The sequence below is a fragment of the Actinomadura sp. DC4 genome (assembly GCF_030406325.1).
Lineage (GTDB): Bacteria > Actinomycetota > Actinomycetes > Streptosporangiales > Streptosporangiaceae > Actinoallomurus.
The window spans coordinates 1-55,940 of record NZ_JAUEQY010000043.1; the positions used below are offsets into that span (position 1 = coordinate 1).

General features: G+C 71.6%; 58 protein-coding genes (1 of these 58 running past the window's edge). 31 read left to right on the top strand and 27 right to left on the bottom strand.

What is annotated here, in order from left to right:
• Positions 1-217 precede the first annotated feature (217 nt).
• The gene (locus QWU11_RS42445; RefSeq protein ID WP_290120252.1) at positions 218-673 is read left to right on the top strand and encodes a MarR family transcriptional regulator; all 456 of its coding nucleotides are present in this window, start codon (positions 218-220) and stop codon (positions 671-673) included.
• On the opposite strand, the gene QWU11_RS42450 is transcribed toward QWU11_RS42445, so the two are convergent.
• Positions 643-1,023, bottom strand: a complete 381-nt coding sequence (locus QWU11_RS42450) for a helix-turn-helix domain-containing protein (protein ID WP_290120253.1) — start codon at positions 1,021-1,023, stop codon at positions 643-645. The two genes, QWU11_RS42445 and QWU11_RS42450, sit on opposite strands and share 31 nt — an antisense overlap.
• A 105-nt stretch (positions 1,024-1,128) precedes the next feature.
• Here QWU11_RS42450 and QWU11_RS42455 point away from each other — a divergent pair, with 105 nt between their 5' ends.
• The 3 genes from QWU11_RS42455 to QWU11_RS42465 all read left to right on the top strand — a co-directional run bounded on the left by QWU11_RS42455 (position 1,129) and on the right by QWU11_RS42465 (position 3,115).
• A complete protein-coding gene (locus QWU11_RS42455) occupies positions 1,129-1,767 on the top strand; it encodes an NAD(P)H-binding protein (RefSeq protein WP_290120254.1) in 639 nt (212 codons plus the stop codon).
• A 3-nt stretch (positions 1,768-1,770) separates the two neighbouring features.
• A complete protein-coding gene (locus QWU11_RS42460; RefSeq protein WP_290120255.1) occupies positions 1,771-2,685 on the top strand; it encodes a TIGR03564 family F420-dependent LLM class oxidoreductase in 915 nt (304 codons plus the stop codon).
• Between the two features lie 67 nt (positions 2,686-2,752).
• Positions 2,753-3,115 (top strand): hypothetical protein, encoded by a 363-nt coding sequence (locus QWU11_RS42465; protein ID WP_290120256.1) that lies wholly within the window; start codon positions 2,753-2,755, stop codon positions 3,113-3,115.
• Between the two features lie 78 nt (positions 3,116-3,193).
• On the opposite strand, the gene QWU11_RS42470 is transcribed toward QWU11_RS42465, so the two are convergent.
• The gene (locus QWU11_RS42470) at positions 3,194-4,678 is read right to left on the bottom strand and encodes a cryptochrome/photolyase family protein (RefSeq protein ID WP_290120257.1); all 1,485 of its coding nucleotides are present in this window, start codon (positions 4,676-4,678) and stop codon (positions 3,194-3,196) included.
• A gap of 37 nt (positions 4,679-4,715) precedes the next feature.
• Positions 4,716-5,099, bottom strand: a complete 384-nt coding sequence (locus tag QWU11_RS42475) for a helix-turn-helix domain-containing protein (protein ID WP_290120258.1) — start codon at positions 5,097-5,099, stop codon at positions 4,716-4,718.
• Between the two features lie 138 nt (positions 5,100-5,237).
• Between QWU11_RS42475 and QWU11_RS42480 the strand changes: the two genes are divergently transcribed.
• A complete protein-coding gene (locus QWU11_RS42480) occupies positions 5,238-5,816 on the top strand; it encodes a YceI family protein (protein WP_290120259.1) in 579 nt (192 codons plus the stop codon).
• Positions 5,817-5,823: 7 nt separating this feature from the next.
• Here the strand turns inward: QWU11_RS42480 and QWU11_RS42485 are convergent, their stop codons facing one another.
• Together QWU11_RS42485 and QWU11_RS42490 are read right to left on the bottom strand one after the other, a co-directional pair.
• Complete coding sequence (locus QWU11_RS42485; protein WP_290120260.1) at positions 5,824-7,272, bottom strand: DHA2 family efflux MFS transporter permease subunit; 1,449 nt, start codon at positions 7,270-7,272, stop codon at positions 5,824-5,826.
• Between the two features lie 77 nt (positions 7,273-7,349).
• Positions 7,350-7,838, bottom strand: a complete 489-nt coding sequence (locus tag QWU11_RS42490) for a MarR family winged helix-turn-helix transcriptional regulator (protein ID WP_290120261.1) — start codon at positions 7,836-7,838, stop codon at positions 7,350-7,352.
• A gap of 134 nt (positions 7,839-7,972) precedes the next feature.
• Between QWU11_RS42490 and QWU11_RS42495 the strand changes: the two genes are divergently transcribed.
• Both QWU11_RS42495 and pgi read left to right on the top strand, forming a co-directional pair.
• Entirely contained in the window at positions 7,973-9,022 is a 1,050-nt protein-coding gene (locus QWU11_RS42495) for a lipoate--protein ligase family protein (protein WP_290120262.1), read from the top strand.
• Between the two features lie 102 nt (positions 9,023-9,124).
• Positions 9,125-10,765 carry a glucose-6-phosphate isomerase gene (gene pgi, locus QWU11_RS42500; protein ID WP_290120263.1) on the top strand — a complete coding sequence of 547 codons (1,641 nt, stop codon included), beginning with the start codon at positions 9,125-9,127 and terminating at the stop codon, positions 10,763-10,765.
• Between the two features lie 39 nt (positions 10,766-10,804).
• Here pgi and QWU11_RS42505 read toward each other — a convergent pair whose 3' ends face one another.
• Entirely contained in the window at positions 10,805-11,518 is a 714-nt protein-coding gene (locus QWU11_RS42505) for a DoxX family membrane protein (protein WP_290120264.1), read from the bottom strand.
• 160 nt (positions 11,519-11,678) lie between these two features.
• On the opposite strand from QWU11_RS42505, the gene QWU11_RS42510 reads away from it, so the two are divergent.
• Positions 11,679-12,386 (top strand): ribonuclease HII, encoded by a 708-nt coding sequence (locus QWU11_RS42510; protein WP_290120265.1) that lies wholly within the window; start codon positions 11,679-11,681, stop codon positions 12,384-12,386.
• Position 12,387: 1 nt separating this feature from the next.
• On the opposite strand, the gene QWU11_RS42515 is transcribed toward QWU11_RS42510, so the two are convergent.
• Both QWU11_RS42515 and QWU11_RS42520 read right to left on the bottom strand, forming a co-directional pair.
• Complete coding sequence (locus QWU11_RS42515; protein ID WP_290120266.1) at positions 12,388-12,993, bottom strand: response regulator transcription factor; 606 nt, start codon at positions 12,991-12,993, stop codon at positions 12,388-12,390.
• The gene (locus tag QWU11_RS42520) at positions 12,990-14,156 is read right to left on the bottom strand and encodes a sensor histidine kinase (protein WP_290120267.1); all 1,167 of its coding nucleotides are present in this window, start codon (positions 14,154-14,156) and stop codon (positions 12,990-12,992) included. Before QWU11_RS42520 ends, QWU11_RS42515 begins: the two co-directional genes overlap by 4 nt.
• A 124-nt stretch (positions 14,157-14,280) precedes the next feature.
• On the opposite strand from QWU11_RS42520, the gene QWU11_RS42525 reads away from it, so the two are divergent.
• The 5 genes from QWU11_RS42525 to QWU11_RS42545 all read left to right on the top strand — a co-directional run bounded on the left by QWU11_RS42525 (position 14,281) and on the right by QWU11_RS42545 (position 19,965).
• A complete protein-coding gene (locus QWU11_RS42525; RefSeq protein ID WP_290120268.1) occupies positions 14,281-14,979 on the top strand; it encodes a sugar isomerase domain-containing protein in 699 nt (232 codons plus the stop codon).
• A 38-nt stretch (positions 14,980-15,017) separates the two neighbouring features.
• Positions 15,018-15,650: an endonuclease gene (locus QWU11_RS42530; protein WP_290120269.1), complete on the top strand. Its 633-nt coding sequence runs from the start codon at positions 15,018-15,020 to the stop codon at positions 15,648-15,650.
• Positions 15,651-15,765: 115 nt separating this feature from the next.
• Positions 15,766-18,147, top strand: a complete 2,382-nt coding sequence (locus QWU11_RS42535) for an AAA family ATPase (RefSeq protein WP_290120270.1) — start codon at positions 15,766-15,768, stop codon at positions 18,145-18,147.
• 171 nt (positions 18,148-18,318) lie between these two features.
• Positions 18,319-18,915, top strand: coding sequence for a hypothetical protein (locus tag QWU11_RS42540; RefSeq protein ID WP_290120271.1), 597 nt, complete (start codon positions 18,319-18,321; stop codon positions 18,913-18,915).
• 96 nt (positions 18,916-19,011) lie between these two features.
• Complete coding sequence (locus QWU11_RS42545; RefSeq protein ID WP_290120321.1) at positions 19,012-19,965, top strand: alpha/beta fold hydrolase; 954 nt, start codon at positions 19,012-19,014, stop codon at positions 19,963-19,965.
• Here QWU11_RS42545 and QWU11_RS42550 read toward each other — a convergent pair.
• Genes QWU11_RS42550 through QWU11_RS42560 form a run of 3 tightly spaced genes read right to left on the bottom strand, consistent with a single transcriptional unit; the run spans position 19,962 to position 22,194 of the window.
• A complete protein-coding gene (locus QWU11_RS42550) occupies positions 19,962-20,918 on the bottom strand; it encodes a winged helix-turn-helix domain-containing protein (protein WP_290120272.1) in 957 nt (318 codons plus the stop codon). The genes QWU11_RS42545 and QWU11_RS42550 overlap by 4 nt on opposite strands.
• Entirely contained in the window at positions 20,915-21,781 is an 867-nt protein-coding gene (locus QWU11_RS42555; protein ID WP_290120273.1) for an ADP-ribosylglycohydrolase family protein, read from the bottom strand. The genes QWU11_RS42550 and QWU11_RS42555 overlap by 4 nt, the downstream gene beginning before the upstream one ends.
• 14 nt (positions 21,782-21,795) lie before the next feature.
• Entirely contained in the window at positions 21,796-22,194 is a 399-nt protein-coding gene (locus tag QWU11_RS42560; RefSeq protein ID WP_290120274.1) for a nuclear transport factor 2 family protein, read from the bottom strand.
• Positions 22,195-22,286: 92 nt separating this feature from the next.
• Here QWU11_RS42560 and QWU11_RS42565 point away from each other — a divergent pair, with 92 nt between their 5' ends.
• The 3 genes from QWU11_RS42565 to QWU11_RS42575 all read left to right on the top strand — a co-directional run bounded on the left by QWU11_RS42565 (position 22,287) and on the right by QWU11_RS42575 (position 24,070).
• Positions 22,287-22,853 (top strand): TetR family transcriptional regulator, encoded by a 567-nt coding sequence (locus QWU11_RS42565; RefSeq protein WP_290120275.1) that lies wholly within the window; start codon positions 22,287-22,289, stop codon positions 22,851-22,853.
• Between the two features lie 52 nt (positions 22,854-22,905).
• Positions 22,906-23,757 carry a DMT family transporter gene (locus QWU11_RS42570; RefSeq protein ID WP_290120276.1) on the top strand — a complete coding sequence of 284 codons (852 nt, stop codon included), beginning with the start codon at positions 22,906-22,908 and terminating at the stop codon, positions 23,755-23,757.
• A gap of 127 nt (positions 23,758-23,884) precedes the next feature.
• Entirely contained in the window at positions 23,885-24,070 is a 186-nt protein-coding gene (locus tag QWU11_RS42575) for a hypothetical protein (protein WP_290120277.1), read from the top strand.
• Here the strand turns inward: QWU11_RS42575 and QWU11_RS42580 are convergent.
• Positions 24,067-25,239 (bottom strand): glycosyltransferase, encoded by a 1,173-nt coding sequence (locus tag QWU11_RS42580; protein WP_290120278.1) that lies wholly within the window; start codon positions 25,237-25,239, stop codon positions 24,067-24,069. The two genes, QWU11_RS42575 and QWU11_RS42580, sit on opposite strands and share 4 nt — an antisense overlap.
• A gap of 519 nt (positions 25,240-25,758) precedes the next feature.
• Between QWU11_RS42580 and QWU11_RS42585 the strand changes: the two genes are divergently transcribed.
• Positions 25,759-26,016 carry a BON domain-containing protein gene (locus QWU11_RS42585; RefSeq protein ID WP_290120279.1) on the top strand — a complete coding sequence of 86 codons (258 nt, stop codon included), beginning with the start codon at positions 25,759-25,761 and terminating at the stop codon, positions 26,014-26,016.
• Here QWU11_RS42585 and QWU11_RS42590 read toward each other — a convergent pair.
• The 9 genes from QWU11_RS42590 to QWU11_RS42630 form a co-directional block, all read right to left on the bottom strand.
• The gene (locus QWU11_RS42590) at positions 25,981-26,850 is read right to left on the bottom strand and encodes a biotin-dependent carboxyltransferase family protein (RefSeq protein WP_290120280.1); all 870 of its coding nucleotides are present in this window, start codon (positions 26,848-26,850) and stop codon (positions 25,981-25,983) included. The genes QWU11_RS42585 and QWU11_RS42590 overlap by 36 nt on opposite strands.
• Positions 26,847-27,446: a 5-oxoprolinase subunit PxpB gene (gene pxpB / locus QWU11_RS42595; RefSeq protein WP_290120281.1), complete on the bottom strand. Its 600-nt coding sequence runs from the start codon at positions 27,444-27,446 to the stop codon at positions 26,847-26,849. Before pxpB ends, QWU11_RS42590 begins: the two co-directional genes overlap by 4 nt.
• Complete coding sequence (locus tag QWU11_RS42600) at positions 27,443-28,189, bottom strand: 5-oxoprolinase subunit PxpA (protein WP_290120322.1); 747 nt, start codon at positions 28,187-28,189, stop codon at positions 27,443-27,445. The genes pxpB and QWU11_RS42600 overlap by 4 nt, the downstream gene beginning before the upstream one ends.
• Positions 28,186-28,977, bottom strand: a complete 792-nt coding sequence (locus QWU11_RS42605) for a putative hydro-lyase (RefSeq protein WP_290120282.1) — start codon at positions 28,975-28,977, stop codon at positions 28,186-28,188. The genes QWU11_RS42600 and QWU11_RS42605 overlap by 4 nt, the downstream gene beginning before the upstream one ends.
• Before the next feature lie 60 nt (positions 28,978-29,037).
• The gene (locus QWU11_RS42610; protein ID WP_290120283.1) at positions 29,038-29,814 is read right to left on the bottom strand and encodes a thioesterase family protein; all 777 of its coding nucleotides are present in this window, start codon (positions 29,812-29,814) and stop codon (positions 29,038-29,040) included.
• 125 nt (positions 29,815-29,939) lie between these two features.
• Complete coding sequence (locus QWU11_RS42615) at positions 29,940-31,430, bottom strand: hypothetical protein (RefSeq protein ID WP_290120284.1); 1,491 nt, start codon at positions 31,428-31,430, stop codon at positions 29,940-29,942.
• Between the two features lie 253 nt (positions 31,431-31,683).
• On the bottom strand, positions 31,684-31,959 hold the full coding sequence (locus QWU11_RS42620; protein ID WP_290120285.1) for a hypothetical protein: 276 nt from the start codon (positions 31,957-31,959) through the stop codon (positions 31,684-31,686).
• Positions 31,960-32,032: 73 nt separating this feature from the next.
• On the bottom strand, positions 32,033-32,659 hold the full coding sequence (locus QWU11_RS42625; RefSeq protein ID WP_290120286.1) for a cytochrome b/b6 domain-containing protein: 627 nt from the start codon (positions 32,657-32,659) through the stop codon (positions 32,033-32,035).
• On the bottom strand, positions 32,656-33,342 hold the full coding sequence (locus tag QWU11_RS42630; RefSeq protein WP_290120287.1) for a molybdopterin-dependent oxidoreductase: 687 nt from the start codon (positions 33,340-33,342) through the stop codon (positions 32,656-32,658). Before QWU11_RS42630 ends, QWU11_RS42625 begins: the two co-directional genes overlap by 4 nt.
• 226 nt (positions 33,343-33,568) lie before the next feature.
• Here QWU11_RS42630 and QWU11_RS42635 point away from each other — a divergent pair, with 226 nt between their 5' ends.
• The 4 genes from QWU11_RS42635 (at position 33,569) to QWU11_RS42650 (ending at position 39,601) form a co-directional block, all read left to right on the top strand.
• Entirely contained in the window at positions 33,569-34,639 is a 1,071-nt protein-coding gene (locus QWU11_RS42635) for an MFS transporter (RefSeq protein ID WP_290120288.1), read from the top strand.
• Positions 34,640-34,716: 77 nt separating this feature from the next.
• Positions 34,717-35,295, top strand: coding sequence for an HhH-GPD-type base excision DNA repair protein (locus QWU11_RS42640; RefSeq protein WP_290120289.1), 579 nt, complete (start codon positions 34,717-34,719; stop codon positions 35,293-35,295).
• Positions 35,296-35,713: 418 nt separating this feature from the next.
• On the top strand, positions 35,714-37,780 hold the full coding sequence (locus QWU11_RS42645; protein ID WP_290120290.1) for a SpoIIE family protein phosphatase: 2,067 nt from the start codon (positions 35,714-35,716) through the stop codon (positions 37,778-37,780).
• Positions 37,781-37,978: 198 nt separating this feature from the next.
• Positions 37,979-39,601 (top strand): RNA polymerase sigma factor, encoded by a 1,623-nt coding sequence (locus QWU11_RS42650; protein WP_290120291.1) that lies wholly within the window; start codon positions 37,979-37,981, stop codon positions 39,599-39,601.
• 682 nt (positions 39,602-40,283) lie between these two features.
• Here the strand turns inward: QWU11_RS42650 and QWU11_RS42655 are convergent.
• From QWU11_RS42655 to QWU11_RS42670, 4 genes are all read right to left on the bottom strand, one after another.
• Positions 40,284-41,006 (bottom strand): peroxide stress protein YaaA, encoded by a 723-nt coding sequence (locus QWU11_RS42655; RefSeq protein ID WP_290120292.1) that lies wholly within the window; start codon positions 41,004-41,006, stop codon positions 40,284-40,286.
• Between the two features lie 90 nt (positions 41,007-41,096).
• Positions 41,097-41,330, bottom strand: a complete 234-nt coding sequence (locus QWU11_RS42660; protein WP_290120293.1) for a hypothetical protein — start codon at positions 41,328-41,330, stop codon at positions 41,097-41,099.
• Positions 41,331-41,463: 133 nt separating this feature from the next.
• Positions 41,464-42,528 (bottom strand): ABC transporter permease, encoded by a 1,065-nt coding sequence (locus QWU11_RS42665; protein ID WP_290120294.1) that lies wholly within the window; start codon positions 42,526-42,528, stop codon positions 41,464-41,466.
• Entirely contained in the window at positions 42,525-43,427 is a 903-nt protein-coding gene (locus QWU11_RS42670; RefSeq protein ID WP_290120295.1) for an ABC transporter ATP-binding protein, read from the bottom strand. The genes QWU11_RS42665 and QWU11_RS42670 overlap by 4 nt, the downstream gene beginning before the upstream one ends.
• A 163-nt stretch (positions 43,428-43,590) precedes the next feature.
• On the opposite strand from QWU11_RS42670, the gene QWU11_RS42675 reads away from it, so the two are divergent.
• The 5 genes from QWU11_RS42675 to QWU11_RS42695 all read left to right on the top strand — a co-directional run bounded on the left by QWU11_RS42675 (position 43,591) and on the right by QWU11_RS42695 (position 48,803).
• Positions 43,591-45,684 carry a DNA topoisomerase IV subunit B gene (locus tag QWU11_RS42675; RefSeq protein WP_290120296.1) on the top strand — a complete coding sequence of 698 codons (2,094 nt, stop codon included), beginning with the start codon at positions 43,591-43,593 and terminating at the stop codon, positions 45,682-45,684.
• 87 nt (positions 45,685-45,771) lie between these two features.
• Positions 45,772-46,248 carry a hypothetical protein gene (locus QWU11_RS42680; RefSeq protein ID WP_290120297.1) on the top strand — a complete coding sequence of 159 codons (477 nt, stop codon included), beginning with the start codon at positions 45,772-45,774 and terminating at the stop codon, positions 46,246-46,248.
• Entirely contained in the window at positions 46,248-47,399 is a 1,152-nt protein-coding gene (locus QWU11_RS42685; protein WP_290120298.1) for a histidine kinase, read from the top strand. Before QWU11_RS42680 ends, QWU11_RS42685 begins: the two co-directional genes overlap by 1 nt.
• Complete coding sequence (locus QWU11_RS42690) at positions 47,396-48,052, top strand: response regulator transcription factor (protein ID WP_290120299.1); 657 nt, start codon at positions 47,396-47,398, stop codon at positions 48,050-48,052. Before QWU11_RS42685 ends, QWU11_RS42690 begins: the two co-directional genes overlap by 4 nt.
• Before the next feature lie 394 nt (positions 48,053-48,446).
• Entirely contained in the window at positions 48,447-48,803 is a 357-nt protein-coding gene (locus tag QWU11_RS42695; RefSeq protein WP_290120300.1) for a hypothetical protein, read from the top strand.
• A gap of 690 nt (positions 48,804-49,493) precedes the next feature.
• Here QWU11_RS42695 and QWU11_RS42700 read toward each other — a convergent pair.
• Positions 49,494-52,004, bottom strand: a complete 2,511-nt coding sequence (locus QWU11_RS42700; RefSeq protein WP_290120301.1) for a DNA topoisomerase IV subunit A — start codon at positions 52,002-52,004, stop codon at positions 49,494-49,496.
• 111 nt (positions 52,005-52,115) lie between these two features.
• On the opposite strand from QWU11_RS42700, the gene QWU11_RS42705 reads away from it, so the two are divergent.
• The 3 genes from QWU11_RS42705 (at position 52,116) to QWU11_RS42715 (ending at position 53,908) form a co-directional block, all read left to right on the top strand.
• The gene (locus tag QWU11_RS42705) at positions 52,116-53,243 is read left to right on the top strand and encodes a lactate 2-monooxygenase (protein WP_290120302.1); all 1,128 of its coding nucleotides are present in this window, start codon (positions 52,116-52,118) and stop codon (positions 53,241-53,243) included.
• A gap of 126 nt (positions 53,244-53,369) precedes the next feature.
• Complete coding sequence (locus QWU11_RS42710; protein ID WP_290120303.1) at positions 53,370-53,537, top strand: hypothetical protein; 168 nt, start codon at positions 53,370-53,372, stop codon at positions 53,535-53,537.
• The gene (locus tag QWU11_RS42715; RefSeq protein ID WP_290120304.1) at positions 53,537-53,908 is read left to right on the top strand and encodes a hypothetical protein; all 372 of its coding nucleotides are present in this window, start codon (positions 53,537-53,539) and stop codon (positions 53,906-53,908) included. Before QWU11_RS42710 ends, QWU11_RS42715 begins: the two co-directional genes overlap by 1 nt.
• A gap of 40 nt (positions 53,909-53,948) precedes the next feature.
• Here QWU11_RS42715 and QWU11_RS42720 read toward each other — a convergent pair whose 3' ends face one another.
• Positions 53,949-55,430 carry an MFS transporter gene (locus tag QWU11_RS42720; RefSeq protein WP_290120305.1) on the bottom strand — a complete coding sequence of 494 codons (1,482 nt, stop codon included), beginning with the start codon at positions 55,428-55,430 and terminating at the stop codon, positions 53,949-53,951.
• A gap of 87 nt (positions 55,431-55,517) precedes the next feature.
• Between QWU11_RS42720 and QWU11_RS42725 the strand changes: the two genes are divergently transcribed.
• On the top strand, positions 55,518-55,847 hold the full coding sequence (locus tag QWU11_RS42725; protein ID WP_290120306.1) for a metalloregulator ArsR/SmtB family transcription factor: 330 nt from the start codon (positions 55,518-55,520) through the stop codon (positions 55,845-55,847).
• A gap of 30 nt (positions 55,848-55,877) precedes the next feature.
• On the top strand, positions 55,878-55,940 hold the 5' end (the start) of the coding sequence (locus QWU11_RS42730; RefSeq protein ID WP_290120307.1) for a RecQ family ATP-dependent DNA helicase. Its footprint extends 2,031 nt past the window's final position; only the first 63 of its 2,094 coding nucleotides appear in the window; the start codon lies at positions 55,878-55,880; its stop codon lies beyond the right edge, outside the window.

The window sequence follows — 55,940 nt, forward strand, 5'->3', positions numbered from 1 at the left end:
TGACACGCTCGGCACTGCAGAACGCCGCCTCCATCGCGGCTCTGTTCCTGACGACCGAAGCGGTCATCGCCGAAAAGCCCGAGAAGCAGGCGGCCCCGGCCGCCCCCGACCCGGGCGGCATGGACTTTTGAACCCCACGGGCGCCCGGACGACACCGTCCGGGCGCACCGAAATATATGCTGTGTAATACAACGCCCCGGGCGAAAGGACGTGGCCGATGCGGACCGCCGAGGAGCTCCGGTACCTCATCCTCGCCGCGCAGCGTGAGGGCAACCGCCTGCTCGCCCATGCCCTGCGGCCCCTCGGCGTCACCCCGTCCCAGGCCGAGGTCGTCCGCGTCCTCCAGGAGCGCGGTCCGCTCACCCTGAACGGCCTCGGCGAGCTCCTGGTCTGTGAGAGCGGCAACAGCCCGAGCCGGCTCGTCGACCGGCTGGTCGCCACCGGCCTCGTACGGCGCGAGGTGGCCGCGCACGACCGCCGCCACGTCGAACTCTCCGTCACCGACGAGGGCGCCCGGCTCGGCCGGCGGATCGTCGAGGTCGAGGACGAGCTCTACCGGTCGATCGACGCCGCCGCCGAGGGCCGGGACATCGAGCAGGTCATCGGATTCCTGCGGGCCTTCGTCGGCGACCTGCCCGCAGGTCAGGCGCTCGCCCGCCGCGCGGGCTGGTAAGCGGCCTCGCGGGACTCCATCACGTCCGGCAGGTGGGCCGCCGACCACGCGCAGCAGGCCGCCATCGGCTCGCGCAGGCTCCGTCCGAGCGGCGTCAGCGCGTACTCCACGCGCGGAGGGACCTCGGGATAGGCGGTCCGCGAGACCAGCCCGTCACGCTCCATCGCGCGCAGCGTCGAGGTCAGGACCTTCGGGTTGATGCCGCGCAGCGGCACCTGAAGCTCGGAGAAGCGCCGCGGGCCGGACTCGAGGCAGCGAATGATCTTGGCCGTCCACTTGTCGCCGATCCGGATCAGCGGGGGCGACTCGTGGCATCCGGCGAACATCTCCGGGTCCAGGGGCTCTGTCACGTTCCCGAGCATAGGTAACTTTCGTTGCGGAAAGCGAGGGGTCGCCCAGTAGCGTCCGCGGCACGTGGCCGGCGACCAGCCGGCCGGTCGAACGGAGCCCTTCCGATGAGCAGAATCGTCGTCTTCGGCGCCGGCGGTCGTACGGGCCGGCGGGCGGTGGCCGAGGCGTCCGCCCGCGGTCACCGGGTCACCGCGGTCGTGCGCGACCCGGACCGTCATCAGGGCCTGGCCGGGGACGGAGTGACGGTGGTCGCCGGCGACGTGACGAGCGCGGACGACGTCTTCGGCGCCGCCGCGGGGCTCGACGCGGCCGTCAACGCCGCCGTACGGCTCGACGTCCCGTCAGCGGAGTTCTTCGTCGGCGGCGCACACGCCCTGCTGGACGGGCTCGGCCGCGCCGGCGTCGGCCGTCTCGTACTGGTCGGGATCGGGACCACACTGGAGACCGCGGACGGAACGGTCGTCCACGACACGCCGGGCTTCCCGGCGGAGGGCCGGGCGTTCTCCCTCGGGCACGCGGCGGAGCTGGAGGTGCTCCGTGCCGCGGAGACCGAGATCGACTGGCTGGTGCTCGCCCCGCCGCCGGTCGTCCTGGACGACGAGGCCCCGCGCACCGGCCGGTACCGGATCGGCGGGACCCAGGTGCTCGGCGACGCGTTCTCCTACGCCGACCTCGCGGTCGCGCTGGTCGATGAGATCGAGACCCCGAAGCACCACCGCGTCCTGGCCGCGCTGGGCGCGTAGGCGATGCGCATCAGTACGAACGTCGGCATCGGCCTCGACCGCCCCAAGACGATGGCCGAGATCGTAGCCGAGGTCCAGCGGGCCGCCGACCTGGGCCTGGGCGGCGCGTGGTGGGCCGAGCGGCACACCGCCGACGCCCTGACGGCGGCCGCCGTCGCCGGGCTCGCCGTGCCGGACCTGCCGCTCGGCACGGCCGTCGTCACCACCTACCCGCGCCATCCGCTGGTCCTCGCGAGCCAGGCGCTCACCGTGCAGGCGGCGACCGGCAACCGCCTCACGCTCGGCGTCGGCCCGGGGCACCGTCAGGGCGTCGAGGCGACGTACGGGCTGACCTTCGACCGCCCCGCCCGGCACACGCGTGAGTACCTGGAGGTCCTCATGCCGCTGCTGCGGGGCGAGGCGGTCGACCACGACGGGGAGTTCCACCATGTCAAAGGGCGGGCCGGCACGCCCGGCGCGGAGGCGCCCGGTGTGCTCCTCGCCGCGCTGGGCCCGGCCATGCTCCGCGTCGCGGGCGAGCTCGCCGACGGGACCGTGACCGTCTGGACCGGCGTACGGACGGTCGCGACGCACATCGTGCCCCGGATCGGCGAGGCCGCCGGGCGCCGGAGGCCGCGCGTCGTGGTCAACCTGCCCATCGCGGTCACCGGCGACGAAGGCGCCGCGCGGGCCTGGGTCGCCGAGCGGTTCGGCGCGGCCGGCCGCGTGCCGGGTTACCGGGCGCTGTTCGACCGCGAGGGCGTGGACGGGCCCGCGGACGTCGTGGTCGCCGGCGACGAGCGGTCCGTGGCGAACGAGCTCCGCCGGTTCGCGGACGCCGGCGCGACGGAGTTCGCCGCCGTGCCCTTCGGGCCGGATGAGCAGGTCGCCCGCACGCTCGCGTTTCTCGGCGGACTCCCGCCATTGGTTATGAAATAGCCATGGACGTTACAGCCGGGCCACCAGTACCTTTAGCCGCACTCTCATTCGCAGAAGGGTTCAATCAGTGGCTATCCGTGACAAACTCCGCAAGAATGCGGCGCACCTCCTGCAGCCCGGCGAGAACATCCAGGCGGTTTTCTGCGCCCAGACGACCAGCCAGTACTTCGCGCTGATCTCGTACTGGATCATCCTGCTCTCCAACGCCTACCGCGTCGTCGTCGTCACCGACCGGCGCATCCTGGTCTGCCGCTCGGGCCGGATGACCATGACGCCGGTGAAAGAGGTGCTCAGGGAGCTGCCGCGCAACATGCGGATCGGCCCGCCCAGCGGTCTGTGGTGGCGCTGCGAGACGCTCGGCGAGAAGCTCTACATCCACAAGCGGTTCCACAAAGACGTCAATGCCGCGGACGGGGTCCCGGCCGCCTGAAATCGCCGATGCGAGGTCGCGGAGGCCGTGAGCCAATGAGCCGTCGCCCGCGGTGGGAAAAGCGCCGCGAGCGACGGCTCAGAAGTGCTCCCGGCGTTTCTCCTGTGCCACGACGGCGGCACGGTCGCCGAGCCGGCGCAGGCCGCTCAGTGGCCGGAACATCCGCCGATTTCCGTCGAGGCGTGCGGCGTTGCGGTCCAGCCAGCTCCAGTACCCGGCGGTGAACGGGCAGGCGCCGGGCCCGAGACGGATCGCCGGGTCGTACCGGCAGCCGCCGCAGTAGTCGCTCATCGCGTTGATGTACGCCCCGCCCGACGCGTACGGCTTCGTCGCCACGATGCCGCCGTCGGCGTACTGGCTCATGCCGATGACGTTCGCCGGCATCACCCAGGGAAAACCGTCCACGAACGCGGTGGCGAACCAGTCGCTGAGGGCGCGCGGCGCGTAGCCCCGCTGCAAGGCGTGGTTCCCCAGGATCATCAGCCGCTGGATGTGGTGCGCGTAGCCCCGGTCGCGTACGCCGGTCAGCACCTCGTGCAGGCACCGGGCGGTCACCTCCGAGGCGTCCAGGCGCCGCCACCACTCCGGCAGGTCCGCGTGGGCCCGCAGCGCGTCGCGGTCGAGGTAGCCGGGCCCGAGGTTCCAGTAGAGGTGCCAGATCCACTCCCGCCAGCCCAGGATCTGCCGGACGAACCCCTCCACGCTGTTCAGCGGCGCGTCGCACCGCTCGGCCCTCCGGACCACGTCCAGCGGGTCGAGCAGCCCGAGGTTGAGCGGCAGCGACAGCAGGGCGTGCGACATGGCCCAGTCCCGCGCCAGCATCGCGTCCTCGTGCGCGCCGAACGTGGCGAGCCGCGCCGTCAGGAACCTCCGCAGCGCCCGCTGCGCCTCGTCGTGCGTGACGGGGAAGATCCGCGGCCCGTCGGCCCCGACCGTGCCGATCCGGCCGTCGCGCTCCAGCCGGTCCAGCTCAGCGCGCACGTCGTGGTCGATCGCGTCCTCGCGGGGCCGGTACGGCGGGGGCACGCCGAGCGTCGCCGTACGCGGCGGGCGCTCGCGGTTGTCGTGGTCGAGGTTCCAGGTGCCGCCGGCCGGAGCGCCGTCGCCCTCCATGAGGATCCCGAACCGGCGCCGCTGGTCACGGTAGAAGTCCTCCATCAGCAGGCGCTTACGGCCCTCCGCCCATTCGGCGAACTCCTCCCGCGGCAGGATGAAGCCGGGCGTGGGCAGCACCGACGTGACCCGCCCCTCACGGGTCAGCTCGTCCACGAGCCGTGCCGCCGCGTACGAGCCGGGCGCGTGCACGACGACCGGCCGCCCGAACCGGGCGAGCCCTTCGCGGTACGTCCCGGCGCGGATGATCGTGGCCCGCGCGCCGAGCTCCGCGGCAAGATGGCGCATCCCGGAGAGCACGAGATGCAGCTTCTGGCGGTGGTACGGCCATCGGCCGAGGGCCGCCGACGACTCGATCAGCAGCACCTCCCGGCTCCGGTGCTCCGGCGTCGCGTGAAAGTGGCGGCCGAGCTGGTCACCGAACAGCCAGAGCGGCGTCGTTTCCCCCATGACCTGCATTCTTGCCGCTAAGGGCCGTCCGGATACCTCACGGTGCCGACCGGGAGGCGCCGTCGTACGCCACGCGGGCCCGGTCGATCTCGGCGACGTGGTCCTCGGCCCAGAGGACGAGCGTCCCGACGGTGTCGAGCAGCGTGCGGCCCATCGGGGTGAGGGCGTACTCGACGCGCGGCGGCATGACCGGGTACACGGTCCGGGACACGATGCCGTCGCGTTCGAGCCCGCGCAGCGTGACCGTCAGCATGCGCTGGCTGATGCCGGCGACGTCGCGTTTGAGGTCGGTGAACCGCCGGGTGTCCTCGCCCAGGCGGGAGATGACGTACAGCGACCACTTGTCCCCGATCCGGCCGAGGACCTCGCGGGCCTGGCAGACCGAGGGGTGACCGGTGGCCGGAACCGCAGGCGAGGCCATGGTTATCTCCTGGTGACTGAGGCAGAAAAAAGTGCCTTCTTGTGGTCTATGGCGTGTCGTCCCAGGATAAGCGTGGTTCTGGTCAGGAACCACCCCATCTAACGGAATCAACTTACTTTTCACAATCAGGAGAGTCCGATGACCGCCGAACTCGTCGAGATCCCCGGCTACGTCGCCGGCACGTGGGACATCGACCCGATCCACTCCGACGTCGCCTTCGTCGTCCGGCACCTCATGGTCAGCAAGGTGCGCGGCCACTTCACGAAGTTCGAGGGGAGCATCGTCACCGCCGCCGACCCGCTGGAGTCGAGCGTGACCGCGACCATCGATCTCACCTCGGTCGACACGAGCAATCAGCAGCGCGACGACCACATCCGCTCCGCCGACTTCTTCGAGGTCGAGAAGTACCCCACCATGACGTACCGCTCCACCGGAGTCCGCCGTGACGGCGCGGACCTCGTCCTCGACGGCGAGCTCACCCTCAAGGGCGTGACGCTCCCGGTGCCGCTCAGGCTCGAGGCCAACGGGTTCGGCCCCGACCCGTTCGCGGCCGACCCGCTCACCGGCGCCCGCGCCGGGTTCACCGCCACCGGGGAGATCAACCGGATCGACTTCGGCGTGAGCTTCAACGGCCCGCTCCCGGGCGGCGGCATCGCCCTCGGGGAGAAGGTTCAGATCGTCCTGGAGATCGAGGCGGCGCTGCGGCCCGGGGAGTGACCCGGCGTCAGGCGGCGGGGGAGGCGGCCGGCACCGGCGCCTCTTCCTCCGCGGGCGTCCGCGGCTGCCGAAGGAGCGCGGCGGTGAGGACGAACGCGACGACCAGGAGGGCGGTGCCGATCTCGAACGCCACGTGGAAGCCGCCGGTCAGCGCGCCGGCCCGGTCGTGGCCGCGGGCGAGCAGGCCGTCCGTACGCGCGGCGGCGAACGTCGACAGGACCGCGACGCCGAGCGCGCCACCGACCTGCTGGGCGGTGTTGAACAGCCCGGAGACCACGCCCGCGTCGCCGGCCCCGGCGCCGGACATGCCGAGCGCGGTGATCGCCGAGATCGCCAGGCCGAACCCGCCCGCGAGGAGCATCGTCGGCAGCACGTCCGCGACATAGCCGGCGTGCACGGGCAGGCGGGTGAGCAGCCCGATCGCCACCACGAGCAGCGCGATTCCGGCGAGCAGGACGTTGCGCTCGCCGAAGCGGCCGGCCAGCCGCGCGGACAGGCCGAGCGAGACGGCGCCGATCATGACGGCCGCCGGGAGCAGCGCCAGCCCGGCCCTCGCCGGGCCGTACCCGCCCACGTTCTGCAGGTACAGCGTGATGAGGATCTGGAAGCCGAACAGCGCCGAGACCATCAGGGCCTGGACGAGGTTGGCCACCGAGACGGTCCGCGACCGGAACATGCGCAGCGGCAGCAGCGGGGCCGCCGCCGTGGCCTGCCGCAGGACGAATCCGGCGAGCAGCACGACGGTGAGTGCGGCGAGCCACAGCGTACGGGCCGAGCCCCAGCCGTGGCGGCTCGTCTCGACGATCGTGTAGACGCCGAGCATCAGCCCGCCGGTCACCAGGGCGGCGCCCAGCGCGTCCGCGCCCACGCGGAGACCGAGACCCTCGTCGGGGTCCAGCACCCGTACGGCCAGGAGTGCCGCGGCGGCGCCGACCGGCAGGTTGACGAAGAAGATCCAGTGCCAGCTCACCGCCTCGGTGAGGATGCCGCCGAGGACCTGGCCGATCGAGGCGCCCGCGGCGCCGACGAAGCTGAACGCGCCGATCGCCCGCGCCCGCTCGCCCGGCTCGGGGAAGTGCGTCACGAGCATGCCCAGGCTCACCGCCGAGGCCATCGCGCCACCGGCCCCCTGGAGGAACCGCATCCCGATCAGCATCGGCTGGTTCGTCGCGAGGCCGCACAGCAGGGAGGCCACGGTGAATACCGCCAGCCCGGCGACGAACATCCGCCTGCGGCCGAGCAGGTCGCCCAGCCGCCCGGCCAGCAACAGCAGCCCGCCGAACGCGATCATGTAGGAGTTCACGATCCACGTGAGGCCCGAGGGGGACAGCGCCAGGTCACGCTGGATCGCCGGCAGGGCGACCGTCACGATGCTGCCGTCCAGGATGACCATCAGCATGCCGGCGCAGAGCACCGCGAGGGCCATCCGGCGGGACCGGGGGAAGGGAGAAGGCATGAGTACGGCTCCTGTTCACGACGGGCAACAGGTAAGACCGTAACAGATGGTTTTGAAGTAGACGATCCTATAAGGATCTAGTTCTTGCGTTGCCGCGGTCGCCGCACCTGGTGGTCCGACTCCACGGGCGTGGACAGGTGGCCCTCCACCAGCAGCGTCAGCGCGGCGACGAACGGCTCGCGCCGGTCCTCCGGGAGCGCGTCGACGACGTCGCGGTGGACCCGGTCCGCGACCCGCAACCCCTCGGCGACGGCCCGGCGGCCCGCCTCGGTGACCGCGATGATCCGCGCGCGGCGGTCCGTGCTCGACGGCCGGCGCTCCGCGAGCCCGGCCTTCTCCAGATCGTCGACGGTCACCACCATGGTGGTCTTGTCGAGATCGGAGATCTTGGCGAGCTGGATCTGGGTGCGCTCGGCCTCCTGTGCATGGAACAGCACGCAGTATTCGCGGGGAGTGATGCCGATCTCGGTGAACGCCGCCGCCATCTGGGTCGTGAGCACGTGACTGGCCTGCGACAACAGGTAGGACAGGTCGGCGACGGTCCGCGTCGGTGCGCTGGTCGTCATGTCACCGAGTGTACGTCGGCCAGCAGATTATTCGTCCGGCGAACGACCGGGCGGAATCGGAGCCGTACGAGCGCGGTTGGGGTGTGAAGTGATCGCGTCATGGGGACGCCGTCATGCGGAGCGGGGATGCCGAAATGCACGGTGAGTACAAGGTGCCGGGGGGAAAGCTCGTCGTCGCGGACTTCGACGTCGAGGACGGCCGGCTGCGGAACACCCAGGTCAGCGGCGACTTCTTCCTCGAACCCGACGGCGCGCTCGAACACATCGCCGGAGCCCTGGAGGGCCTGCCGACGCACCTGGAGGCGCGTGACATCGCCGCCCGCATCGAGGTGCGGCTGCCGCCCGGCACGATGATGCTCGGCTTCTCCGCCGAGGCCGTCGGCATCGCCGTACGCCGGGCGCTCACCGACGCCGCCGACTGGCGCGACTACGACTGGCGGCTCATCCACGACGGCCCCCAGGACCCGGCGCTGCACATGGCCATCGACCAGGTGCTCACCGAGGAGGTCGCGGCCGGCCGCCGCCCGCCGACCCTGCGGGTGTGGGAGTGGGCCGCGCCCGCCGTGGTGATCGGCAGCTTCCAGTCGCTGCGTAACGAGGTCGACACCGAGGCCGCGCGCAGGCACGGGGTCACGGTGGTCCGCCGGATCAGCGGCGGCGGCGCGATGTTCGTCGAGCCGGGCAACACGATCACCTACTCCCTGTACGCTCCCGCCGCGCTCGTCCAGGGGATGACCTTCGCCGACAGCTACGCCTTCCTGGACGACTGGGTGCTGGGCGCCCTCGGCGAGCTGGGCATCCGGGCCTGGTACCAGCCGCTCAACGACATCACCTCCGACCAGGGCAAGATCGCCGGCGCGGCGCAGAAGCGGCTCAGCCGGGGCGCCGTGCTGCACCACGTGACCATGTCCTACGACATCGACGCGGACAAGATGCTCGAGGTGCTGCGGATCGGCCGGGAGAAGCTCTCGGACAAGGGCATCAAGAGCGCGCGGAAACGCGTCGACCCGCTGCGCCGCCAGACGGGGATGCCGCGCACGGAGGTCATCGACCGTATGATCGGCCACTTCCGCGGCCGGTACGGGCTGACCGACGACCGGCTCACCGCCGCCGAGCTGCGGGCGGCCGAGAGACTGGTGGCCGGGAAGTTCGCCACCGAGGAGTGGACGGCCAGGGTTCCCTGACCGGCTCACGGCGGTTCATCACCCCTCATCCCGACGTGTTCGATTGGATGGTCGGATAGGGGAAGCAGGGGCCTCGAAGGGCCGATGAGACGGAGGCAAGGAATGTCCGACAGCGTGCGGCTGGACCAGACCGACCAGTGGCGGGCTCTGCGGCGGCACTACGAGGAGACGCGCGACGAGCAGCTGCGCGACCTGTTCGCCGCCGACCCCGAGCGGGGCGACCGGTACACCCTGGAGGCCGGCGACCTCTACGTCGACTACTCGCGCAACCGGGTGACCGACGAGACGCTGCGCCTGCTCCGCGAGCTGGCCACCGCCCGCGGGGTCACCGCGCTGCGCGACGCCATGTTCCGGGGCGAGCGGATCAACGTGACCGAGAAGCGCCCGGTGCTGCACGTCGCGCTGCGCGCCCCGCGCGACGCCGTCATCGAGGTCGACGGCGAGAACGTCGTGCCCAAGGTGCACGAGGTCCTCGACCGGATGGCCGCCTTCTCCGACCAGGTGCGGTCGGGGGAGTGGACCGGCTTCACGGGCAGGCCGATCCGCAACGTCGTCAACATCGGCATCGGCGGCTCGGACCTCGGGCCCAAGATGGCGTACGAGGCGCTGCGCGCCTACTCCGACCGCTCCCGGGTGTTCCGTTTCGTCTCCAACGTGGACGGCGCCGACCTGCACGAGGCCGTACGCGACCTCGACCCCGCCGAGACGCTGTTCATCGTCGCCTCCAAGACCTTCACCACGATCGAGACGATCACCAACGCCACCTCGGCGCGGCAGTGGCTGGTCTCGGCGCTCGGCGACGAGGCCGCCGTGGCCAAGCACTTCGTCGCGGTCTCCACCAACGGTGAGCAGGTCGCCAAGTTCGGCATCGACACCGCGAACATGTTCGGCTTCTGGGACTGGGTCGGCGGGCGCTACTCGTTCGACTCGGCCATCGGCCTGTCGCTGATGGTGGCCGTCGGCCCGGAGCACTTCCGCCAGATGCTGGCCGGTTTCCACCAGATGGACGAGCACTTCCGCACGGCGCCGCCGGAGCGCAACCTGCCGATGCTGCTCGGCCTGCTCGGCGTCTGGTACGACGACTTCTACGGCGCGCAGACCTACGCCGTGCTGCCCTACAGCCACTACCTGTCCCGGTTCACCGACTACCTCCAGCAGCTCGACATGGAGTCCAACGGCAAGTCGGTCGACCGGGACGGCGACCCGGTGGAGTGGGAGACCGGCCCGATCGTGTGGGGCACACCGGGCACGAACGGCCAGCACGCCTACTACCAGCTGCTCCACCAGGGCACTAAGCTCGTCCCCGCCGACCTGCTCGGGTTCGCCCGGCCGATCGAGGAGCTCGGCGAGCTGAAGAGCCAGCACGACCTGCTGATGGCCAACCTCTTCGCGCAGGGCCAGGCGCTGGCCTTCGGCAAGACGGCCGAGGAGGTCGCGGCCGAGGGCGTGCCGGCCGAGCAGGTGCCGCACCGAACGTTCCGCGGCAACCGGCCGACCAACACGATCCTGGCCACGGAGCTGACGCCGTCGGTGCTGGGCCAGCTGATCGCGCTCTACGAGCACAAGGTGTTCGTGCAGGGCGCGATCTGGGGGATCAACTCCTTCGACCAGTGGGGCGTCGAGCTCGGCAAGGTGCTCGCCAAGAACCTCGAGCCCCGGCTGACCGGCGCGGCCGACACCGATGACCTCGACGGCTCGACCGCCGCCCTGGTCCGGCGCTACCGCGAGCTGCGCGGCCGCTGAAGACGAGACCCCCGGCCCCCGGTGACGGGGGCCGGGCGGTCACGCGTCGGACTTCGGCGGCGGCTTCTTGCGGGCCCGCGGCCGGTTCGGCTTCACCGGGCCCGTGTCGTCCGACGAGGGCTCGGTCTTCTTCTTGCCGGCCACGATCACGTCCCGCGAGGTGTCCGTGACCATCTCGGCCGCGAGCCGCGGCCGCGACGGCGGATCCTCCTCCGGCGGAGCCGGGAACTCCCCGGCCGGGAGCGCGCGCCCGGGGATCTTCGTGCCCTCCGGCGGTGAGGAGGCGACCGGCCGCCAGGGCGGCACGTCCTCGTCCTCCTCGGGTCCGGCGTCTCTCCGCGTGAACAGGCGCTGGTCGAGCGTCAGGCGCCCGCCACCGCCGGCGGCGAAGACGAGCGCGGCCAGGCCGAGGATGAGGACCAGCTCGAACCCGTTGTGCACCCGTCCGTTGTCCACGAGGAAGATCCCGTGCTTGGCGTGCACGAAGATCAGCGCGCCCGCCATGTCGAGGAACAGCAGCAGCCCCGCGGCCGGCAGTGCCAGGCCGAGGATCAGCGCCGCCCCGCCGAGCAGCTCGACGAAGGTCGAGTAGACCGCCGCGGCGGTCGGGAACGGGGCTCCCATCGCGTCGAGATTCCGCCCGGTGGCCGTGATCCCCACTTGGATCTTCTGCCAGCCGTGGGCGACGAACACCGTGCCGACACCACATCGGGCGAGCAGCGCTACGACGTCGTATATCGGCCGATTACGCATGACAATCCTTCCTGCGGACGTATCCGTCTCCACGGGATCATCCGCCCCAGAGCGAATCGGCGTCCACTCGGTCCGGTGCCCCGTTGCCCGATCGTGGCATTGCCCGTCCGGCCACGAGAGCGCCCCGCGCGGACGTGCGAGGGCTGCCATGATGACGGCCATGCCATCCGAGGAGACGGCCGCGCCGACCGGCCCCGACTACGCGATCGAGAAGCAGCTCACCGACGCCGGAGCCGTACGCGTCGCGGGAGTGGACGAGGTCGGACGGGGCGCCTGGGCCGGGCCGGTCGTCGTCTGCGCGGCCGTCACCGACCTGAGCGCGCCGCCGCCGGGCCTCACCGACTCCAAGATGCTCACCCCGCGCCGCCGTACGGCGATCGCCGGGGCGCTGGAGGGCTGGCTCGTCGCGTACGCCTTCGGCGCCGCGAGCCCGGAGGAGATCGACGAGGCGGGCATGACCGAGGCGCTGCGCCGTTCGGCGGTACGCGCGCTGGAGGCCCTGCCCGAACGCCCCGACGCGGTCATCCTCGACGGCAAGCACAACTTTCTCGGCGAGCGCGTCGCCTCGGCCGGGCGGCCGTGGCCGGTCCGTACCGAGATCAAGGCGGACCTGCGGTCCGTCTCCGTCGCGGCCGCCTCCGTCCTGGCCAAGGTGCACCGCGACACGCTCATGGCCGGGCTGGGGCACGAGGAGTACGCCTTCGCGGCCAACGCGGGATACCCCTCGCCCGTCCACCAGGAGGCGCTGCGGCGGCTCGGGCCGACGCCGCACCACCGGCTGTCGTGGTCCTATCTCGACGACCTGCCGCAGTGGCGGCACCTGCGCAGGCACCGCCCGGAGATCGAGGGGCAGCTGTCGCTGCTGTGAGTCAGAGCCAGCCGTTGTGGCGGGCCGCGCGCACCGCCTCGATGCGGTTGCGCGACCCGGTCTTGCCGATCGCCGCCGACAGGTAGTTGCGGACCGTGCTCTCGGACAGGTGCAGGCGCCCGGCGATGTCGGCGATGGTCGAGCCGTCCACCGCGGCGGTCAGCACGTCGCGCTCGCGCGCGGTCAGCGGGCTGGGGCCCGCGCTCAGCGCGGCCATGGCCAGCTCGGGGTCGACCACCCGCTCGCCCGCGAGCACCCGGCGGATCGCGCGGGCGAGGTCCTCGACCGGACCGTCCTTGACGAGGAAACCGCTCGCGCCGGCCTCCATCGCGCGGCGCAGGTAGCCGGGCCGCCCGAACGTCGTCACGATGAGGATCTTGCAGCCGGGCAGCTCGGCATGGAGTTCGGCGGCGGCGTCGAGGCCGCTGCGGCCGGGCATCTCGATGTCGAGGACCGCGACGTCCGGGCCTACCTCCAGGGCCGTCGGGACGATCCGGTCGCCGGTCGCGACCTGGCCGACCACCTCGAAGTCCTCTTCGAGGTTCAGCAACAGCGCCAGGGCGCCGCGCATCATGCCCTGGTCCTCGGCGAGCAGTACCTTGATCAAGAGGCGTCCTTCCCCACCGGGAGGGTAGCCAGCGGGACCGTCACCGTCAGCAGGTACCCACCCGGTTCGGCGGGCCCGGCCTCCAGCCGGCCGCCGGCGCCGCCGACCCGCTCGGTGAGCCCGCGCAGGCCGTTGCCCTTGACCGGTGGCCCGCCGCGGCCGTCGTCGCGGATCGCCAGGACCGCGGTGTCCTCGCCGGCCCGTACCGAGATCTCGCAGTTCCCCGCCTCGCTGTGCCGGATGACGTTGGTGACGCCCTCACGCACCGCCCAGCCGAGGAGTGAACCGGTCTCCTCCGGCAGCGGTGTTCCCTCCTGGCGGACCAGGAGCTCGATCCCGGCGTCGCGCAGCGCCATCCGCGCGCCGTCGATCTCCGCGGCCAGGCCCTGACCCCGGTAGCCGCTCACCGCGAGGCGTACCTGCCGCAGCGCGTCCCGGCCGATCGTCTCGATGTCGGCCGCCTGCTCGACCGCGAGCCCGCCGTCGCGCGGGATCAGCTTCCGCACCGCCTGGGCCTTGATGACCATCACCGACAGGGTGTGGCCGAGCAGGTCGTGCAGGTCGCGGGCGAACCGCAGCCGTTCTTCGGAGACGGCCGTCCTGGCGAGCTCCTCGCGGGTCATCCGCAGTTCGGTGACGGCGCTGAACAGGGCCAGGATCGTCGCGATGACGAACCCGGAGATGAGCGTGCCGTACCAGACGCTGAAGGCGTCTCCCGCCGAGGCGCCGCGCAGCCACGCGGTCAGCGCCGCCGCCACCGACAGCGGAGCCATGACGATCATCGGCCACGGCCGCCGGGTCCACGGCACGACGACGCCGCACGCCATGGCGACCAGCGGGAACAGCGTGTGCATGCCGTGCCCGAACCAGGCGGCGAGGACGAACGCGTCCACGGTCAACGCGATGAGCATGGCGACGGCGAGCCGGTCGCCGCGGCCACGGCGGAAGCCGTACCAGATCGCGGCGATGACCGAGGCGACGAAGAGGGCCAGCAGCGGCGCCGACGCCCAGACCGGGCGGGCCCGGCCGTGCGCGACCTCGGAGACGGCTCCCAGGCCGACCAGCAGCCACGGGTAGATGCTGAACGGGCCCGGGCCGTCCTGGACGTGCTCGGCGATGCCCCGCCTCTCCGCGCCCGACGGCACGTCTTCGCTGCTCACCACGGGCACACCCTACGATCCCGGCGGATCGCCGGGCACTGCCGTCAATCCCCTTTCGAGCAGTACAAATGTCCTGGACGGGGTTCGAGCGGCGCGATACCTGGTAAACCGATCTTCCGTGAACTGGATGCGAGAACACCTCGACCGCGTCGAGCGGCACAACGACGACGCCCTCGAACAGGCCTGTGAGCTGGTGCTCGGCGCCGTGACCGGCGGCGGCCTCGTCTACGCCGGCGGGTCCGGGCACTCGCTGGCGATGGTGCTCGAAGGGTTCTTCCGCGCGGGCGGCCTGGCCTGCGTGCACCCGCTCTACACTCCGGAGATCTCGCCGCTGCACGGCGCGTGGCCGGCCACCGAGACCGAGCGCCGCTCCGGCGTCGCCGCCCCCGTCATGGCGGCCGCCGGGCCGCGGCCGGGCGACGTCGTGGTGATCTTCTCCAACAGCGGCGCGAACCCGTACCCGGTCGAGCTGGCGGCCGAGGCGCGCTCGTACGGCCTACCGGTGATCGCGTTCGTGTCGGGCCCCTCGATGGCCGCCGCTCCGGCGCGCGCCGGCGTCAAGCTCGGCGAGGTCGCGGACCTGGTCATCGACACGCTCGTCCCGCCCGGTGACGTCTCCTATCCCGCCGGCGAGCCGCGTACCGCCGCGCTGTCCTCGCTCGCGTGCGTGTACCTGTGGAACCTCCTCCTCACGCGGATGGCCGACCGGGCGGAGCTGCCGCTGTGGGTGAGCGCCAACGTGCCCGGCGGCGACGAGCGCAACGCCGAGCTCCTCGATCGGTACTCCGTACGCGTGCCCGCACTTAGACGCTCCACCGCGGGGTAAGGAATCCCGTACCTGCCCGCCGTACGTGGAGGTGGCCTGTGGACCGCACGACCAAGACGCTGCTCTCGGAGGCGGGCCATACCTTCGCCGAAGACGCCGGCATCGCGCTGAAGGACCAGCCCGCCGCACTGTTCAAGCTGCTCGTCCTCGCCAACCTGCTCAGCACCCGCATCAGCTCCGACATCGGGGTCGCCGCCGCGCGCGAGCTGTTCGAGGCCGGCGGCGGCACGGCGCGCGGCATGGCCCGGCTCGACTGGCAGGAGCGCGTCGACGCGCTCGGCCGCGCGCACTACGCCCGCTACGACGAGAGCACCTCGACGCGCCTCGGCGACATGGCGGAGAAGGTGATGGAGGACTACGAGGGTGACCTGCGCAGGCTGCCGCCGAAGGCCGGGCGCGACGCCGAGACGGCGCGGGAGATGCTCCAGGACTTTCCCGGCATCGGCCCGGTCGGCGCCGAGATCTTCTGCCGCGAGGCACAGGCGGTGTGGCTGTGGCTGCGCCCCTCCTTCGACTCGCTCGCCCTCAAGGGCGCCGACCGGATCGGCCTGCCCACCGACCCGAAGCGTCTCGCCGAGCTCGTCGGCGAACGGGAACTCGCCCGGCTCGCGTCGGCTCTCGTCCGTGTCGCCAAGGACAAGAAACTGGCCGCTAGGCTGGTCGGGGCTTAAACCCGCGCTTTGTCGCCGTCCGGTAACCCTCTTGATGGAGCCACGCCAGACAATAGGTTCTGCCATTAGATGGTGAACCTGCGCTATACACGTCTGCAGGCGTGAGGGGAGGGCGATGCGACCGTTCGGCAGATCCCGATCGCGCCCACGTATTGTGCGCGATGTGTTCGAACGAGCACGCTGGCGTTATTTTCAGATACAGCCGGGCGTACGGCGGCTCACGTTTCTCGTGTTGGTCGTGGGATCGGCGGCGGTCGCCATCGTCACCGCCTGGCCGGTGCTCACGACCGTCGTGTTCGTGGCCACGCTGCTGCTCGTCATCGACTTCACCCTCCGCTCACCGAGCGGCATGGCGACGGCCTTCGTGGTCGTCTGCTGGCTGGCCGCGATCCTCCCGCTCAGCCGGCTCTACCCGCCCGGAGGGCACGAGGCGGTGTTCCTCGCCGCGCTCGCCCTCCCGGTCGCCTTCCTGGCCCACCGCATCCGCGCGTACGCGCCCTGGCGTACGGCGCTGGCCACCTTCGCCCTGGCCGGCATCGTCGCCGCCGCGCTGGCCCACCCGCTGCCCCACCTGAACGCCGCGCCGGCCTGGGTCGCCGCGCTCATCGTCCTGGGGTACCGCTGGCTGCAGGCACGGCGCATCGTGCCCGCGGAGGCGTACGACACCGGCTGGGCGCAGGAGGACTACCAGGAGCCGGAGGAGTACGTCCCGCCTCCGCAGGGCCGCCACGCCGAGGAGGTGCCGCACATCTCGGTCAACGAAGCGCTCGCCGAACTCGAGGCGATGATCGGCCTCGAACCGGTGAAGCGGCAGGTCCGCGCCATCGCCGCCTCGATCGAGGCGGCACGGATGCGCGCCGAGGCCGGGTTCGCCGCCGAGAAGCCGATGCGGCACTTCGTGTTCGTCGGCCCCTCCGGCACCGGCAAGACGACGGTCGCCCGCGTCGTCGCCAAGGTCTTCTACGCCTTCGCGCTGCTGCCCACGCCGAACGTCGTCGAGGCACAGCGCGCCGACCTGGTCGGCGAGTACCTCGGCGCCACCGCGATCAAGACCAACGAGCTGGTCGACCGCGCCCTCGGCGGCGTGCTCTTCGTCGACGAGGCGTACGGCCTGGTCAACGCCTCCGACGGGCAGCCCGACCGGTTCGGCAACGAGGCCGTGCAGACGCTGTTGAAGCGCGCCGAGGACGACCGCGAGAACGTCGTGATCATCATGGCCGGCTACGAGGACGAGATGAGCGCGTTCCTGTCCTCCAACCCGGGTCTCAGCTCACGCTTCGGCACGCGCGTGCACTTCCCGGGCTACGATCCGGCCGAGCTGCTGCAGATCGCCGAATACCACGCCGCGCTGCGCGGCGACCGGCTCGGCCCGGACGCGGCCCCCGCGCTGTGGGCGCGCTTCGAGGAGGTCAGCCGGCGCGGCATCGTCGACGAGCTGGGCAACGGGCGCTTCGTACGTTCGCTCATCGAGTCGGCGGCACGCGCCCGCGACGTACGGATCGTCGGCGGCGGCTGGCGGCACGGCGCGCGCCGGGCGCACGACCTGCCCGAACCGACGCCCGACGAACTCGTCACGATCGGCGCGGTCGACGTCGAGCTGGCCTTCGCCGAGGTGACCGAGCGCTACCGCGGCTACGCCGAGACGCCGACGCTGGAGGACGCGCTGGCCGGGCTCGACGCGATGATCGGCCTCGAACCCGTGAAGCGGCAGGTGCACGCCATCGCCGCTCAGCTCCGCGTGGCCCAGCTGCGCGAGGAGCAGGGGCTCACGACGCATCCGCCGATGCGGCACTTCGTCTTCGCCGGGCCGCCGGGCACGGGCAAGACCACCGTCGCCCGGGTGCTCGGCCGCATCTTCGCCGCCCTGGGCCTGCTGTCGCGGCCCGAGGTCGTCGAGGCGCAGCGCGCCGACCTGGTGGGCGAGCACCTCGGCTCGACGGCGCTGAAGACCAACAAGGTCATCGACTCCGCGCTGGGCGGGGTGCTGTTCATCGACGAGGCGTACTCCCTGGTCAACCCGGGTTACGCCGGAGGTGACGCGTTCGGCTCCGAGGCGGTGCAGACGCTGCTGAAGCGCGCCGAGGACGACCGCGAGCGCCTGGTCGTCATCCTGGCGGGCTACGACGGCGACATGGACCGTTTCCTGCGCTCCAACCCGGGGCTGGCCTCGCGTTTCTCCGAGCGCGTGGCGTTTCCGTCCTACAGCCCGGACCAGTTGCTGGAGATCGCGCTGAGCCTCGCCGCCCAGGCGGGTGACACGTGGGAGGAGGCCGCGCTGGACGACCTGGCCGGGGCCTTCCAGCGCGTACGCGGACAGGGCCGCATCGACGAGCTGGGCAACGGCCGGTTCGTACGCTCGCTGTACGAGAAGGCGTGCGGCTTCCGCGACGTACGGATCGCGTCGCTGGACTCGGAGGCGACGACCGCGGACCTGACCACGCTGACGGCGGAGGACGTCCGCTCGGCGTACGCGGAGTTCGCCCAGCGCCGCGCCTGAGGGGGGCAATCGCGGCCGCCGAGCCGGCACGCACGTGTCGCTCCCCGTCTGAGGCTTTTAGCGGACTTTGTCGGGTTGATGGCGGGCCGCGGGCGGGTACGGATCGTTCGACCGGATCCACGGTCCGGTGCTTCGGTCGGCTCGGCAGGGGTCTGTCAGAGGAGTGGTGAGGTGCTGCACGCCTTCGTCTACAACGAAACAGCGATTCTGGTCCGGCACTGGTTCGAGATCAGCGTCAAGGACAGCCATCTCGAACACGGCGTACGGCTGGAGCTCCGCCTGCGCGAGCCGCAGCCGCACCGCGGCAGCGAGTCCGCGTCCCAGCGGCTCGTCGTGGACCGGCCTCTGTGGCGGGCCGACCTGTTCGACCGCGTCGACGGTACGCCCGGCGGCTTCGAGGCCGCGCACTACCACCCTCGCTTCAGCGGCGACGAGCCCTGCGAGCGCGACTGGGCCGAGGAGATCAGAGCCACGCCCTTCGAGTGGCTGCAAGGGGAGCTCTCCGACATCGCGGCCGTCGCCGAGAGGGCGGGCGCGCCTCTGTCCGCCGCGGCCGCCGACGCCGAGCAGATCCGCGCGGACGCACCGGAGATCGTCGCGGTGGCCCGGAGCCGTGCCGCGATCCAGTGCGGTTCGGCCGAGCAGTGCTTCGCCTGGACCCAGGACGCCGCGCCGCTGGTCCACCTGATGCTGGAGGGCCTGAAACAGCCGGACCTGCTCGACCGGGAGCGTACCGCCCCGTGGCTGGCGGCCCAGCCCGCCGGCTGAGACCGTAACGCGCCGCTTACAGAGCGGTAGCAGGCGCGAAACGCGCAGGTCACACGATGCACCCAGGACCGACATCGGCGGTGAGTGCTCTTGGACGTGCGACCTCTGATCCGTTTCCGCGACATCCACGGCTACTGGCGCGCGTTCCGTCTGGTCGGCAGCGGGCCTCCGCTGCTGCTGATCCACGGCATCGGCGACAGCTCCGAGACCTGGCTGGAGGTGATCCCGGAGCTGGCGCGGCGGCACACCGTCATCGCCCCGGACCTGCTGGGCCACGGCGAGTCGGCCAAACCGCGCGCGGACTACGCCGTCGCCGCGTACGCCTGCGGCATGCGCGACCTGCTCAGCGTCCTCGACGTGGACCGGGTGACCGTCGTCGGCCACTCGCTCGGCGGCGGCATCGCGATGCAGTTCGCCTACCAGTTCCCCGAGCGCTGCGAACGGCTGGTGCTCGTCGGCAGCGGCGGCATCGGCCCGGAGGTGCACCCGCTGCTGCGGATCGCCGCGGCGCCGGGCGCCGAGATCGGGCTGTCCGTGGCGGCGTCGGCCCCGGTACGCGCCGCGATGCGGCTCGCCGCGCCCGTACTCCGCTCCACCGGCGGCATGCGCCTCGGGCCCGACTTCGGCTACGTGCTGGAGCGCTACCGGGCGCTGCGGCCCAGGCATGCACGACAGGCGTTCCTGCGCACGCTGCGGGCCGGCGTCGACGTGCGCGGGCAGGTCATCACGATGCTCGACCGCTGCTACCTCGCGGCGGCGCTGCCGACGCTCATCGTCTGGGGCCGGCGCGACGGCGTGATCCCGATCCGGCACGCCCGCATCGCACACGAGGCCATGCCCGGCAGCCGGCTGGAGATCTTCGACCGGTCCGGGCACTTCCCGCACCACGACGAGCCCACGAGGTTCGTCGCCGTCGTGGAGGACTTCCTTGCCGGTACGAGCCCGGCCCTGTACGACCCGGTGAGCTGGCGCCGGATGCTCCGCGACGGCCGCGCGGCCGAGCCCGCCGCCTCATCGGCCCTGGACCCGCATCTCTCCAGCGGCGCCTAGGTGACGAGGCGGGTGCCGAGGTCGGTGCGGGCGTAGAGGACGATGCGGCCGACGCGGGCCCGGGTGACGAGGCCGGCGTCGTACAGGACGGTCAGGTGCTGGGAGACGGCGCCCGGGGTGATGCCGAGCCGGCCGGCGAGGTCGGTGGTCGAGGCCGGGCGGTCCAGGCAACCGAGCAGTACCGCCTTCGGGCGGCCGATGAGGGCGACGACGGCCTCGGCGCCGCGCGGAGGCTCGGTCTCCCACAGCGTGGCGATGCCGCGGGCCGGATAGGCCAGCGCCGGAGGCTCGTCGGCGCTGATCGGCGGTGCGACCCCGCGTACGAACAGACACGGCATCAGGCACAGCCCGCGCCCCGTCACGTCGGCCCGGTAGTCGATCGCGGGCACGTCCAGGCGCAGCACCCCGCGGCGCCAGCGCACGGCGGGGTGGAGGTCGGCGAACAGCAGCCGCGCGCCGCCGCGGGTGAACTGACGGGCGCGGTACAGCATGTCGGCCTCGAGCACACCGCGCATCCGTGTCCAGTACGGGGCCAGCGCCGCCTCCCAGTACTCCCGGAGCAGCCCGGCGATCCGGTCGCGCAGCCGCGCCGGCGAACCGAGATCGAGGCACGCGGGCACCGGGCGGCCCGCGTGGGCGATCCTGATGTCGGCGGCGACCTTGTCCGGGGGAGTGCGCCGTACGAGCTCCAGCTCCTCCTCGAAAGAGGCCACCGGAACCTCCGGGCGCGGCGTCAGGAAGTCCGGCACCCAGCGCCGTACGCCCACGAGCGCGGTCAGCGGTCGCATGTCCAGCCCGGCCAGGTCGTCGCGGACCCGGTGCCACCAGGGCATCTGCAGCACGAAGTACGTCGGCAGCAGCGGGATGCGCAGGCTCATCACGGTCTCCATCAGGGGAGACACGGCGAACCGCATGCCGACGAGATCCTCGACGTCCAGGTCGAGCTCGATCACAGCGGAACCGGTGAGAGCCAGCCGGGCAGCGGCTCACGCGCATCGCGCCAGGCGCGGGGGATGCCGTCGGCGCCGGTGTGGGCGGCGACGATGCCGCCCGTGATCGCGGCGGTCGTGTCGATGTCCCCGCCCACGGCCACGCAGGCGCGTACGGCCTGCTCGTAGTCGGTGAGGTGACGGGCGGCGGCCCAGACGCAGAACGGGACCGTGTCCTGGGCGAGGACGCGCGAGCCGTTGCCGAGCTCGTACGCGACCTCCTCCCGCGAGCGGTCGAGCAGGCCCGCCGCCCGGCGGACGCCGTCACGCACCTCGCCGGGAGGCGTGTGGGCCTCGACCGCCTCGATCAGGCCCGGCGCGTCGCCCCGCGCGGCATGGGAGGCGGCGACCGCGACGGCGATCGCGCCCGCGACGCCCTCGGGATGGGCGTGCGTGACGACGGACGAGGCGCCGGCCTCCAGGGCGGCGCGGTCGAGGTCGCCCGGGTAGAACGCGCCGAGCGGCGCGACGCGCATCGCCGCGCCGTTGCCCATCGACCCTCCGCCCCCGAACTGCGCGGTCGCCGCCGTACGCCACGGCGCGCCCTCGCGCAGGGCGCGCAGCAGCACGACGGTGCCCGGGCCGTACCCGCGATACGGGTCATGGCGCTCGGCGAACGCCGCCGCGAGGGCGTCGCGCTCGACCTGGCCGTGGCGATGGAGTACGTCGAGGAGGTTGCAGGCCATCTCGGTGTCGTCGGTCCACGGCCAGGGACCGGGCGGCAGCGCGGTCTCGTCGAGGAGTAACCGGCGGTTCGCCACGACGAAGAACTGGGCGCCGAACGCGTCCCCCACGGACAACCCGGTCAGAGAATCGAACGCGGTCATGCCCGGCACGTTACCTAAAGGCGCAGCTGATGGCGGACGGCGTCGGAGTCGCGTACGGCCCAGTGCTCGACGATCCGGCCGTCCCGTACGCGGATCATGTCCAGGCCGACGACCTCGTAGCCGCGTCCGGTGGCCGTGTGCGTGCCGCGGCTGGTGTAGCGGTTGGCCGACGTGTCGCCCGACGAGACGTTCTGCTCGACCGTCACCGAGACGTCGTGAAAGCCCTGCGTGCCCATGCTCTCCCACTTCCGGCGCCACGCGTCGACGCCGTGGTGATCGCCGGAGGACCCGCCCCGGTGGTCGATCACGTCCGGGGCGATGAGTGCGAGGGCCTCCTCCATCCGGCCCGCGAGCACCTCTTCGTACAGCTCGACCACCCGCCGATGGACCTCGGCCGCACTGATCTCCGACATGGCGCCTCCAACGACAAATAAACGGGGAACTCCCCACTTAACGGACTCGGCTAAGTTAACCGGGGAGCACCCCGTTTAGCAAGGAGAGAGTCATGCCACGCGCGATCCGGGCCGACGCGCGGCGCAACCGCGAACTGCTCCTGGCCGCCGCCAAGGAGGTCTTCGCCGAACGCGGCGCCGACGCGCCGCTCGACGACGTCGCCCGCCGGGCCGGTGTGGGCAACGCCACGATGTACCGCCACTTTCCGGCCCGCCAGGAACTCATCATCGCCGTCTACTCCGACGAGGTCACCGCGCTGTGCGAGCGGGGCGAGGCCCTCCTCGCGGAGGACCCGCCGGGCGACGCGCTCTTCGCCTGGCTGGAGGCGTTCGTCGCCCACGTCGCCACCAAGCGGGACCTGGCCCGCGCGCTCACCGACGACCGGGCCGGGCGGCGGTCGGCGCTGTTCGACGGCTGGCACGAGGCGATGCGCGCGACCGCGTCGGCGCTGCTGGACCGGGCGCGGCGAGCGGGCGCGATCCGTACGGAGGTCGAGGTCGCGGACCTGCTCCTCCTCGCCAACGGCATCGCCCTGGCCGGCGCCGACGACGTACGGACCCGCCGCCTGATCCACCTCATCCGTACGGGCACGGACCGCGGGCCCGGCCGGACGATTTAGCCCAGGCCTAAATCTCTACCGCGCAGCGCCCGCGTCGGCTGAGCTGGAACATGTGAGCAACGCCTTTCCTCTCGCCCCCGCCCTCGCAGTGATCTTCGCCGGAGTCCTGCACGCCACGTGGAACGCGGTCGCCAAGGCGGCGCCCGACCGGTACGCCGGGTTCGCCCTCATCGGCCTCGCCCAAGCGGGCGCCGGCCTGCTCATGATGGCGCTGAGCGGGATTCCGGCACGCGCCTCCTGGCCCTGGATCGCCGCCTCGATCGCGCTGCACGTCGTCTACACCGCGCTCCTCGCCCGCTCGTACGAGCTGGGCGACTTCAACCAGGTCTATCCGCTCGCCCGCGGCACCGGCCCGCTGATCGTCGCGTTCGTCGCCGCCACCACGCTCGGCGAGCACCTCAGCACGCCGCAGCTCGCCGGCGTCGCCGCGGTCTGCGGCGGCCTCGGGGTGCTCGCCTTTTCCGGCGGCGTCTCGCGTACACAGGCCGGGGCGATCGGCGCCGCGCTGCTCACCGGCGTCTCGATCGCCGGGTACACACTGGTCGACGGCGTCGGCGTCCGGCACGCCGGTACGGCCACCGGCTACAGCGGATGGCTCTTCTTCGGCATGGGCCCACTGGTCGTGCTGTGGGTGTACCTCGTCCAGGGCCGGGCGCTCTGGCCCGGAGTCGCGGCCCAGTGGCGGATCGGCCTGCCCGGCGGCGTCATCTCCGTGCTGAGCTACGGCATCGTGGTCTGGGCGCAGACGCGCGGAGCGCTGGCGGCCGTCGCCGCCCTGCGCGAGACCGGCGTGATCACGGGCGCCATCATCGGCGCGATCTTCTTCCACGAGCGGATGGGCCTGCCGCGGTTCGCCGCCGCGGGGGTGGTCGTCGTCGGCGTCGCCCTCATCAACCTCCACTGAGGTTCAGCCTGCCCGGTGACGCGGTGACGCGGTGACGCGGTGACGCGGTGACGCGGTGACGCGGTGACGCGGTGACGCGGTGACGCGGTGACGCGGTGACGCGGTGACGCGGTGACGCGGTGACGCGGTGACGCCTCCGGCCCGGCCCAAGATGGTCGCCGTCACCCTCCTCGCGGTCTACCCGCTCAGCCTGCTGTTCCCGCTCGTCGTCGTGCCCGCGCTCACGTACGCGTTCAACCCGGGGCTGAGCCGGGTGATGCGCCGCTGGCTGTACCCCGCCCAGCGCACGGACCGCCAGGACGCGGCCGCCTAGGACCGCGCCGGCACCGCCGGGCTGGCGTCGGCCACCCGGGTGTAGACGGCCTCGGTTCCGGCCGCGACGTGGTCCCAGGTGTGGCGCTCGCGGACGCGGGCCGCCCCGGCGGCGCCGAGCGAGGGCCCCAGGCGCGGGTCGGCGAGCAGCCGCCGCAGCCGCCCGGCCAGCGTCCCCGGGGGTACGCGCGGCGGGACGTGCAGGCCCGTGACCCCGTCCATGACCGTGTCGAGATGGCCGCCGGCCGCCGAGACGACCACGGGAACCCCGCACGCCATCGCCTCGATCGCCGCGAGGCCGGACGACGCGTGCGACGGCAGGAACACGGCGACGTCGGCGGACCGGAGCAGTGCGGGCAGGTCCTCGTGCCGTACCCGCCCGGTGAACACGACCCGCCTGCCGACGCCGCGGGCCGCCGCCAGCCGGCGCAGCCGCGTCGCCTCGGGGTCGCGGCCGAGGTCGGCACGGGCGGGACCGCCGACGACGACGAGCTCCGCCTCCGGTACGTGGCACAGCGCCTCGATGAGGGTGCCGGCGCCCTCGAGCCGCCCGACCGTGATGACGCGCCCCCGGTCCCCGCGCGCGGCGGCCGGGCCGCCGGGCCGGAAACGCCCGGCGTCGACGCCGCCCGGTACCACGTGCACCGACTCCGGCGGGATGCCGTACGCGCCCAGCTCCCGGGCCTCCTCGCCGCAGGTGGCGATGATGGCGGCGGCGTCCCAGCCGGCCTGGGTCTCGAGCCGGAGCCGCTCGGGCGGGCCGCCCTCCCGCCCGGCGCCGCCCAGGGCGTGGAACGTCTGCACGACCGGGATGTCCAGGCCGGCCGCGCCGCCGAGCGCGGCCAGCCCGCTCATCCAGAAGTGCGCGTGGACGACGTCCGGCGGGCCGGCCGCCCACCGCCGCGCCAGCTCCGCCGCGAACTCCGGCATGTACGGCAGCAGCTCGTCCCGCGCGACGGGCCGCGCGGGACCGGCACGTATGTGCTCGACCGTGACACCCCGCGCGTACGGCATCGAGTCGGGCAGTGCGACGTCGTCCCGGCGGGTGTGCACGGTCACCTCGTGGCCGCGCCGGGCCAGCGCGGCGGCGAGCCCCGCGACGTGGACGCTCTGGCCGCCGCCGGTCGTCGCCAGCGGGCTCGCGTGCTCGGAGACCAGGTCGATCCTCAACAACCGCTCCTCAAGTCGGTGAAAGTAGTACACAAAACCTAACCGCCGACATTGACGTCAAACTCCCCCTTAATTCGGTAAAGCTGCGAATCGGAAATCGCGGTCTCGGGCGCGGAACGCCCCCGGACTCCATGCCCCGGCGGCACAAGATCGATCAAGTGCAACACTTCTCTCACCTGTGGATACGCGAGATGAGACCGCTGCGGAGATCGGCGAATTATTACCATTTACGGCATTCGGCGAAGCCCGGTCGGCGTTACGGGCGCCCGCCCCCGGAAGACCGACGGGAATTCGCCGCGGTCGGTCCGGGTAATGGCCGCATTCGGCCGAGCCTCCGCCGTGCCCGCGCGGACCGAAGATCTGTTGCCGTTCGGGCGTTTGGTGAGCGGACGTACGGGCACAGACCGCCAGGACAGGGCATCGCGGGGGGCCGCGGTGCCTTGCTCGGACCGAGGGCGGATCCGGCCCGGCTGTGCCATCGTTCGGAGGGGACGGTGAGCCACGGGAAGGGAGCGGTGCATGACCACCGATAACGCACCACACCGTCTCGCGGCCCGGATCCGGGATCGTCTCGCCCAAGACGCCCGCACCGTGGAGTTCGGCATCGACGTCGACGTACGCGACGACGTGGTCGTGCTGCGCGGTCAGGTGGCCACCGCACGCCGCCGCGCGCTGATCGAGGCGGTGGCGCGGGAGTCCGCCGCCGGCCTGCGGATCGCCAACGACGTCACCGTCGTCGAGTTACCGCCTCAGGCCAAAGACGGCCGGCGCTGGTGACCGCGAGCCGGACAACCGGAACCTCACCCGCTGACCAGGGCGGAGCTGCCCTGCCCGCGCGATGTCGGCGCCGGCCAGCACCGCCGCGACGGGATACCCGCCGGTCGTCGGATGGTCCGCCAGGAAAATGATCGGCAGCCCGTTCGGCGGCACCTGCAGCGCCCCGGTGACCATGCCCTCGCTCGGCAGCTCGCCCTGACGCCGGCGGGCGAGCGCCGGACCGTCCAGCCGTACCCCCACGCGGTTGCTCCGCGCGGTCACCTCGTACGCCGCCTCGCCGAGCGGGGCGAGGGTCTCGAACCAGTCGTCGCGCGGCCCCGCCGTGATCCGCAGCACGGGTTCGTCCTCCGGATCGATCCCGGGCGCCACGTCCACGGTGATCTGGCCCGTGGTGCGCCCGACCCGCAGGCGGTCGCCGGCCGACAGCGGCGGCGGGCCGAGCCCGGACAGCATGTCGGTGGACCGGCTGCCGAGCACCGCCGGAACGTCGATGCCGCCCCGTACGCCGACGTAGGTCCGCACACCGGCGGACGGCGCGCCGAACTCCACGACCGCGCCGGCCGGGACGTACGAGGGTGCGTTCATCGTCCCCGGCCGCAGGTGCAGGGGCGCGCCCGTCACCGCGATCCACGCCGCCGCCTCGAAGCGCAGCGCGGCGCCGCCGAAGGTCAGCTCCAGCCCGGCGGCGTCCTCGGGGTTGCCGACGAGGCGGTTGGCCAGGCACAGGCTCGGCCGGTCCGCCGCGCCGGAGAACGGCACTCCCAGGTGGGCGTACCCGGCACGGCCCAGGTCCTGGACGGTGGCGAGTGGCCCGGAGCGTACGACCTCGATCATGTGGCCACCTCGAAACGGACCCGGGTGCCGGGTTGCAGCAGCGAGGGCGGCTCGCGCTCGGGGTCCCACAGCCGCAGCGTCGTACGGCCGAGCAGCCGCCATCCGCCCGGCGACGGCGAGGGATAGACGGCGCCGTACGGCCCGGCGATCGCGACCGATCCGGCCGGGACCGCGGTGCGCGGCGAGTCGCGACGCGGCACGTGCAGGCGTTCGTCCAGGCCGGTGAGGTAGCCGAACCCCGGGGAGAACCCCAGATAGGCCACGACGTACTCGGCGTCCGCGTGGCGGCCGACCACCTCCTCCCGGCTCAGCCCGGTGAGCGAGGCGACCTCGTCCAGGTCCGCGCCGTCGTAGACGACCGGCACGCGCAACGGCTCGCCGCCCGTCTCGTACGCCTCCGGCAGCGGCAGGTCGTCCAGGAGCGCGCCGAGACGGCCGAGGTCGGTGCCCGGCCGCGCGGTCACGAGCAGCGTGCCGGCCCCGGGAACGACGTCGAGGACCCCGGGCGGGGCGAGGCCGCGTACGGCGGCGTTCAGGCGGTGCGGCGCCTCGGTCTCGATGAGCAGCGCGGCGTCGCCCGCGCGCCGCACCCTCACGCGAACGGCTCCAGCCGTACGCCGGCCCGCTCCAGCGCCGTGCGGACGGACCGGGCGATCTCGACCGCTCCCGGGGTGTCGCCGTGCACGCAGATCGACCGGGCGTCGACGCGCACCTCGGAGCCGTCGACGGCCTCCACCGTGCGGTCGGTGGCCATCCGCAGCGCACGCGCGGCGACGCGGTCCGGCTCGTCGATGACCGCGCCGGGCTCGCGGCGCGAGACGAGGCGGCCCTCGGGGGTGTACGCGCGGTCGGCGAAGCACTCGTTGAGCGTGGTGACGCCCTCGACCTCGTGCAGCGCCGAGCCGGGGAGGGTCAGCACCGGCAGCGTCGCGTCGTAGGCCGTCACCGCGGCGGCCACCGCGGACGCCTGCACCGGGTCGCGTACGAGCCGGTTGTACAGCGCGCCGTGCGGCTTCACGTAACGCACGCGCCCGCCCTCGGCACGGGCGACGCCGTCGAGCGCGGCGATCTGGTAGAGAACCTCGGCGGCGAGCTCGTCCGGGGCGACGTCCATCTCCCGGCGGCCGAACCCGGCGAGGTCGCGGTAGGACACCTGCGCCCCGATCGTCACGCCGCGCTCGACCGCGGCGGCGCACGCCCGCCTGATGATCAGCGGGTCGCCGGCGTGGAAGCCGCAGGCGACGTTCGCGCTGGTCACGATGGAGAGCAGGGCGAGGTCGTCGCCGAGCCGCCAGGGCCCGAACCCCTCGCCCAGGTCCGCGTTCAGGTCGATCATCAGGCCAGGTTCTCATCCGTACGGTCGGTGATCAGCATCCGTCCGGGTGAGTGTGTGATGACGAACGGCGTCTCGCTCGCCATCACGACGGCCTGCGGCGTCACGCCACAGGCCCAGAACACCGGAACGTCGCCGTCCGGTATCTCCACCGCGTCCCCGAAGTCGGGCCGGTCCAGCGACGCGATGCCGAGCGCGGCCGGGCCCCCGGCGTGCACGGGCGCGCCGTGGGCGACGGGGTGCCGCGCGGTGACCTCGGCGGCGACGCCGACCAGGTCGGCGGGGACCGGTCGCATGGAGACCACGAGCGGCCCGGCGAGCCGGCCGGCCGGGCGGCAGGCGCGGGACGTGACGTACATCGGCACGTTGCGGCCCTGCTCGATGTGGCGCAGCGGCACGCCGGCCGTCGCGAGCGCGGCCTCGAAGGTGAAGCTGCAGCCGATCAGGAGCGCGACGAGGTCGTCGCGCCAGTACGCCGTGGCGTCGGGTACCTCGGCGACGAGCCGCCCGTGCTCGTACACCCGGTAGGCGGGAAGGTCGGTGCGCAGGTCGGCGGAGGCGATGTCGTGGACGTACGGGTCACCGGCGTCGGTGACCTCCAGCAGCGGGCACGGGCCGGGGTTGCGGACGGCGAACAGCAGCGCGTCGAAGGCCAGGTCCCGCGGCACGGCGAGGAGGTTCGCCTGCACGTATCCACGGCACCAGCCACTCGTCGTGTCCGGCACCTCGCCGGTGCGGAAGACCTCCCGCGCCTGCGAGGGGGTCAGGATGGCGGGTTGCTCCAGAGCGGTCATGCAGAAGTGATGCCCGCTGAAACGACACACAGCCGGGCCGCGCGCGTCCGATCGCGGACGTCAGTCGCGGCGGGCCACGAAGAGCGTCTGCGCGACGCTGCCGAAGTCGCCGCGCTCGTCGTACAGGCGCGTGCGGCACAGCCCGCTGCCCGCCGGGCCGACCGTCGTCGCCGCGTCGAGGCAGGTCCACTCGCCGGACTGCGGGCGCAGCAGGTGCAGGGTGAAGTCGACGTTGGAGAAGGTGTACGCGGCGAAGCTCAGCTCGGAGCTGACGCCGCTGGCGGTGTCCGCGACCCCGGTCACCCGCTGCAGCGGCGAGGGCTCCTCACCGGGCAGCACCGGCACCGCGAGACGCGCCCACAGCACGGCCGGTCCGTTCAGCAGGAACCCGCCCTCGGCGAAGCGCCACTCGAGCGCGTGGAAGTACCCGAAGTCCGGCAGCGGCGACTCGTCCACGGAGGTGCCGGGGACGGGCAGCCGGGCGGTCGCGGTCTCCGACGCGATCGCCTCGGTGTCGGCCCGCCGCAGCCGCCAGGCCCGCGCGTACGCGACCGGGCGCCCGTCGGCGACCATCTCGGCGGCGACGCTCTGCACCCGCCGCCCGGGCCGTACGACCTCGGTGTGCACGGTGACCTCGCCGATCGGGATCGGGCCGAGGATGTCGATGGCGAGCTGGGAGACGGCCATGTCCGGCTGCGGGTCGGTGTGCTCCAGCTCGTGGGTGAGCAGAGCGGCGGGCGGACTGCCGTGCTGGTGCCGCGGGTCCCATGGCCCCTGCGTCAGCTCGGTCGCCTGGAACCGCCCGCCCCCGAGCGGGCGGTAGAGGCTGTCGGCCATGGAAGTCCCCCTTCGGCCGTGAAGCGGCACCCGGACGACGGCGAACGGGTGCGTCCCCGTTCTCTACCATGATTTCGCCCGAAACGGGGCGATCGCCGATGCCAAGGCCGTAACCGCCCAAGCGGTCAGACTTCGTCGCGCAGGCCTCGCAGCGCCGCGCGCAGCGCGCGGGGGTCGTCGCCGACCTCGTCCAGGATCGCCATCAGGCGGTGCAGGATGTCGTGCCGGTCGTGGCCCTTGTCGAGGAGGTATTCGGCGACCGTCCAGAGCTGGGGCGGGTCGCCGTTCCAGAGGCGCCGGGCGAGGCGGAGGTGCGTCTCGATGTGCTCCACGTCGTGGTCGGGGTGCTCGAAGTCGAGCAGCAGCCGCCGGTCGTGGTCGTCGGAGGGGTCGAGCCGGGTGAGGTCGATGTCGGCGTTGCCCGCGGTCAGGAACGGGAACGCGAACGCGCGCCGGGCGAGCGCCTCCAGGTCGCCGTCGGGCAGCAGGCGCTCGACCAGCTCGCGGTCGAGGCCGAACGTCGTCGGGTCGCGGTAGGCCTGCGCGAACTTGCCGGTGATGTCCCAGACCTTGTCGAGCGTCTGCCGTACGCCCTCCTCGTGCAGGCGGGTGCGGGCGCTGGCCCAGCGCACCCAGGCCGCGAGCACGTGCGGCATCGCGTCCTGCTCGCCGGGGGAGAGCATCACCTTGCGCGGGAGGAAGTGCAGCAGGAACGTCTCGCACTTGATCGGGCTCACCCGCAGCGGGCGGCCGAAGTCGTTGTCACAGCCGTAGTCGATGATGCGATCGACGCAGCGGCTCGCGGCGGAACGGTCCGAAAGACCCTCGGCCTCGTCGGAGGCGAGGAACTGCGCCGCGATCGTCGCGCGCCGGTCGCGGCTGTAGGCCGGCGGGGCCGGCCGCCGGGCGCCGGGCGGCAGCGCGCGCATCCGCGCCCGCAGGAACGCGTGGTAGGACCCGAACGTCTCCTTGACCGGCGGGTCCTCGATCTCGTCGGTGACGGCCAGGGCCTTCTCCAGCAGCGCGCGGGCGCGGCTCGCCGAGATGGTCTCGAAGCACATCAGCGGGTTGTCCTCGGCCTCCTGGCGGCAGTAGCCGAGCAGCTTTTCCACCTGCGAGGACACCCAGGCGTCGACCACCATGCCGCGCTCGTTGTGGTCGATGACGACCACGAGCGCGTGGTGCTCCTCCCCGCCGTAGGTGTAGGTGCACACGACCGAGTCCTGGTCGCCGTAGACGTCACGCGACACGAAGCAGTCGTCGGGCACGACCATGCCGACCCGCCCGGCCCAGCCCGGCCGGGCGACCCCCGCCTCCATGAGCGGCAGCGCGGCCTGCTCGGCCTTCGCCGCCTGGCGCGGCGTGCCGAGGTAGGCGATGCCGGTGAGCAGGGCGAGCGCCGCGGGCGTACGGGCCCGCGCGGCGTGGTCGACCAGGGCCTCGCCGACGACCTCCTCGACGTCGTCGTACCTCAGCCGCGTGCCCCACCAGGTGCCGAGCATCTCGCTCACGAGCAGCTCCGCGTCGAGCGGGCTGCGTACGGCGAGGAGCTCGCGGGCGGCGCGGAGCATGTCGGTGAACACGGCGTCGGGGGGCTGGGCGCTGCGCCGTGTCATGCAGCCTCACCACGCGGCGCCCGGCGCGGGGAGGGGCGACACTCGCCGGTGGTGGCTCCGCTCATGCGGTGACCACACCGGATCGCCGGCTCGGGCGCGCCGCATGACGCGGCGCCACGGCCGGCATCAGCAAGGCTCGCGCGCCCAGCGGCTCGCGCAGGTCGCTCACAGGGCTACCTTTTCGCAATACGTCCCATGGCGCGTCCGAGAGCGGCGGCCGAGGGAAAAGTGGTCCGGTGTCCGGCCACTAACCCTACTCGCCCGAAGGACGTTCGGCTCGACGTGCCGACGGTGGTTCGGACTTGACCATGCCCATGAGATGCTCGCGCGCGACGAGTTCGACGTGGTGCGGAGTGAGATCGACACCGAGGTGCCGGGCCCGTCTTTCGACGTCCGCGACGCAGCGCTCGACCGTCGCGGGGGAGAGTACGGCGAAGTCACGGGACAGCCGCCTCACGATGGGTGAGGGGATGTCGAGCCGCCAGATGAGCTGCGTCGGAGATATGACCGACCACCCTCCGCCTAGCACGAAACGATCATGAAGAACGCGGCATCCGCGCGTACCGCCACGTTTTCGAATCTCGGCTCTCGCGGAGAAGGTGTCAAGACTTCTCGGGGACACGCTCGGGTCGCTCGTGCTCGTCGAGCCAGGCGGGGTGGTGCCGTGCCGCCCAGTCCTCCGAGACGTGCCCGAGGAACATGCCGCCGAGCGAGCCGCGGTCCCGCAGGGCGTAGTAGAGATGGCCGGCCACGACGACGAAGACCGCGAAGAACAGCCAGTCGTGCACGAAGGTCGCGCCCGCCCGTACGGAGTCCGGCCACGGGTGCGGGTAGGTCAGGATCAGGCCGGTGCCGAGCATCACCAGGATCGCCCCGGCGGAGAACGCCGCGTTGAGCTTCTGCCCGGCGTTGTACTTGCCGACCGGATGGATGCCGCGGCCGCGGACCGTCGCGCGCCGGTCCTTGCCGCGCAGCCAGGCCCAGTCGGCGGGGGAGAACCGGTTGAGCCGCCGCAGGTCGTCGCGGAAGGCGCGGGAGACCCAGCCCAGCAGCGCCGGCACGGGCAGCCCGAACCCGGCGTAGACGTGGATGAGCCGGATCAGGTGCCGCCGTCCCACGGTCTCGGCGAGCGCGGGGACGTACAGCACCGCCGCGGTCGCCAGGCAGACCAGCATCAGCGCCGCGGTGACCTGGTGGACCCACCGGACGGGCCGCGCGAACCGGATCACGAGCCGTACCCGTTCGAGTGCCCGACCCAGCCGTCCACGTCGTACCCGCGCGTCTCCCAGTAGCCGGGCCGCACCTTGTCGACCAGCTCGATGCCGCTGAGCCACTTGGTGGACTTGTAGCCGTACATCGGGGCGACGTACATCCGGACCGGGCCGCCGTGGTCGTGGCTCACCGGCCCGCCGAGCATGCTGGTCGCGACGATCACGTCCCGGCGGCGCGCCTGCTCGAGCGTGAGGCTCTCGGTGTACTCGCCGTCGAAGGAGGTGAACTTCACGCCGCGTGCCCCGGCCCCCACGCCGACGGCGTTCAGGAGGTCCGGCAGCGCGACGCCCGCCCAGGCGACCTTCGGCACGGACCAGCCGGTGACGCAGTGGAACGTGTCGGTCATCCGGGTCTGCGGGAGTGCCTGCAGCTCGGCGAAGCTGAACGAGCGCGGACGATCGACCAGGCCGCGTACGGTCAGGTGGTACTCGCCCGGCTCGACGTGCTTCACCGAACCGGTCACGGTGTAGAAGCGGAACCCTCCGGCGGCGGGCACGATCCCGGAGATCCCCGAACTGACCGGTCCGAGCGCGCGGTTCACGCCGCTCTGGACCCGGGCGCCGACCACGACGCCGACGGCGCCGAGCCCGACCATGCCGAGCACGACGCGGCGCCCGACCGGCGATCCTTCGCTGCTCACCCCCCCATTCGAACACCATCCGCGGGCGGTTCACACGTTTTCCGGCGTGACGTCAGCATTCCGTCATATTTCCCGGCCGGCCCTCGACCGGTACCGGCCGGAAAACCGGGTGCCGCCGGGCGGGCCGCGGCCGTACGCTGGTGGCATGACGTGGCGACATTGATCTTCACCTGAGTCCGGGCTCGCGCGCAGGCTCTACGCTTACGCGTTCCTCGATGACTTCGTCGTGTTCTACCCGGTGTACGCGGTGCTGTTCGCCGACGCCGGGCTGTCCTCGGCGGAGATCTCCTCGTTGTTCGTCCTCTGGTCGGTCACGGGGTTCGCGGTCGACGTGCCGTCCGGCCTGTGGGCGGACGTCTTCTCGCGCCGGCTGCTGCTGACCGTCGCGCCGGGCCTCACCGCGACCGGCTACGCGCTGTGGACGCTCTTCCCCTCCTATCTCTTCTTCGCGCTCGGCTTCGTGCTGTGGGGCGCGGGCGGATCCCTGCGGTCCGGCGCACTGCAGGCACTGGTCTACGACGAGCTGGAGCGCCTCGGCGCCACCGGCGCGTACGGACGCCTCATCGGCCGGTCGCAGGCCATGGGGACGAGCGCGGTCATGGCGGCGACCGCGCTGGCCGCACCGGTCATGCACCTGGGCGGATACCACGCGGTCGGGATCGTCAGCGTGGCCGTCACCCTGCTCGGCGTGCCCGTCGGCCGTTCCTTCCCCGAGTCGCGCGGGGGCGGCGAGGCCGAGGAGGGCTTCACCGAGGTGCTCCGCGCGGGCCTCGGCGAGATCAGGGGCAGCGCGGCCGTACGCCGGTGCCTGATCGTCGTCGCGGCCGTGTCGGGGGTCGACGCGATGGATGAGTACGTCCCCCTTCTCGTACGGGCCACGGGCGTGAGCGCCCCGACGCTGCCGCTGCTCGTGCTGCTGATCACGGTGGGCGTCGCGGCCGGCGGCTGGCTCGGGGGCCGCGGCGCTCGCTGGGCCGGGCCCGCCCTCGCCGTGGGCGCCGTCTGCCTGGCGGCCGGCGCGGTCTCCGGCCGTCCCGCCGGGCTGGTGGCCGTGGCGGTCGCCTTCGGGGTATTCCAGTGGGCGATGGTCGCCGCCGACCTGCGGCTGCAGGAGCGGATCGAGGGCCGGGCGCGAGCGACGATCACATCGATGGCCGGCTTCGGCGTCGAGGTCGTGGCGGTGCTGACGTTCGCCGGCTACGCGCTGGGCTCGGCCTGGGCCGGCCCCGGCGTGCTGTTCGCCTTCGCCGCCGTCCCGTACGCCGTGATCGCCCTGGTCATGAGGTGGACCGGGTGAGATGGCGGTGCGCGCGGCCCGCGTCCTGAGAGGATGGTGAACAGGACCGCCGCCCGCATGTCCGGAAGGTAGGAGTCGTGACGGTTTCGCTGCCCATCGCGCCCGAGGCCAACGCCTTGTTGAACCGCAGTCCCCTGGCGCTGCTCATGGCCATGCTGCTCGACCAGCAGGTCCCGCTCGAACGCGCGTTCTCCGCGCCGGCGGACCTGGCGCGGCGGCTCGGGCACGACCCGGAGGCCGGCGAGCTGGCCGACTACGACCCCGACGCCCTGGTGGCCGTCTTCAGCGAGCGCCCGGCGCTGCACCGCTTCCCCAAGGCGATGGCGGCGCGGGTGCAGTCCCTGTGCCGCGTCCTCGTCGAGACCTACGACGGCGACGCCGAGCGGGTCTGGTCCGGCGCGGAGACCGGTCGCGAGCTGCTGAAACGCGTCGGCGCGCTGCCGGGCTTCGGCGAGCAGAAGGCCAAGATCTTCGTGGCGCTCCTCGGCAAGCGGCTGGGCGTACGCCCCGAGGGCTGGCGGGAGGCGGCCGGCCACTACGGCGAGGAGTCCTCCCACCGCTCCGTCGCCGACATCGTGGACGAGGCCTCGCTCGGCGAGGTGCGCAGCTACAAGCAGCAGATGAAGGCGGCGGCGAAGGCCAAGAGCAAGGCGTAGCGGGCGGGAGCGCACGAAAGACGTTAATTAAGAATTACCGATATTCGTCAGTATGGCGTCCGTTATTGCGCGTCGTGCAGCCGTGTTCCCTGGTCGGCGGGCTGCCGGTGGCAGATGAGACTCGCCGAGATCGGCGATCTCGCCCGCCGCACTCGTGCTGGCGCTTATCATCAACTTTCCTGCCGGACGCGCGGCATCGCTGTCGCGTGCCCGGCCGGGCGGGCATGGCCGTGTTCTTCGCGGCCGAAGATATCGATGCCGAACGGGACTTCCGTCGGCGGCGAAGCATCGAGATGATGAAAACCTGACTCCGAGCGGTGTTGTGATGGAGGACGGGAGCGCTAGCCTGCTCCCATTCACCCATAGTGATGCGGAAATGCCTAGCAGTAGGGCCGGGCGCGCGACGGAGGTGTCGAGCATGAGCACCGATACGTCTGTGCCGCATCCCCGGCATCCCCGGCTCTCCGGTCTCGACGCGTCGGACTCGGCGCTGTTCGCCACGTTGCTACGGGAGGCTCCGATCGGGTTCGCGCTCTTCGATACCGACCTGCGATTCAAGCGGGCAAACGAGTCGATGGCCCGGCTTCACGGCGCCACCGTCGCCGACCTGGAGGGCAAGAAGCCGTCCGAGGCGCTCGGCGACGAGATGGGCGAGCTCGTCGAGACCGCCGTGCGCAAGGTCGTCGACGAAGAACGCCCGGTGCTCGACGTCGACCTCCAGATCGGCGAGCGGCACTGGGCGTACTCCTGGTTCCCCTCCCGCGCCGCCGACGGCGAGCTGACCGGCGTCGTGCTCGTGATCGTCGACGTCACCGACCGCGTGCTGGCCGAGACCTCGATCCGCCGCAAGGAGGAGCGCTACCGCTCCCTCGTCGAGGCCAGCTCCCAGGTCGTCTGGGTGACCATGCCGACCGGCAAGGTCGTGGACGACGCGCCCGAGTGGCGCGCGATCACCGGCCAGACGCACGAGGAGTACGCCGCCGATGGCTGGCTGGGCGCCGTGCACAGCGAGGACCGCGCCCGCATCGAGGAGGCGTGGCAGGGCTGCGTCTCCGGCGACCGCATCTTCGAGGCGACCTACCGCATTCGCACGCGGGCCGGCGGCTACCGCAACTACGACGTGCGCGCCGTCCCGATCCGCCGCGAGGGCGAGATCGTCGAGTGGGTCGGCGCCAACACCGACGTCACCGGCAAGCGCGAGGCCGAGGAGATGCGGGGACGGCTCACCGAGCAGCTCTCCGCCGCGGCGCTGCGCACCGCGCGGCTCCAGCAGGCCACGTCCATGCTGGCCGAGGCGCTGACGGTCAACCAGGTCGTCGCCGTGATCACCGAGGTCGGCCGGTCCGCGATCGGCGCCGACCGTTCCGCGGTGGCGCTGCTCGACGACGACAAGGTGCGGCTGCGCACGATCACGCCGGGCGGCATCCCCGAGCTTCCGGGCCCGGCCCGCGAGGAGATCGGCGTCGAGGACGCCAGCGTGATGTCGATCGCGGTACGCGAGCGGCGCCCGTTCCTCGCCGAGAACCCCACGAGCCTGCGGCTGCAGATCCAGGCCGAGGAGATCGACGCGTTCGCGCAGCTCACCGACGAGCGCGCCTGGGTGGGCCTGCCGCTGCTGGCCGCCGGCCGCGCGCTCGGCGCCCTCCGGTTCTCCTTCACGCGGCCGCGTGAGATCACCGAGGAGGAGCGCGTCTTCCTCGAGGCGCTCGCCGGCCAGTGCGCGCTGGCGGTCGAGCGCGCGACGCTGTTCGAGCGCGAGCACAAGACCGCAGAGGCCCTCCAGCGCAGCCTGCTGCCGGACCAACTGCCCCAGCTTCCGCACATGCGGCTGGCGGCGCGCTACCAGCCCGCGACACGCCACGTGCAGGTCGGCGGCGACTGGTACGACGCGTTCCCGCTGCAGGACGACCGGGTGGCGATCGCGATCGGCGACGTCATGGGCAAGGGTGTCAAGGCCGCGGCCGGAATGGGCCGCGTGCGCAACGCCCTGCGCGCCCTCGCGCTCAACGATCCCCGCCCGGCGGCGGTGCTGTCCGGCCTCGACCGGCTCTTCTCGGCCACCGAGGGGCTCGAACAGATCACCACGCTCGCGTACGCCGTGATCGATCCGGCGACGGGCGAGGGCGTCATCAGCAACGCGGGACACCTTCCGCCCTTGTACATCTTCCCGGACAAGCCACCACGGGTCAGTGACACGGAGGCGGGCACCCCCTTGGGGTGGCCTTCACAGCGGCATCAGACAAGATTTTCCGTGCCACCCGGCAACACTGTGGTGTTCTACTCCGATGGACTTGTGGAGAACCGAAGACGGGGTCTCGACGCCGGCCTTGATGAGATCGTGGCCATCGCCGCCGATGCTCCGCCCGAGGTCCTCGCTGATCCCGAGATACTTGTCGACTTCCTGGTGGATCGGATGCTGGCCGGGTATGACCATGATGATGACGTGACCGTACTTGCCCTACATGTTCCACCGAAGACGGCGTAGCACGTACGAAGGACCACCCCAAGCCCTCTAAGGTGGTGGTCTACCGGGTCGGACTCCACCGTGCGGAATAGGCAGGCGTGCCAGAATGCTAGATCGAGAGTGAGGCAGGGGTACGCTGCTCATCGCAAAGCGTCTACGGGGCCGGCGCCCGATACAGCACTGGGTCAACATAGCCACACGTTCGTTCGAGAGGTGTTTGTGTCGCCTGCGAGTTCGACCTCCAAGCCGTCCGAGCTGCACGAGCACGTTGTCAGGCAATTGATCGAGCGTGGGCGTTCCCAGGGCTACCTCGAGGCCGACGACGTACGCCGTGCGTTCGAGGAGGCCGACATTCCCGTGTCGAAGGCCTCGAGCATCTTGCGGAGTCTTAGCAAGGAGGGTGTGACCGTCATGGTGAGCGCTGCCGACTCCGCGGCGCCTAAGCGCGCGCGCAACAGCAGCAAGCGTGCGACGCCCGCGACCAAGAAGACCAAGACGACCGCCGCCACCAAAGAGCAGGATTCGGTGACCGCGGTCGTCGACGACGACACCGAGGCGCCGGTGAAACCCGCCCGCGCCAAGAAGAGCGCCGCCAAGCCCAAGAAGGCCGCGCCCGCGAAGAAGTCCGCGCCGCAGCCCGTCGCGAAGGCCGAAAAGGAGCCTGAGGACGGAGAGGACGTCAGCGACGCCGATCTCGAGGTCACCGACCTCGAAGAGGCGGACCTGAGCGACCTCGGTGACGACGTCGAGGCCCCCGACCTGGAGGCCGGCGACGAGGCCGAGGGCGTTACCGAGCCCGCGGCCGAGGCCGAGCCCGAGGAGGCCCCCGCGCCCGTCGCGGAGAAGAAGGGCCCCACGTCGGAGGACGAGTCCTTCGTCATCGGTGACGACGACGAGGACGCGCCGGCGCAGCAGATCGCTGCGGCGGGTGCGACCGCCGACCCGGTCAAGGACTATCTCAAGCAGATCGGCAAGGTCCCGCTGCTCAACGCCGAGCAGGAGGTCGAGCTCGCCAAGCGCATCGAGGCCGGCCTGTTCGCCGAGGAGAAGCTCGCGCTCGAGCGGACGGCCCTGGAGTTCCAGGTGCTCGACGACCTCGAGTGGATCGCCGAGGACGGCCGCCGGGCCAAGAACCACCTGCTCGAGGCCAACCTCCGACTGGTCGTCTCGCTCGCCAAGCGCTACACCGGCCGCGGCATGCTCTTCCTGGACCTCATCCAGGAGGGCAACCTCGGTCTGATCCGCGCGGTGGAGAAGTTCGACTACACCAAGGGCTACAAGTTCTCGACCTACGCCACCTGGTGGATCCGGCAGGCGATCACCCGCGCCATGGCCGACCAGGCGCGCACGATCCGCATCCCGGTGCACATGGTCGAGGTCATCAACAAGCTGGCCCGCGTACAGCGCCAGATGCTCCAGGACCTCGGCCGCGAGCCGACCCCGGAGGAGCTGGCCAAGGAACTCGACATGACGCCTGAAAAGGTGGTCGAGGTCCAGAAGTACGGCCGTGAGCCGATCTCGCTGCACACGCCGCTCGGTGAGGACGGTGACAGTGAGTTCGGTGACCTCATCGAGGACTCCGAGGCCATCGTTCCGGCCGACGCGGTCAGCTTCACGCTGCTGCAGGAGCAGCTCCACTCGGTGCTCGACACGCTGAGCGAGCGGGAGGCCGGCGTGGTCTCCATGCGGTTCGGCCTCACGGACGGGCAGCCGAAGACCCTGGACGAGATCGGCAAGGTCTACGGCGTGACGCGCGAGCGCATCCGCCAGATCGAGTCCAAGACGATGTCAAAGCTGAGGCACCCCTCGCGTTCGCAGGTGCTGCGCGACTACCTCGACTGAGTTCGAGCCGACGGCTCGAACGCCGCAGGGCCCGTACCGGTTTCCGGTACGGGCCCTGCGACAGTTCTGGGGCCGCGGACCCGCGCTCCCACGCCGGTGATCCGGCCCGGTGACGGGCGAGGCGCCCAGGCCGGTCGTTGACCCGGGTGGCGCCGTGGGCGACCAGCCGCTGCCGGGCGCTGTGGGTACGGCCGTGCCGTACGCCCGCCGGGTTTATGGCGCAGCTCCTGGGCCCCGTCGGGTCTCGGGACCGTGGGGCCCGGGTTTTCGCGGGCGGGAGATGCCTGGGCTGGAGGCGTGGTCGCGCCGTTGCTCGGGTGCTGTGGGTGCGCTCGTTCCGTACGCCTGCCGGATCTGTGGCGTAGGTCCTAGGTCCGCCCCGTCGGGTCCCGGGACCGCAGGACCCGGCCGGGAGATGCCTGGGCACGGCTCGCGTGGAGGCGTGCTCGGGTGCTGTGGGTGCGCTCGTTCCGCACAGGCGCCGGGCGGGGGACCCGGGACTTTCACAGGCGGGAGCTCCCCCGTACGCCGCCCGCGCGGCCATGGATCCCGCGCCGCCGCCCTCTGCCGCCCGGCGGACCGCGGGCCCCGGCCCTGGGTCCGGAGGGCGTACACCGGTGGAGGCCGCCGGGTGCCACCCACCCTCATCGGCTCGGGCCCGCAAGGGCGGCCGGGGCCGCCGTCAGTCGGCGATCACGTCGACGTGGGCGCCGTTCAGCTCGGCGGCGTAGCCGAGGTCGACCAGCGTCTTGACCAGTTCCTCAGGCGTCGCCGGGTCCGCGGCGTTGCGCAGCAGGTCGCGAGCGACCGCGCCGCGCGTCGCCTTGGCCATGTGGCTGACCACCGTCCGCCTGCCGTCCTGCTCGCGGAAGACCCGTACCTTGACCGCCTCCGGGCGCCACGCCGCCGCGTACGGGGCCGACCGCATGTCGATGATGAGGCCGTCCGAAGGCAGGGCACTCGTCAGGACAGGCCGCCATACGGCCGCCAGAGCGCCGAGGCGGGGCAGTTTCACCCCCATGGCAAGTCTGTATGCCGGAACCCGGTCCGCGACCCTCAGGGCGCCCCAGAGGCCCGAGAAGATCACGATGGACCGTGCCGTACGGTCCGGGTCCAGCGTGGGGAGGTCCAGGTTGTCGTACAGCACGCCGGTGTAGAGCCGTGCGGCCGGCAGCGTGGGCGCGGTCCGCAGTTCACGGTCGCGGGCGATCTCCTCCACCAGGCCCGGAGACAGGTCCAGAACCTGCCGCGCGCGTTCCTCGCGGCCCGCGCACAGGCGCTCCAGAGCCGTCAGGACGCGCGAGCGTGTCTTGGTGAGCCCGGGGAAGCTCAGCGCGGCCAGGTCGAGCGGCGGCCCGTCTCCACCGGCCGCCTTGCTCTCCGACGGCGGCAGCAGGATCAGCATGGTCCCCCCGGAAACGATGAAAAGCTGAGACGACGGCCACCTTAGAGGTGACCGCCGTCTCGTTCGGGTTATGGGTTCGGCTCGCCTGGCCTACCGCTCTTCCTCGGAAGCTGCGGTGGCAGGGGTCTCAAGCAGCCGGTCGGTTTCGTCGTGGATCTCTGCGCCGGCGGCACGGAGGGGCTCACCGTACTTGCGGCCGTGGTGGGCGCAGAACAGCAACTCGCCGCCGCCCGCGAGGACCGCGCGGACATAGGCCTGAGCACCGCAGCGGTCGCAGCGGTCTGCGGCCGTCAGCGGCTTGGTTGGGGCAAGAGCTCCAGTCACGTCGCCTTCCTCGTCTCGGGGTCGGTCGCTTAGGACAACATCTAACCGGACGTGAGCGTTCCCATGCGGGTTCTGTGTACGCCGAGAGCGGAATAGCCCTTGAGGTGACAAACGTCACCCTAGCGATCAATGTTCAGATTTGTTCCCAGCGGAAGACGCGCAGCGCGATGATCGTCGCGACCAGGGCGAATCCCAGCAGGATCCCTATCTGTGGCAGGACGGCGGCCGGTCCGGCCCCTCGGGCCACCACTTTCAGCATGCCCTCGTTCAGGTGGCGCAGAGGGAAGATCTCCGTGACGACACGCAGCCACTTTGGGGCCGAGTCGATGGGGAAGAACGACCCGCCGAGGAAGGCCATCGGCAGCACGACCAGCTGGGTGACCGCCTGCGCCGCCTCCTGGGTCTTCGCCCAGGCCCCGATCAGCATGCCGATCGCGAGGAACGCCAGCATCCCCGAGACCACCATCGGGATCACCATCCACCACGAGTGGGAGAGCTTCAGCCCGAAGAACGGCAGCGTCGCTATGCCGATGAACAGCGCCGCCTGGACGAGCGCGACGCCCAGGCTGACCGTCACCCGCGCGGTGAACAGCGTACGGATCGGTACGGGGGACAGCCGCAGGCGGCGGAGGACGCCTTTGGTACGCCATGTCACGAGTGTGGTGGACGCGCCGAACATGCCCGCTGCGGCGAGCGCCCAGCCGAGCAGCCCCGGGGTGATGTACTGAATCGCCTTCAGGGACCGGTCCTCGACCGGCTGGGCCTGCAGGCGATACTTCGGCGGACGGCCCGACGCGGCCTGGTTGGCGGCCTGGACGAGCCCCTCCACCTGGCTCTCGGCGGTGCCCGACTTCACCTGGTCGGCGGCGGAGTAGTGGATGACGACCTGGTCGCCGCTCTGCTCCAGGGCGGCGGCGTAGTCGCCCTTCCGTACCTTCTCCAGCGCGGAGCCCCGGTCGGTGATCTTGGTGATCTTCAGCGACTTCTCGAAGCCGGCCCGCATGTCCGAGGGCATCTGGTCCAGGACCGCGACCGGGCCGATCTCCAGGACCTCCGACCTCGGCGTGGACTGCTTGGCGAAGATGCCGCCGATGACCAGCAGGAACAGCAGCGGGAGCGCGATCGTGAAGAAGAGCGCGGTCCGGTCGCGGCGGAAGCCGAGGAACATCGCGCGGGCCAGACTCTGGAAACCGTTCATGCCCGGTACTCCCGTCCGGTGAGGTCGAGGAAGACGTCCTCGAGCGTCGCGCCCTTGATCTGGACGCCTTCGAGGGCGCCGCGGTCCGCCAGCGCCTTGACCACCTTCGGGGCGTCCTGGGTGGCGACGGTGAGGGAGACCTCGTCGTCGGTCACGTCGTCCGCGCCCGGGAGCGTACGCGCGTCGTCCACGCTGATCACGCCGCTGGCCACGCTGACGCGTGCGGCCGCGTGCAGGTCGCGTACGAGCACCGCGGGCGGCCCGCTCCGCAGGATCCGGCCGCGATCCATGATCGCGACACGGTCGCAGAGGATCTCCGCCTCCTCCATGTAGTGCGTGGTCAACACGATCGTGCGGCCGTCGGTGTTGATCGCGCGCAGCACGTCCCACAGGTTGCGGCGCGCCTGCGGGTCCAGCGCGGCGGTGGGCTCGTCCAGGAAGACCAGCTCCGGCTCGTGGACGAGCGCGCAGGCGATCGACAGCCGCTGTGCCTGGCCGCCGGAGAGCTTCTCGACCTGTGTGTCGGCCTTGTCGGTCAGACCGACCGTCTCCAGCATCGAGTCGGCCTTGCGGCCCGGAACCCCGTACAGGGACCCGAAGGTCCGCAACTGCTCACGTGCGGTGAGCCGCTCGAAGAAGGCCGTGGCCTGGAGCTGGACGCCGATCCTGGGAAGCAGCGCGGGGTTGCGCGGCCAGGGAGACTGCCCGAACAGGGAGATCTCACCCCCGTCGGCCTGGCGGAGACCCTCGATGATCTCTAGGGTCGTGGTCTTTCCGGCGCCGTTCGGGCCGAGAATGCCGAAGAACTCGCCGTCATCGACGCTCAGTGAGACGCCGTCCACGGCGGTCACGTCGCCGTAGCGCTTTCGCAGGTCACTGGCGACAATCGTGTTGGACATGGCAGGACCATAGGGGGGCATAACGCACGAAGCCACCGACAACCGGTGGATTTCCGCAATCTGCAACCCAGGGTGGAGCAGGCACAACGGCGCGCCGGTCGGCTACTGTCGGCCCTGCCGGGTAGCCTGCTGCCGCACGTCCTACCCCCGAGGAGCCAAGCCGTTGACCGCCGCCACTATCACCGCCGAGGATCCGCACGGTTACACCGCGCGGCACTTGTCGGTGCTCGAAGGACTGGAGGCCGTACGCAAACGGCCCGGAATGTACATCGGGTCGACCGACAGCCGCGGCCTCATGCACTGTCTATGGGAGATCATCGACAACTCCGTCGATGAGGCCCTGGGCGGACACTGCACGCGCATCGAGGTCGCCCTGCACGCGGACGGCTCGATGGAGGTCGGCGACGACGGGCGCGGCATCCCGGTCGACGCCGAGCCCAAGACCGGCCTGACCGGCGTCGAGCTCGTGATGACACGGCTGCACGCGGGCGGCAAGTTCGGCGGCATCTCCTACACCGCGTCCGGCGGCCTGCACGGCGTCGGCGCCTCGGTGGTCAACGCCCTGTCCGTACGCCTCGACGTCGAGGTCGACCGCGACGGGCACACGCACGCGATGAGCTTCAAGCGCGGGCTGCCCGGCGAGTTCGCCGACGAGGGTCCGGGCGCGAAGTTCACCAAGAAGCCCGCTAAGCGCACCGGGCTCCGCGAGATCAAGCGGGTCGCCAAGCGCATCACCGGCACGCGCGTGCGCTTCTGGCCCGACCGCCAGATCTTCCTCAAAGAGGCCGAGATCGGCGGCGACACCGTCGTCGACCGCATGCGACAGACCGCCTTCCTCGTACCCGGCCTCACCATCGCCGTACGGGACGAGCGCGGCGAGGAGGTCGTCGAGCACGAGTTCCGCTTCGACGGCGGCATCAGCGAGTTCTGTGACCACCTCGCCTCCGACCAGCCGGTCTCCGACGTGCTGCGGCTGCAGGGCCGCGGGCACTTCACCGAGACCGTGCCGGTCCTGGACGACCAGGGCCACCTCACGCCGACCGACGTCGAGCGCGACATCGACGTCGACGTCGCCCTGCGCTGGGGCGCCGGCTACGACACGATGACCAAGTCGTTCGTCAACGTGATCGCCACGCCCAAGCACGGCACGCACGTCGCCGGCTTCGACCGGGCCATGGTCAAGGTGCTCAACGACCAGCTCCGCGCCACCAAGCTGCTGAAGAACGGCGACGACCCGGTCATCAAGGACGACATCCTCGAGGGTCTCACCGCCGTCGTGACGGTCCGTCTGCCCGAGCCGCAGTTCGAGGGGCAGACCAAGGAGGTCCTGGGCACCTCGGCGGCCACCCGGATCGTCTCCCAGGTGGTCGGGCGCGAGCTCAAGGACGCGTTCGACAACCCCAAGCGCGGTCAGAAGCAGCAGCTGCGGGCCGTGCTCGAAAAAGTCGTCTCGGCCTCGAAGGCGCGTATCGCCGCACGTCAGCAGCGGGAGAACCAGCGCCGCAAGAGCGCGCTCGAAAACTCCGCGCTGCCGGCCAAGCTGGTCGACTGCCGCACCGCCGACGACCGCAGCGAGCTGTTCATCGTCGAGGGCGACTCCGCGCTCGGCACCGCCAAGCTGGCCCGCGACTCCGAGTTCCAGGCCCTGCTGCCGATCCGCGGCAAGATCCTCAACGTGCAGAAGGCCTCCGTCGCCGACGTGCTGAAAAACGTCGAGTGCGCCTCGATCATCCAGGTGCTCGGCGCGGGTTCGGGCCGCACGTTCGACATCGACGCCGCGCGCTATGGCCGCATCATCTTGATGGCCGACGCCGACGTCGACGGCGCGCACATCCGCACCCTGCTGCTCACCCTGCTCTACCGCTACATGCGGCCGATGCTCGACGCCGGCCGGGTCTTCTCCGCGGTGCCGCCGCTGCACCGCATCGAGCTGACCAACCCGAAAAAGGGCCAGGACAAGCACATCTACACCTACTCCGACGCCGAGCTGCGCAAGAAGCTCGTGGAGTTCGAGCGGCGCGGGGTTCGCTGGAAGGAGCCCATCCAGCGCTACAAGGGCCTCGGTGAGATGGACGCCGACCAGCTCGCGGAGACCACGATGGACCCGCGCCACCGCATGCTGCGCCGCATCCGCATCGAGGACGCGGCCGACGCCGAGGGCATCTTCAACCTGCTGATGGGGTCCGACGTCGGGCCGCGCCGGGAGTTCATCGCCGGTGGCGCCGCCGAGCTGGACGACTCCCGCATCGACATCTGAGCGTCCCCGTCCACCCGCGGGTGGACGGGGACAAGCTCCATCCGCGCGCCGATCCCCACGCGCCCGGCCGTTCCTAGTGTTCTGGTCATGCATGAGGCACTCAACGCACTGATCATCCTCGCCGTCGTCGTCCTCGTGATCGTGCGCCGCTTCCGGCGGCGCCGCGTCGACGAGCGGAAGGTCCTGGTGATACCCGCCGTCCTCGTGGTCGTCGGGCTCGCCCAGGGGAGCACGCTCGACGCGCGTCACGTGGCACTCAGCGCGGGCCTGCTCACGGCCGAGGTCGTGGCGGCCCTGCTCCTCGGGCTCGGACTCGGCGCGACGATGCGGGTGTGGCAGGATCCCGACGGCTCCCGGTGGAGCCAGGGGAACTGGGCGACCTTCGGGGTGTTCCTCGCGTCCGTGGCCGTACGCGGCGGACTGTTCGGCCTCGGCTACGCCGCGGGGGTCCGGCCGGGCAGCGGAACGGCACTGATCTCCGTCGCGGCCTGGCTGCTCGCCCAGAACGCGGTGATCGCCTGGCGGTGCCGCGAGCTCCCGGGCCGGGTTAGCGTGCAACAGTGATGACTGAGCTGCGCGGCCTGCTCCGGCCGGTCACTTCGGCGTGGTGCTCGACCGAGCGGCTGATGAGGAACGGCCCGCTCGTCAGGAGCGGCGCCCTCGTGGTGGGGACGCTCTGGTTCCTGTACGCGATGCTGCGCGACCATCCCGGCGGTCCGCGGTTCGGCGTCGAGGGCGCCGACCTCGTGCTCACCGCCGGGTCCTTCGCGGCGGTCGCCTGCTTCCTGCTCGGGCTGGTGCTGCACCGGCACTCGTACGGCTACCTGGCCTTCCTCGCCAGCACCGGTTTCGGCGTTCTGCTGTACGCGGTGGCGCCCTCCCGGCCGAGCAGCGCGATCGCCTTCGCCTGTGTGGGGTTCGCCGGGGCGGCCCAGCCGCTGCTCCGATCCGGCCTGGTCGCCGCCGTGGCGACCGTCGGCATGCTCGTCGTCGTCCTCGCCGAGGGCCGCCCGGCCGGGGAGCTGTGGACGATCGTCGGCATGCTCGGCATGCTCACCGGAATCCGCGCTGGCCGTACCCGCGAGGCGGCGAGGCAGACCGAACAGCAGAACCTCGTGCTGGCCGAGCGCTCACGCATCGCCCGCGAGATCCACGACATCCTCGCGCACTCGCTGTCCGCCCAGCTCGTCCACCTGGAGGGCGCCCGGCTGCTGATGGTGAGCGGCCGTACGGACGAGGCCCTCGACCGGGTCGAACGCGCCCGCGGCCTGGCCCGCAGCGGCCTGGAGGAGACCCGGCGGGCGCTGGCCACACTGCGCGGCGACATCCCGCCGATGGACGTGGTCCTGCGCGAACTCGCCGAAGAACACCGTCTCCTGGCCGACGCCTCCTGCGCGGTGACGATCACGGGCGTACGGAGTGAGCTGCCGGCCAAGGCCGGCCTCGCCGTCATCCGTACGGCCCAGGAGGCCCTGACGAACGCCCGCAAGCACGCCCCGGGCGCGGCGGTCGTGGTCGCGCTCCGGTACACGGACTCGTGGTGCGAACTCGAGGTCACGGACACGGGTGGAACGCGCGAACCCGGCCCGCTCGCGACGAGCGGCGGAGGATACGGTCTGGTCGGGATGCGCGAGCGTGCGGAGCTGATCGGCGGCACGCTCGAGGCCGGTCCCGCGGGAGAGGGGTTCAGGGTGCTGCTGAGGGTGCCGCTGTGACACGCGTGCTGGTGGTGGACGACCAGACCGTCGTACGCGACGGGCTGGTGCTGCTGCTCGGGCTGCTGCCGGGCCTGGAGGTGGTGGGCTCGGCCGGGGACGGCGAGGAGGCACTACGCCTGGTCGGAGAGAACAACCCGGACGTCGTCCTCATGGACCTGCGCATGCCCCGCGTGGACGGCGTCGAGGCGACCCGGCGTATCAAGGCCGAGCATCCGTCGGTGCAGATCGTCGTGCTCACTACGTACAGTGACGACGAGTCGGTCTTCGCGGCGCTGCAGGCGGGCGCCCGGGGATACCTGACGAAGGACGCGGGCGCCGAGGAGATCGCCAGAGCCATCGACGCGGTCCAGGGCGGAGACGCCCAGCTGGATCCGTCTGTCCAGCGGCGGCTGGTGGACGCCCTGGCCACGGGCGGCCCGCCGTCCCGCCGGCGTAGAGGCGACCTGCCGGACGGCCTGACCCAGCGTGAGGCCGAGGTGCTGACGCTGATCGCAGGGGGCAACTCGAACGCGGAGATCGCCCAGAAGTTGTTCATCAGCGAGGCGACGGTGAAGACGCACATCAACAACCTGTTCGCCAAGGCAGGCTTGAGAGACCGAGCCCAAGCCGTGACGTACGCGTACCGGAAGGGCTTGGCGGAGCTGGGCTAACCCCCGCTGCCCGCTGCCCGCTGCCCGCTGCCCGCTGCCCGCGCCTCTCGTCGAGAACTTCAGCCCCTCCGGGCTGCGCCGCTGGGCCAGGCCGCCTGGCTCCAGACGACGACAGAGCCGTCATAGCGCACCACCGGCCGGAAGGCGCCGAGGCGTAGCCGCAGTGCCTGGACAGTGGCGGCGGCTCGGCTTTGCGGAGAGCGGACCCGAGCGCCGAGCGGGCGCGAAGATCGCCCTTCTGCGCCTATGGGTTGATGAAGCGATGACCCACCCGCGAGAAGGCAAGGACTCCCTAGATCCCTCGTGACGCGGAGCGACGGACGATGACAAGAAGTGATCATTCGGCTACTGTGCGTTATGGATCTATGTGATTGCTTTCTCAAGGAGAACCGGCGTGCGTAAGACCTTCATGATCGCTGAATGCCTCCGCCGTTACGCCTGGTGGCGACTCAACCGTTCCGACGAGCACGACGAAGGCCGGAACGCCCGTAGCGCCGTCGCGCTACTGCACGCCGCGGCGTACGCCGCTGAGCTTCCCGAGGACGCTCCCGTCATCAGTCGTCTGTGCGCGGCCGGCAGCCTCACGAGCGGGGAGTTCCGCCTTCCCGTCCCCGCCGAGCGGATCGTACGCTTCTGGCACTACGAAGAGCCCGGCGGCAACCCGGACGACCTGCTCGAGGCCATCGCGGCCATGGCCGAGCCGCCCAGGATCCCGGCCCAGCGCGACGGAGACCGGCCGCTCCACCGCTGATCCCCGCGCAGGCCGCGTTCCACCAGGGCCGGCCTGACGGAGCCCGTGGACACCAGTGCCACAGTCGGCACCGGCCGCGAGCAACGCGGTGCGCCTGGATATCGCGGCGACCACGGACGACGCTGACCGAGAGCGCGGTACGGCGAAGGATCGCAGCCGCCAGAGTCCGCGTCGAGGGCGAGCGCGCAGGCAATCTTCGCCGGCGCCGCACCGAGCCCGACGATGCCCAACTGTGCCGTTGTGACGCGCACGACCTGCCATTGAGGTGGGCCGGAGAACAGTACGGCGAGGCGCCGCTCGCAGGTGCCTGTCGACGACGCGGACGGTGGAAGAGCAACGCGCCGGCCGGCCGAGATAGGCCCCGCAACGCCCATTCGCGGCGACATCACGGCGCAGGCCGGTTCGACGAGGAACGCGAATGGCGCTGAACCGCGCGCGAATCACACCGCGACGCAGAATCGCGGCCGCCCTTGCCGACGCTCGCGAGCGCCGGCCGCACGCCGACGAGGCGGAAAGCGCCCCGAGGGGAAAGCCGCCGTCGTATCTCACCTGATCAGGCGTGGGGAGAAAGTGTATGGCGCGGCGATGAGAAAGCCGTCGCCGCACCTGACACGACCAAGCGCGGCGCGCCAACGAGAAGGCTGCCGCCGCACCTCACATGAGCAGGCGCGACGGCGGCCCGCACACCCGCTACTCCTCCGGCTCCGCGTCCTCCGCGTCAGTCGTCTCGCCCGATGGCGGCTCGACCGGGCTGCCGCCCACCGGACCACCGACGGCGGCGATCGGGGCCGGGAGCTTTTCTCCCGAGCCGTCGCGCCGGCCCGGTTCGGCGGTCAGTTCGAGGGGCTTTCCCGTCATCCCGGAGGCCTTCACCGGAGCCGGCCCGGCCCAGCCGAGCAGGAGTACGTCCTCGCCCTTCAAGAACCGATGGGCCCGCACGCCGCCCGTCGCGCGGCCCTTCGGCGGATAGTCCGCGTAGTCCGCGATCTTGATGGCGCCGGTCTGGGTGCCGGGCAGGGCGGTCGAACTGCCCGCGATCGTCACCACGCGGGAGTCGAGGGAGCCGTCCAGCGCGCCGAACCACACCACCTTGGCGCCCGGGCTCAGCCGGATGCCCGCCATCCCGCCCGCCGGGCGGCCCTGCGGGCGGACGCTCGAGGCCGGGAAACGGAGCAGTTGCGCGTCGCCGGTGATGAACACCAGGTCGAGGTCCTCGGACTCCAGGTGCAGTGCGCGTACGACGCGGTCGCCGTCCTTGAGGCCGATCACCTCGAACTCGTCGGCGTTCTTCGGATAGTCGGGGGCGACCCGTTTGACCACGCCCTGCTCGGTGCCGATCGTCAGGCCGCCGGTGTCGAGGGAGGCCAGGCCCACCACCGTCTCGTTCTTGTCCAGCGCCACGAACTCGCTCATCGGCGCACCGCCGGCGAGCGACGGGGGCGCCGCCGACGGCGGGAGCGCGGGCAGGTCGAGGACGTCCACCCGGATCAGCCGGCCGGCACTCGTCACCGCGCCGATCTGGCCGCGTACGGTCGCCGCCACGGTCGAGACGATCACGTCGTGGGCGGTGCGGTCGCCCTCGCCGGGCAGGGCCTCGGCGGTCATCGTACGGGCGAGCAGGCCGGTCGAGGACAGCAGGACGCGGCACGGGTCGTCGGCCACCTCCAGCGGCACCACCGCGGTCTTGGTCTGCCCGGAGGACTCCAGGAGCACGGTGCGCCGCGGCGTGCCGTACGTCTTGGCGATCTCGGCGAGCTCGGACGAGACGAGCCCGCGCAGCTTCGGTTCCGAGTCCAGGATCGCGGTCAGCTCGGCGATCTCCCGGGTGAGCTTCTCCTTTTCCTTCTCCAGCTCGATCCGGTCGAACTTGGTCAGCCGGCGCAGCGGAGTGTCGAGGATGTACTGCGCCTGGATCTCCGACAGCTCGAAGGCGCCCATGAGCCGCGTCTTGGCCGCGGCCGAGTCGTCGCTCTCGCGGATGACGCGGATGACCTCGTCGATGTTGAGCAGCGCGATGACGAGACCGTCGACCAGGTGGAGCCGGTCCTCGCGCTTCTTGCGGCGGAACAGGCTGCGGCGGCGTACGACCTCGATGCGGTGGTCGACGTAGACCTGGAGCAGGTCGCGCAGGCCCAGCGTGCGCGGCTGGCCGTCGACCAGCGCGACGTTGTTGATGCCGAACGTCTCCTCCATCGGCGTGAGCCGGTAGAGCTCCTCCAGCACCGCCTCGGGGTTGAAGCCGTTCTTGATCTCGATGACCAGGCGCAGGCCCTGCTGCCGGTCGGTGAGGTCCTTCAGGTCCGAGATGCCGGAGATCTTCTTCGCGTTGACGAAGTCCTTGATCTTCGCGACCACGCGCTCGGGGCCGACGGAGTACGGGAGTTCGGTGACGACGATGCCCTTGCGGCGGGGCGTGACGTTCTCGATGTGGGCGGTGGCGCGGGTGCGGAACGTGCCGCGCCCGCTCTCGTACGCGTCGCGGATGCCCTCCAGGCCCACGATCTTGCCGCCGGTCGGCAGGTCGGGGCCGGGCACGAAGCGCATGAGGTCGTCGAGGGTCGCGTCGGGGTGCTTGATCAGGTGCCGCGCCGCCGCGATCACCTCGCTGAGGTTGTGCGGCGCCATGTTGGTCGCCATGCCGACCGCGATGCCGGACCCGCCGTTGACCAGCAGGTTGGGGAAGGCCGAGGGCAGGACCTCGGGCTCCAGCTCCTGGCCGTCGTAGTTGGGGCGGAAGTCGACGGTCTCCTCGTCGATGCTCGCCACCAGCAGCGCGGCCTCGCGGGACATGCGGGCCTCGGTGTAGCGCATCGCCGCGGGCGAGTCGTCGCCGCCGAGCGAGCCGAAGTTGCCGTGCCCGTCGACGAGCCGCATCCGCATCGACCACGGCTGCGCCAGGCGTACGAGCGCGTCGTAGATGGCGGAGTCACCGTGGGGGTGCAGCTTTCCCATGACCTCACCGACGACGCGGGCGCACTTGACGTGGCCGCGGTCGGGGCGCAGCCCCATCTCGTTCATCGAGTAGAGGATGCGGCGCTGCACGGGTTTGAGCCCGTCGCGCGCGTCAGGGAGCGCCCGCTGGTAGATGACCGAGTAGGCGTACTCGAGATAGCTGCCCCGCATCTCTTCGGAGACGTCGACATCGACGATGTTCTCTTCGAAATCCGGCGGGGGAGGGGTCTGCGTACCGCGTCGTGCCATAACTGTCATTGTGACGGGTCGATACGACAGGTTGCACCGTGGGCGTCGGCGTGCCGCGGACCGATGATGGAAGATGTCGCACGGGTCCGTCTATGAACTGGGGAGTACCGCATGTACGCCGACTTCCAGAACGAGATTTATCTCAACGGCCTGAGCGGTGTCGTTCCTCCGCTGCCCACCGACCTGACCCGGCTCGAGCCTCTCGCCAGGGAGAAGCTCTCCCGCGAGGCGTACGACTATGTCGCGGGATCGGCCGGTACGGGGGACACGGCACGGGCGAACCGGGAGGCGTTCCGGCGATGGCGGCTGGTTCCGCGGATGCTGCGGGGTTCGAGCGGCTGTGACCTGTCGGCGACCGTGCTGGGGCAGACGCTGTCCGTACCCGTGCTGCTCGGGCCGGTCGGCGTGTTGCGCCAGCTTCACCCCGAGGGCGAGCTCGCGGTGGCCAGGGCCGCGGAGTCGATGGGCGTGACCATGGTGCTGAGCACGGCGGCGTCGCACACGATGGAAGAGGTCGCGGAGGTCGGCGGCCCGCGCTGGTACCAGCTCTACTGGCCGAACGACCGTGACCTGGCGGTCAGCTTCCTCGACCGGGCCAAGACGGCGGGCTACTCCGCCCTCGTCGTCACCCTCGACACGTTCATGCTCGCGTGGCGGCCGCACGACCTGGACAACGCCTACCTCCCCTTCCTGCGCGGCCTGGGCAACCAGAACTACTTCGCCGACCCGGTCTTCTCCGCGAACGCCGGCGACAACCCGATCCTGCACTGGGCGTCCTTGTTCGGGAACCCGACCCTGACCTGGGACGACCTGGCGTTCCTGCGTGAGCACTGGGACGGACCGATCGCGCTGAAGGGCATCCAGGACACCGACGACGCCCGCCGCGCGGTCGACGCGGGCATGGACGGGATCGTCGTGTCCAACCACGGCGGGCGCCAGGTGGATGGCGCGGTCGCCTCGCTCGACGCTCTGCCCGCGATCACGCACGCGGTCGGCGACCAGATCGACGTGCTGTTCGACAGCGGCATCCGTACGGGCGCGGACGTGGTCAAGGCCCTGGCCCTGGGCGCGAAGGCGGTACTCCTGGCCCGCCCGTACGCGTACGGGCTGGCGCTCGCGGGGGAGGCCGGCGTACGGCACGTGCTGCGCTGCCTGCTGGCCGACCTGGAGCTGAGCCTGCGGCTGTCCGGCCACGCCGACCTCGCCTCGCCGGCGCTGGAGAACCTGCAACACCAATAAGACCGGCCACCTGGGCGCGGCGGTCATACCACGGTATGATGAGTGACCATGGGTGTACGGAAAGTGACCATCTCGCTCGATCCCGAGCTGTACGCTGCGGTCAAGGCCGATACGGAGCGTAAGGGGATGACTGTTTCGAGTTGGGTGTCCGAGGCCGCTGCGGAGAAACTCCGCCAGCAGGCGTGGGACGAATACATGGCCACGTACCAGGCCGAGCAGGGCGAGTTCACCGAAGAGGAGCTCGCCAGGCCGATCTCGGTCGCGTACGTGAGCGGAAAGCAGCAGGCCTCCTGATGGGCGTCGTTCTCGACGTGGGCGCGCTCGTGGCGCTCGACAAAGGTGATCGCGAGACCAACCGCATGCTGCACAGGATCCGGGCCGAGGGTGTACGCACCTCGTGCGCGGTCGTCGCCCAGGTCTGGCGGGACGGCGCTCGTCAGGCGCGCCTCGCGTTGGCGCTGAAAGGCGTCGACGTGGTTCCGCTGGACGAGGAGGCCGACCGCCGGATCGGCGAGCTGCTCCGCGCGACGGGTACGGCGGACGTGGTCGACGGACACGTCGCCCTGATGGTCCGGCCCGGCGACTATGTGGCGACGTCCGACGTCGGTGACCTCGGCCGCCTGCTCGACGCGCGCCGCGTACGAGCCGCACTCATCCAGGTCTGAGACCGGCCGCCGGGACATCCCCGGCGGCCGGCCCACAGTCTCAGGCCGCCTCGACCAGGGGTTCGGGTTCCACCGTCCGTTGCGGGGCCGTGGCCGGGCGGGGGAGGAACAGCGTCAGGGCCGCCGCGGTCAGGACGAGGGCCAGTGCCAGGAACGTGACCGCCTCCGTCGCCGCGGCGAAGTCGTCCCTGGACGGCCGTGCCCCGAGCCCCCCGAAGAAGACCGCGCCCAGTACGGCGACCCCCGCGGCGCTCGCGAACTGCTGGACCGTCGTCAGTACGCCCGCCGCCGCCCCGCCGTGGGCCGGCTGGATGCCCGCCAGGACGGCGCCGATGAGCGCCGGCAGCACCAGCCCGTTGCCCAGGCCGACGAGCGACGTCGGGACGAGCAGCCACGCCGGCGTGATGTCGCCGCCCAGCGTCTGGAGTTCGGCGATCAAGGTCGTCAGGCCCAGCCCCGAGATCGTGGCTCCCACCGTCATCACCCGCAGGCCGTACCGGGCGACCAGGGAGCGACCGAGGATCGAGGTCACCGAGAACAGCACGCCCAGCGGAAGGAAGGTCAATCCCGCCTCCAGCGGCGACAGTCCCAGGCCGCCCTGCAGCAGCAGCGTCAGCACGAACATGAAGCTCGCGAAGAACGACATGAACGCCACGTTCACCGGCAGCCCTGCGGCGAAGGAGCGGTTGCGGAACAGCGTCAGGTCGAGCAATGGCTCGCCGCCGCGCCGGGTGAGCCGGAACTCCCAGGCCAGCGTCGCGGCCAGGAGCGGCAGGGCCGCCGCCATGCAGATCCAGGTCCACACCGGCCAGCCCTCCTCGCGGCCGAGGATGAGCGGCACCAGTACGAGGGCCAGCGCGCCGGAGATGCCGATCGCGCCGAGCGGGTCGAGGCGCGGGCGCCGCTGCGAGCGGTGGTGCGGCAGCAGCCGTAGCGCGAAGACCAGCGCGACCGCGCCGACCGGCACGTTGATCAGGAAGATGACCCGCCAGCCGAGCCCGAACAGATCGGCGTCCAGGAGCAGGCCGCCGAGCACCTGCCCGGCGATCGAGCCGATGCCGGCCGTCACGCCGAACCACGACATCGCCCGCGGCCGTTCCTCCGCCGGGAACGTCGCGGTGATCAGGGCCAGGACCTGCGGCACCATGGCCGCGCCGGTGAGTCCTTGGAGGAGCCGGGCGGCGATCAGCTGCGACGGCGACTGGGCCAGCCCGCACAGCAGGGACGCGACGGTGAAGGCCGCCATGCCCGTCAGGAACAGCCGCCGGTAGCCGAGCAGGTCGCCCAGCCGGCCGCCGGTCACCATCCCGCTGGCGTACGTGAAGGCGTAGCCGCCGACGATCAGTTCGAGGGCGGCCTGCCCGGCGTTCAGGTCGTGTTCGAGCGAGGGCGCGGCGACGTTGACGACGAAGAAGTCGAAGAGCGCCATGAACGTCGCCGACAGGATCACCGGCAACATCAGCCAGCGGCGCGGATCAGGGGTGGAGAGGGGGGTGGAGGGGGACACGACACGTCGCTCCATCAGTTCGACAATCATCAAAGAGTTTGAAGACTGTCGAACACTACGACGACAGTCGAACTCTGCGCAACTCTGCCCTATGCTGCACGGGTGAGCGAAGCGGTAGCCCAGCCCGAGACGGACGAACTCACCATGCCCAAGGTGCTGGCGGCCCTGGCCGACCCGGCGCGGCTGGCGACCGTCCGCACCCTGGCCCGCGTCGGAGAGTCCTGCTGTGGTCAGATCCAGCTCGACGCCGGCCTGGAGGTCAGCAAGTCCACGATGTCCCACCACCTGCGCATCCTCCGCGAGGCGGGCATCACCCACTCCCGCGTGGAGGGCGCGCGGCGCATGCTGACCCTGCGCCGCGACGATCTCAACGCGCGGTTTCCCGGCCTGCTCGACGCGGTGATCACGCCCGAACTCGCCGAGTCGCTCTGACCAGGGTCACATCCCTGATAGCAAGGACTCATGGTCGATGAGGCGGAAACCGCACTGAGGCAGCGCGCAGAGGCGTGCCTGCGAGAGCTCGCG

Excerpts from the sequence above, each read along its gene's own strand:
- QWU11_RS42665 (WP_290120294.1), bottom strand. The coding sequence starts at position 42,528 with ATGAACGGTTTCCAGAGTCTGGCCCGCGCGATGTTCCTCGGCTTCCGC.
- QWU11_RS42680 (WP_290120297.1), top strand. The coding sequence starts at position 45,772 with ATGCATGAGGCACTCAACGCACTGATCATCCTCGCCGTCGTCGTCCTC.
- QWU11_RS42705 (WP_290120302.1), top strand. The coding sequence starts at position 52,116 with ATGTACGCCGACTTCCAGAACGAGATTTATCTCAACGGCCTGAGCGGT.
- QWU11_RS42490 (WP_290120261.1), bottom strand. The coding sequence starts at position 7,838 with ATGACGACCAGCGCACCGACGCGGACCGTCGCCGACCTGTCCTACCTG.
- QWU11_RS42560 (WP_290120274.1), bottom strand. The coding sequence starts at position 22,194 with ATGTCGGAGATCAGTGCGGCCGAGGTCCATCGGCGGGTGGTCGAGCTG.
- QWU11_RS42445 (WP_290120252.1), top strand. The coding sequence starts at position 218 with ATGCGGACCGCCGAGGAGCTCCGGTACCTCATCCTCGCCGCGCAGCGT.
- QWU11_RS42480 (WP_290120259.1), top strand. The coding sequence starts at position 5,238 with ATGACCGCCGAACTCGTCGAGATCCCCGGCTACGTCGCCGGCACGTGG.
- QWU11_RS42470 (WP_290120257.1), bottom strand. The coding sequence starts at position 4,678 with ATGGGGGAAACGACGCCGCTCTGGCTGTTCGGTGACCAGCTCGGCCGC.
- QWU11_RS42610 (WP_290120283.1), bottom strand. The coding sequence starts at position 29,814 with ATGGCCGACAGCCTCTACCGCCCGCTCGGGGGCGGGCGGTTCCAGGCG.
- QWU11_RS42535 (WP_290120270.1), top strand. The coding sequence starts at position 15,766 with ATGCGACCGTTCGGCAGATCCCGATCGCGCCCACGTATTGTGCGCGAT.
- QWU11_RS42655 (WP_290120292.1), bottom strand. The coding sequence starts at position 41,006 with ATGCTGATCCTGCTGCCGCCGTCGGAGAGCAAGGCGGCCGGTGGAGAC.
- QWU11_RS42555 (WP_290120273.1), bottom strand. The coding sequence starts at position 21,781 with ATGACCGCGTTCGATTCTCTGACCGGGTTGTCCGTGGGGGACGCGTTC.
- QWU11_RS42615 (WP_290120284.1), bottom strand. The coding sequence starts at position 31,430 with ATGACACGGCGCAGCGCCCAGCCCCCCGACGCCGTGTTCACCGACATG.
- QWU11_RS42525 (WP_290120268.1), top strand. The coding sequence starts at position 14,281 with ATGCGAGAACACCTCGACCGCGTCGAGCGGCACAACGACGACGCCCTC.
- QWU11_RS42590 (WP_290120280.1), bottom strand. The coding sequence starts at position 26,850 with ATGATCGAGGTCGTACGCTCCGGGCCACTCGCCACCGTCCAGGACCTG.
- QWU11_RS42565 (WP_290120275.1), top strand. The coding sequence starts at position 22,287 with ATGCCACGCGCGATCCGGGCCGACGCGCGGCGCAACCGCGAACTGCTC.
- QWU11_RS42700 (WP_290120301.1), bottom strand. The coding sequence starts at position 52,004 with ATGGCACGACGCGGTACGCAGACCCCTCCCCCGCCGGATTTCGAAGAG.
- QWU11_RS42495 (WP_290120262.1), top strand. The coding sequence starts at position 7,973 with ATGCACGGTGAGTACAAGGTGCCGGGGGGAAAGCTCGTCGTCGCGGAC.
- QWU11_RS42585 (WP_290120279.1), top strand. The coding sequence starts at position 25,759 with ATGACCACCGATAACGCACCACACCGTCTCGCGGCCCGGATCCGGGAT.
- QWU11_RS42510 (WP_290120265.1), top strand. The coding sequence starts at position 11,679 with ATGCCATCCGAGGAGACGGCCGCGCCGACCGGCCCCGACTACGCGATC.
- QWU11_RS42505 (WP_290120264.1), bottom strand. The coding sequence starts at position 11,518 with ATGCGTAATCGGCCGATATACGACGTCGTAGCGCTGCTCGCCCGATGT.
- QWU11_RS42475 (WP_290120258.1), bottom strand. The coding sequence starts at position 5,099 with ATGGCCTCGCCTGCGGTTCCGGCCACCGGTCACCCCTCGGTCTGCCAG.
- QWU11_RS42685 (WP_290120298.1), top strand. The coding sequence starts at position 46,248 with ATGACTGAGCTGCGCGGCCTGCTCCGGCCGGTCACTTCGGCGTGGTGC.
- QWU11_RS42710 (WP_290120303.1), top strand. The coding sequence starts at position 53,370 with ATGACTGTTTCGAGTTGGGTGTCCGAGGCCGCTGCGGAGAAACTCCGC.
- QWU11_RS42715 (WP_290120304.1), top strand. The coding sequence starts at position 53,537 with ATGGGCGTCGTTCTCGACGTGGGCGCGCTCGTGGCGCTCGACAAAGGT.
- QWU11_RS42720 (WP_290120305.1), bottom strand. The coding sequence starts at position 55,430 with ATGGAGCGACGTGTCGTGTCCCCCTCCACCCCCCTCTCCACCCCTGAT.
- QWU11_RS42455 (WP_290120254.1), top strand. The coding sequence starts at position 1,129 with ATGAGCAGAATCGTCGTCTTCGGCGCCGGCGGTCGTACGGGCCGGCGG.
- QWU11_RS42670 (WP_290120295.1), bottom strand. The coding sequence starts at position 43,427 with ATGTCCAACACGATTGTCGCCAGTGACCTGCGAAAGCGCTACGGCGAC.
- QWU11_RS42645 (WP_290120290.1), top strand. The coding sequence starts at position 35,714 with ATGAGCACCGATACGTCTGTGCCGCATCCCCGGCATCCCCGGCTCTCC.
- QWU11_RS42485 (WP_290120260.1), bottom strand. The coding sequence starts at position 7,272 with ATGCCTTCTCCCTTCCCCCGGTCCCGCCGGATGGCCCTCGCGGTGCTC.
- QWU11_RS42605 (WP_290120282.1), bottom strand. The coding sequence starts at position 28,977 with ATGACCGCTCTGGAGCAACCCGCCATCCTGACCCCCTCGCAGGCGCGG.
- pgi (WP_290120263.1), top strand. The coding sequence starts at position 9,125 with ATGTCCGACAGCGTGCGGCTGGACCAGACCGACCAGTGGCGGGCTCTG.
- QWU11_RS42460 (WP_290120255.1), top strand. The coding sequence starts at position 1,771 with ATGCGCATCAGTACGAACGTCGGCATCGGCCTCGACCGCCCCAAGACG.